This is a genomic window from Candidatus Brocadia sp. (assembly GCA_021646415.1).
GTDB lineage: Bacteria > Planctomycetota > Brocadiia > Brocadiales > Brocadiaceae > Brocadia.
Window position 1 is genome coordinate 173,014 of the sequence record SOEU01000003.1, and the last position, 57,671, is coordinate 230,684.

The window sequence follows — 57,671 nt, forward strand, 5'->3', positions numbered from 1 at the left end:
CTACAATAACGCCGGCTGAAAAGAGTTCTCCAATAGCCGCGATGTCATTGGTCAGGCGTGTAACGATCCGCCCGACAGGATTTTTATCAAAAAAAGAAACGGGAAGTGATTGGATGTGATGAAAAAGCTCCATGCGCATATCGAGCATAACCTTCTGCCCAATGGCCTGAATATTATAACTTTGCACCACCACCAATACCAGACGCAATGTTTCAATAGCCAGGATGGCCAATGCCGTCCTGTATATTAATGCTTTATCCCCTTTGTTAATACCATGATCAATTGCATATCCAAAGAGGTACGGACCGAGTAAAAACAAAACGGTGGTGATGAGTACCATAAAGACGGAGAGCAAGCCTGATGCCTTATAGCGCAATACATACGAAAGCAGTTTTTTGATAACCGTCCTATCGTATAATTTGCCAGCTAAAATGTCTTCGGTGAAAAATTCTTCTTTATCCATGGTATATTTCTAAGTCAATACCTCTTTCTAAATTCACTGCGTTCCTTGATGATTTTCCAATTTAATGTTTAATATCTTATAAAAAATATTTTGGCATTATTAGCAAAAATATTAATAAAACTAACCCTGTCAGGGTTTAAAACCCTGACAGGGTTGACTCACAAATTTCGTACTTCGGTTTTTGTCTTTTTCGACGCGTTCGGGTTAGGATTTTCAAACCGACAGTTTCCCCTCTAACAAGAGAGGGCTTCGTCGTGAGCCATCGGCGTGAGCTCAGACGAACGCTCAGTCGAACGATCAAGGGGTGTGCGGGAGGCATGATTGCACACACCCTGCCCCCTCTTTTCAGAGGGGGGCTTTAAAAGCTGCTGCCAAAGGCAACATGGTTTTTTGGATATTTTTTATTTCTTAAAAATTCTCAGGCTGACAGGTATTTACTTGATGATAGTATCTTTGCGAACAATGGGTTTTCGGTCGGCATCTATCGACTTTTTACTGTTGATGTCTTTGAAGTCCGTCAATCTATGTTCACTGGTAGGAAAATTATCACCTAAATAGGATTGGCGTGCAATGGGGTTATTTAAGATTTCCTGGGTGGTACCTTTGGCAACAACCGTGCCTTCGCTTATGATATATGAGTGAGTCGTAATACTGAGGGCTTCACGTACATTGTGGTCGGTGATAAGGAGACCGATCCCCCTGTTCTTAAGTCTCAGGAGGATGTCTTGCACCTCATTAACAGCAATTGGGTCGACACCGGTAAATGGTTCGTCAAGGAGGATCATGGTGGGGGAACTGGCAAGTGCCCGTGCGATTTCGAGTCGTCTTCTTTCACCACCGGATAGGGTAAATGCCTTGTTTTTTGCCAGATGTTTTAAGTTGAATTCGGTAAGCAATTCGATCAGGCGTTTGTATTTCTCTTCGGAATTGTATCGATGTGTCTCCAGGATGGCGAGGATATTTTCTTCTACCGTCAGCCGCTGAAAAACGGATGGCTCCTGGCACAAGTACCCCATCCCTTTCCGTGCCCGCAGATAGATGGGGAAGTCAGTAATATCTTCATTTTGAAAAATCACACGGCCACTATCCGGCCGAACAACACCAATAATCATGTTGAAGGAAGTACTTTTCCCCGCCCCGTTTTGACCGAGTAAACCCACGATCTCCCCGTCATTAACCTCAAAACTGACATGATTTACCACGGTGCGCTTACCGTATGATTTTGTTAACCCATCTGCCCTTAATAAATTCATAATGAAAACCTTTGACCACAAAGACACTAAGGACACAAAAAAAACTTTTAAAAACTTCTCTTTTTGTCTTGTGTTTCGTGGTATGTCTTTTCGTGTTTAAAATTATCTTATAAACTTCATCGTATCCAGAGGCCAGAATACAAAGAATGCCTTCCCTACAAGATTCTCTTCCGGGACGAACTTCCATACGCGGCTATCGTTACTGTTTCTGCTATTATCCCCGAGCATAAAATAATCCTTCTCACCCAACTGGATCGCTTCGGTTGTACCCCAGGTACCAGCCGAGAGATTGGTATAATAAATATCATGGAAAATCCTGATATTTTCAAAAGTCCCATGTATGCGGGTACCACCAAAACGAATTTTACTGGTATCAAATGGGCGTGGATCAGGTACCATTCCGTCATCATAGTCAAATACGAAAACTTTTTCACTATCTACTGAGAAGGATACCACGTGGTCTACATTTGAAAACTCGATCTTGTGCGGGTGTCCGTTTTGCAGGCGGATACCTGTTTCCAAAACGACTTTACCATCCTTCATAAGACGACCTTTTGCATCCGTATCATCCGTTGGAATAATGGCAGTAAATACATTGTTGTTTTTTTCAAGGACAAGTTCCAGACATTCCGAACCTTTCAAAAGCGTCACATCAAAGCGAAGCTTTACGTCACCCATTTCCGTGCTGCCAGACCTGTTATTGTAACCATTTTGGTCATAAATGTTTCTCCCAAACGTTACAAGAGACGTATCATGGTTGTTTTGTGACATATTATCCAAAACAAATGACTTTTCATTAATTTCCCATGCACTACTGTCAGTTATCCACGTTGGTCCGTCAGTTTCCTTCGCCAAATAATGACTGTTGTAAACCGGTAGCCACAGCGTATCCTGCACAGAATCAGGTTTTCTTTGTATCCTGCCATTGGTATAAATATCACCATTGATGATCTGAAGCTTTTCACCAGGTAAACCAACGAGACGTTTAATATAATTCTTCGTTTTCTTTGAGAATCTTGTTGAGCCACACCGGGGACAACGGAAACCCTCGTGCCATTCCGTATCAGGAAGTTGTGTGGCACAATTTTTACAGGTAAGGTCGTATAACGGGTAGACAAACACTACGACATCCCATCGTTGTGGATCTTTAAATTTATACCAGAATTTATTGACCACGATCCTGTTTCCACCGTGAATTACCCGATTTGACAGGTCCGACCAGGCGACTGTGGTTTTACAGCGTGGACAAGATCCCTTTCTCCATAACCATGCCGGCCAATTATAGCGGATCCTGTTATTGCAAATATCGCAATAAGCCGAAAGATTTATCCCGAATTGGCAATTGGGACACGTAGCGCTTTCGCTTTGACGGTCGGCATAAAAAAACCAGCTGCAATTTGGACATTTCACATCCTTATGCTCACCCAATAAGGTCGGCGCCATCGAGCCAGTAGGGATTTTAAATGCCTCCACCACAAAATAGCGGATAGCAAAGGCCAGCGCGACAGCAATGGCTATCGATTCAATATTTTCGCGTAATTTGCTCTTCCGTTTTTTTGTCTTATCGTTTACCCTGGATTTTGTTTGTTGGTCTTTTATGTCAGCCATCCTGCACCTCATTCATCAACGGATAATACAGACAAGAACGCCTTCTGTGGAATTTCCACGTTCCCGATGGACTTCATTCGCTTTTTGCCTTCTTTCTGTTTTTCCAAAAGTTTTCGTTTTCGTGTAATATCGCCACCATAACACTTGGCTGTTACATTTTTCGCAATTGGACGGATCGTTTCCCTTGCAATAACCCTGCTTCCGATCGCTGCCTGTAAAACTACCTCGAAGAGGTGTCGTGAAATTTCGTTTTTGAGTTTTTTAACCAGTCTTCTACCTTTCATCTCAGCATCTTTCCTGTGGACGATGGTTGAAAGGGCATCTACGCGTTTACCTGACACAAGAATGTCCAATTTTACAAGGTCCGCCGGCTCATACCCGATAAAATCATAGTCGAGTGTCCCGTAACCTCGTGTGGCCGATTTCATCTTGTCAAAAAAATCAAAGATAATCTCAGCCAATGGTAGCTCATAGGTAAGTATCGCTCGCTTCTCGCTGAGATATTCGGTACCCTTATATCTTCCCCTGCGTCCTTCTGCGAATTGCATAATAGTCCCGACATATTCTGTAGGCAAAACAAAGCTGGCACGCACTATTGGTTCTCTGAATTCCTCAATTTCATTCACCGGGGGAACCTTTTCCGGATTATCGACCTTAATTACCTCTTTATTGGTTTTCAATATCTCATAGGTCACATTGGGAGCGGTCTGCACAATATTGATGTTGCTTTCCCGTTCCAGTCGTTCCTGGACAATTTCCATGTGCAAGAGACCAAGAAATCCACACCGAAATCCGAATCCAAGTGCCTGTGAAGTCTCCGGCTCAAAGGTAAATGACGAATCGTTCAGGCTCAACCGTTCCAGTGCCTCACGCAACACATGAAAATCGGCATTATCTGCCGGATAGACACCGCAGTATACCATGGGCATGGGTGCCCGATACCCCGGCAACGCCTCTTCGGTACGTTCCTTATTATGGGTAACCGTATCCCCTACCTTGACATCATGAATAGATTTGATGTTGGCAATACAGTAGCCTACCTCACCTGCCAAGAGGCAATCTTTCGCTACCATCTTTGGCTTGAATACTCCGACCTCTTCTACCTTGAAAGAACGGTTCGTCTTCATCATGTATATCTCATCACCCACCTTAACAGAGCCGTCGAAGATACGCAGATACACAATAACACCGCGATATTCGTCATAGACAGAATCAAAGATCAGGGATTTCAACGGCGCATTGGGATTGCCTTTTGGCGGTGGTATCCGCTTGATGATGGCTCCAAAGATTTCACCGACGCCTTCCCCGGTTTTTGCGCTGACCATCAACGCATCTGCCGGGTCAATACCCAGGGTTTTTTCCATTTCAGTAAGTACATCGTAAGGCCGGGATTGCGGCAGGTCGATCTTACTGATAACAGGAATGACGGCCAAATTGTGTTCCATGGCAAGATAGGCATTGGCAACTGTCTGTGCCTCGACACCTTGTGAGGCATCAACCAGCAACAATGCTCCTTCGCAGGCGCCCAGACTTCTGGAAACTTCGTAGCTGAAGTCCACATGACCGGGTGTATCTATCAAATTGAGGTTGTACTCCTTGCCATCCCGCACCAGTTTCAGTGCAACTGCACTGGCCTTGATGGTGATACCACGTTCGCGCTCCAGATCCATATCATCCAGCATCTGGTTACGGAACTCTCTGGATGTGATGGTATTCGTCTTTTCCAACAACCGGTCTGCCAGCGTAGACTTCCCATGGTCAATGTGCGCAATTATACAGAAATTTCTAATTCTGTCAGTAGACATCCTGCCGCTCCTATAATCCCCGCATCGTTGCCAAGCTGCGAAAACACAATTTTCGTATCTTTATATGATGCCTCGAAGGCCCCCCGCTGAGTGACCTGCCTTATGGGATTCATCAATAATTCCCCGGAACCAATCATACCGCCTGCCAATACAATCATCTCCGGATTTAATACATGCATAATATTAATAAGGGCAATACCAAGGTAACGCCCCGTCTCTTCAATAATATCTAACGACACCCTGTCGCCCTGAAAAGCAGCATCGCTAATCATCTTTGCCGTAATTTCATCAGAAATTTGTAATGACGAAGATTTACCGCTCTTTAATACCTCTTTAAAACGCCGTACCATACCCGTAGCCGATGCATACACCTCGACACATCCACGATTGCCACAATTGCATTGCGGTCCGTCCATCTGAATCACCATGTGACCGATCTCAGCTGCAACATTATTAGCACCCCTCCATAACTTATTATCGATAACAATACCACCCCCAATCCCTGTTCCCAGGGTAAGCATCACCATGGAATGAACTTCCTTCCCTGCCCCTACCCACTTCTCGCCCCATGCGGCTGCGTTGGCATCGTTTTCCAATATACAGGGCCTTGAAAACCGTTCTGCTACTATGCGTTTGATAGGAATATTTCGCCAGCGAGGCAGATTGGGGGAAAAGAGAATCGTTTCACCTTTTTTATCGACAAGGCCCGGCGATCCCAGCCCAACACCTATCATATCAGATTCTTTTCTGTGAGCGCTCTGTATGATTTCAGTTATCAGCGAAAGGATTTGACTGGATATAGTCTCTGAATCGGCATGAGAATTGGTTTTTATGGAAAGGCGATGGAGAATTTTCCCATCCGTATCTACGATACCTGCCTTTAGGTTTGTACCTCCCAGATCTATCCCGATTATATAGTTACCCAAATCTTATGAATCCTTGTTTCAGAGAAGAGCACGGTATGTATCCAGATAAAATCAGCAATACACAACAGTTAATCCTGTCAAAAATATTTGCCCCCAAACAAAGGCTACAATTCATTTACATAAACTCAAAATATTAACAAAAGTCTTATGCTAAGTCAACTTATATGCATAATATGCCAGGACTACGTCAAAGATAAACGTAAATATTTATTGTTAGGATGAAAAAAATTTTACTGATTTTTAAACATTGTTTCTCATACAAACAATATAAGTTAAGAATAAGAAAAGAGAAAAGGCAAAAACCTGCTAGAGAAAGACTTCACGTTCAACTTCTTTTTAGTTGTTATTCCCTCTTTTCTCCTTTAAAAAGGCATCCATATCGGCCTTGATACGGGGTTCATCAACCTCTTTGGCCTTATTGTAGCAGAGGATGCAGATGTCTCCTTTCGTGGTAGTCATCTTTTTCCATTCGTCTTTTTCTCCGAGATAGAGACCACACTTCCAGCAATTAGCCATAGTAAATTCTCCTCATAATTTCATTGTATAGAATTCCATCAGGTGAAAACTCGTAGAAACCCGCCAAGATATCCGCCATATTGCGCACCTCATCAACACATTCATGAAGAGCTCTAACTTACGTATACTTGTTACCTCCCACCAATAACACCTTTTGCCATTTATTCCACTTTTGCAAAATTGTAATATACCACAAGAGATACTATCAATTATCCAAAAAAAAGGAACACAAATATACACGAGAGAACTTTTTTTCGCAGAACTTTATGAAATACCTTCAAACTGTTGAAATTTCGGCTTTGAGGGAGGACAATAAACATTTGACATTAATTATTGACGGGGTTATACTTTTTGATAACACCTAAATCATTTATTTAAAATGATTTATATATCGAAAACATTTTTTTACGGAATTAAGGAGCAGATATGTTTTGCCTTCAGAGTATTCTAGAAACCTTCGATAACTCTATCGGAAAACTTCTCATAGCAGCCGTTTTAGGCGGAATTATCGGGTGGGAGAGAGAAAGGCGGGGACGACCGGCCGGATTGCGGACTCATATCCTGGTATGCGTGGGTGTAACCCTGATGATGGTTGTATCTGAGCATATCTTCCACAAATATAAAACTTTTGCCGCTGACTCCATCATAAGGGTCGATCCTGCAAGGATTGCCGCTCAGGTGGTAACCGGGATCGGTTTCCTGGGTGCAGGCACAATTATGAGATTTAAAACAACGGTGAGGGGGTTAACGACTGCGGCATCCTTATGGGTCGTGGCGGGTATCGGTTTGGCAATAGGAAGCAGCTGTTATACCCCTGCGATACTTACGACAGTTATCACCCTTTTTGCACTATTATTAGTGCCTCTCTTTGAGCGCGATATCAAGCGTGATACCTATAAAACACTGAAGATATGTGCCTCCGGTTCGGAACCCAATTTTACGTCTATTCTGGAAATATTAAAAAGAAACTCCATGGAACTACAGCATTACGAGTTTGAACGGGATCTTGTGAAAAACGAAGTCCAGTACAACATCAATGTGAGGTTTAAAGACGAGTCTGCAGTCTCAAAAGTCTGCGATGAGGTTACCGGGTCAATCAAGGAGATTCGTAAACTTGGCTGGGAGTAAGTGTTTTTGATTATCTAAATATCTATCAAATAAACATTTGACAATATATAGCCCATTTGATATATTCCCCCATAAAAGTATGGCTTAGCCTGTCCTGCCTCAAGTTAGGCATGAACAAACAAGTTTGGCGTTCGGCTGATCCTTCGGCAAGCTCAGGATGAACGAGATTATTTCATCCGTACATGATAATAAGCGTGTCGAACTATCATGACAAAGTCCATGCTACCGTTTCCTGAAAGATAAAATAAGTCCGTTATAGAAAATTCATGTATCGATAAAAGTTTTCATGGGAGACCCGATAATGGTAACGAATCTAGTATCGCCATTCAAAACACTAACGTTAATGGCAGTATTAGTTTCTGGAGGTATATACGGATGTTCCAAGGTCGATATGCCTGATGAGGTCATCACTGCATATCAAAAGGCCATTCGCATAAATCCCACTTTGGCGGCGGCACACTATGACCTGGGGATGGCATATAATAACCGGACGATGGTTGACGAAGCTATCGCGGAACTAAAAAAGGCTACAGAGATTGATCCGGATTATAAGGATGCACTTTTTCAGCTTGGTTTACTTTACATGGAAAAAGGTCTTTGGGAAGATGCTCTGACTGCACTTAAATCTGTGATACGATTAGATCCCAACCATGAGTTGGCACATAGTAAGCTGGCTGACGTTTATAAATCCAGACAGATGTTTGACGATGCCATGCACGAATATAAAAAAGTAATGGAGATCAATCCCAAAGACGGCGTATCTCAGTATAATCTGGGAGTAGTTTACGCTGAGAAAAATGAGACAGATAAGGCAATTCAGGCATTCGGGAAGGCCATCGAAATCAATCCAAATTATACAGATGCCCATTTTGGTTTAGGCAAGATATACCTGAATAAGAACCGGCTGGATGAGGCGGAAACTGAATTCAAAAAAGTTACTGATATCAATCCGCACCATGCCCAGGCGCATTACCATCTCGGTTTAACCTACTACGCTAAAGGCGAAAATGTCAAGGCTGCGGATGCTTACAGGAGATCAATAGAAATTGATCCCAAAAACCCAAAGGTACATTATAGCCTGGGTATCGTTTATGCTGATGAAAGGTTATTCGAAGAGGCGATTGAAGAATTTAGCACCGTCGTGAAGCTCGACCCGCGTGACGCAAACGCACATTACAGACTTGGTAAGGCCTACGCTGACAAGCGGGTGCTTGCTAATGCCATTACCACCGTTCGCAAGGCAGCAGCTGCCCATTACAACATACAGAATCCTTATTCGGACAAAAGGGCACTTGACGAAGCAATTGCATCATTACAAAAGGCTATTGAGGTAAATCCTTACAATCCGTCTGTATACTTTGACCTTGGGAGCTCATATTCAGAAAGCAGAATTTTGGATGAGGCGGCAATTGCACTTGAAGAGACCATCCGAATTGATCCCAATTTTGCAAAGGCGCATTACGGTCTAAGTATCATTTATGACCGAAAGGGTATGAAAGAAGAGGCGCAACGGGAGTATCAGGCATACATGAAATTAACGTGCGAAAGCAAGAAATAAATTTTTCCCGGGATAGTAGCCGGCGGCTTTCATTTCCTGCAGAATAGAACAAAATACGCCATTCCATGAAAGAGGAGTTTTTGCCCTCTTTTTTTATTTCAGGATCGTCAGGATTTCCCGGCACTATGCGTGATAAGATCTATACCTATCTGAAGTCTCAGAAAACAGGTGCTACCAGCGGGGAACTGGTGGAACAGGTGTTGAAGATTAAAGGCGCCCCACCCAATATCAGTGAGACACTTATACGGACTGCTACAGCCGGGGACCGCAGGTTTGTTGTAGACGAAAATCATCTCTGGAAGATTATTGAAAGAGGGGGTACACCCCTTTCAGAGATAAGGTTTGTTTTCCTGAGCCTTCTGACATCAGATACCGTTGAAAGACCAAAAACAATCATCGAAATAAGTGCACAAAAACCAGGAAATGATAAAACAACAGACCGTCTCCATCTCTTCATAAAACCGGCATCACCAGCCCCATCGACTCTTTGCTTACCAGCAGATTTGACACAGGAAATGAAAGAAGGCGTTCCTGCAGAAAAGGCGATGTGCTCTCTCATTGATTTCTGCGGAGAAAGTGTTTTGGTTGGTTATGATATTCAGTCATCCATTCACCAGATCAATACAATATCGAATACATTGGATAAACCAATGGAAAACTCATACTTGTGCTTAAAGTCTTTAACAAAGAGACTTATTCCAGACCTTCATCCGAAATCGCTGAATGATGTAGCCACCTTTTTTCAACTTCCCGTAATGGATATCCGGCGTACCGAAAAAGAGATTGGTACTATTGCCGATATCTTTTCCCGGTACACGGAACTCTTAAAAGAAAGGGGATTGAACACGGTAGAAGATGTCCTGGAATTCCAGCATCCCGATATCGAATATGTTGATTTTAGTAAATATGCCTTTGATAAGGGCTTTCTGTGGGCCATTCCTCAGAAGCCGGGCATCTATACGATGAAGGATAAACAGGGAAAGATAATTTACGTGGGCAAGGCAAAGAATCTGAGGACGCGGGTGAGTTCCTATTTCTGGAATACGTCAGACAGATTGCAAAAGATAACCGATTTGTTGCGTAACATTTACAGCATTGAATATGAGACAACCGGCTCTGAACTTTCAGCAATGCTTCTGGAATACAGATTGATAAAACAACACCAGCCAAGATTGAACCAACAGCTCGAAGTGCATGAAAGGGCAGCCAGGTATGGAAACCTGAAAAATCTCATATTGATATTACCCTTTTCGCTGGAGGAAAGTTTGGAGTTGTTTTTCGTGAAAGATGGTCTGCCATTAGAACGGTACGAAGTTTTAAAAGATGCCGTGAACTTTTCGGGGGTTGAAAAAATCTTAGATAAGATGTATTATGAAACCGCAGGAACAAGCGCCTCACATGCAAAGGATAACGGAAATTTCCCCACCCCTTCCTCCCATCCCATAAGAAGAGAAAAAACGAAAGGAATAGCAATTTCCCCCTCCATGGATAGGAGGGGGAATGGGGAGGAAGAAAAGGTATTTTCCGATGAAAATATTCAAAATGATAATACCCTTACTGAAATTGAAACGGGAGAAATAGACATCGTGCTGAGTTGGTTAGAAACAAAGAAGGATCACGTAAATTATGTCAACATGGATACCGTTTGTACCAAAGAGGCATGCCTGAAACTGGTGAAGGATTATATTCGAGACGAAGAAACGCCTCATCAGAAACATTTCCGGTTAAAGTGATGATTATACGAATCAAAAACGAAGCATCGCCTTAAAAGGATTACGCATAAGCGGTAATTCACCAATTCGTGAAGGGCAAATTCTTACTGGTGCGCTGTTTAACGAACCCATTGCCATTCTCATGGTCGTTGGTTCGCATTGATTGGTGGTCTGCGGCTGCATTCAAGTGCAAGGTACGTGACCAATGGATGGATGGCCTTCTTTTCTCCAGTACAAACGTCTGTCTTTTCTTGCCAATAACAGCCGTTTCCTGATCTTACCCGATATCCGCATACCAAACCTTGCATCTCATGTCCTTGCTCTGAATCTCAAACGGTTATCCTGCGATTGGCAAACCTTCTACGGTCATCCCATTTATCTTGCAGAAACGTTTGTTGGCCCGCAGTACTTCAAACGATTATCACAAATCCCTGACCCACGCACGCCACGAGGCAAGCGGCACAAAAAGCTTTCTGTACTAACAGTTGCCATTTGCGCACTTCTGTGTTCTGCCTCGAACTATGCTGCAATTGCACAGTGGGCAAAGTCTTGTACGCAAAACATGCTCAAACGGCTGGGCTGCCGGTTCAATAGAAAGACCGGGCCGATACGAACCTCCCAGCGAACCCACCATCAGGCGGTCTTACAGGAAGTCAGCGCCGAAGCCGTTGATACCGCCGTGTACGGTTGGCTACAATCTCTTTCAGGGAAAGACCCCTATGCGGCGCCCACCAGCAAGACGGCCATAAAGTCCACCTCCTCTCTGCATTTCTCCAGCAAAAAGATGTGGTTATTGCCCAATGCGCCGTTGACCGCAAAACCAACGAAATCCAAGCCCTTCGCACCCTCCCTGACCCGTTAGATATCAAAGACCGTGCGGTGACCCTCGATGCCCTACATACCCAGAAAGATACTGCACGGTATATCGTTGAAGAAAAAATGGCTGATTACCTTTTTGTCGTAAAAAAATCAATCTACCCTCAAACAGAACAATGAGTCTTGAGAAATTCCCTGTATAACTGTATCACCGGCACGTCTGCTTCTGCCCAGTCGAGGGTATGAAGTTCCTGGGGATTTAACCATGCAAATGCGGCATGTTCATGAAGCGTGATTTCTCCGGCAATAATGGTACAGATGAACGGATGGAGTGTGACTGAAAATGTCTGGTAGCTGTGCGTTACAGGGGGAAGGGGATGGCCTATGGCAGCTTCTATGCCCAATTCTTCCTGCAATTCGCGCCGGAGACATTCTGTAAGGCTTTCCCCGTTCTTAATCTTGCCGCCAGGAAATTCCCATTTTAGCGGCAAACTCATATATCTGCTCCGCTGTGCAGAAAGAACTTTCCGTTCCTTCTCAATAATTGCACAAGCGACGTGAATATGTTTCATGAAAGAATACGTACCCGGTTATTGAGGGGAATGAAAAAGGCAATAAACAAATGTATGCTCAATTGCCATGAGCATACTTGCATATTTCCTTAGTCAAAATCATTTTAACTCAAACACTACGGTGACAGGGGCGTCTGCCTTAATCCCGACCTGCTGATCAGGTGCCTTGAACCGTTCATTCCACACCTTCAGAATGTACTCCCCTTCGGGCACATTCGTGATGGAAAATTTCCCTTCCTTATCGACCCTTGCAAAGTACGGATTTTGGAGGACAAGGACGTAGGCCAGCATATCGACGTGCACATTACACCGGATGGAGGCAACCCCTAATTTGTTAAACGTGAACGGCCTTATTTCGCCCTTAAGCCATGTTCCCAAATTAAAATTATCTGCCACTGCATCAGGAGAATAGACATTGTGCTGAACCAGATCGCTGTTAAGAAAATCGACGGTAGTCCCTTTTAGCAGGGGAAGCACATGGGGAATAAAGGTCATGTTTTTTTGATCTATGACGGCATGTTCCTGCGGGGGCTCAAAAACATCTGGTACATGCTCGATATAGACAATGGTATCCCTGAGATACTTGGCCTTTTTGGCCTTAACGGTACCATTGATGATACCCTGGCCTTTTTCTCCGGCAAATGCATGAAAAGTGGAATTTACTGTGAGAAAGGATACCGCTGCAAAAAAGACGGTGAGTGCCTTCGTATAAACCCATTTATTTTTCATCAGCATAGACATCAAAATCTCCTCTTTATAAAAACATCATGGTTTCTTCTGTAACAACTCCAAAAGGAACAATAAGAAATATCCGACTAATAAAACGAACCACCCAAAGGTCATGATAAAATCCATTGTGGTAGAAAGGGATATGGAAAAATTCTCAGCGATCATACTGTAAATATCTTCCAGTGTGTCAAGTGTCTTGTTAATATTTATCTTCCATGCCTCCAGGTGGAGTTTTTTTGCTATCAGGTTAAACAACCGGGCAGAATACCAGTCTCCAATGAGTTTAATATGGCGTTCGGTGGCTGCAAATTCCTGGATGGATTCTGTGCGAATCTGTATAATTTCACGCAAGGAATGCCTGATTTTGCGGGAATTGAGCCACGGTATTTTCTTTATTGTGGCCTTTTGTAACAGGTGTGCAGCCTTCTCTAATCGTTCCTCTATCTCATACTCCAAAAGCCTCAATTTCAATAACTGGAGATTGGCAATCTCCAAAAGTTCGATATTGCTGGCAAAATCACCGCGAGGATCGAATACAAATGCCCCATCCCATTCCACAATCGTTATATCGTCCTTTGAATATTTAATATTAAATTTGAGGGTCGCATTAATCTCTTCTTCGTCTAAAGGTATGCGTTCAGTTTTCAGGAGTCCTGTAATACTATCCTTATGTTTCGAAATAATGTCTTCCGGGTCCCCCTGGTAATCAGACACACAGTACACGCTGTACTCTTCATCAAAATAAGGATCACAATGATATTCCCACAGGATAGCCCTGCATTCAACAATGAGACTTCGTTTGATATCAAATACATGTTCACCTAAGATATCCTCCAGATCAACAGATGCCTCCACGATGACAATTCCTGGAGGACAGAACTTAACCAATAAATCGACCTCTCTGGATTCAACAATTCTTTTTTCAACCTTGGCCACCATCTGCGTTGGAATCACATCGGGATATGAAGGAGAACTCTTGGCCTTTTTGATATCGACAATTTCTACGGTATCGACATTGATCTCCGTAATCCCCACAAGAAATGAGACCAGGGTGCCTTTGACCTCTGGATTGGCAACCATAGGCTAATCCTCAATGAATCGGTAATAATTCACTATGGATAAACTGGAATTCAGCTGAGTTAAAGATGTAAGTTACAAGTTGTCAGTTAAAAGCTATCGCTTTGAATCGCAAACTTGTAACTTACAACTTTCACTTTCTCAGCCAATCTCACACTAAAACAGTGAATAGCGTCTTTCCAGAATTCCCGTCCACAATTGTGGTATTTGACCGAGATGCTTTTTTATAATACCCCTGCATTTTTCCTCCAGTATCTTTTGGGCAAGACTGGAGCGGATTTTTATATGGAGAATTTGAGGTTCCGTAATAGGCATCCCTATCTGGCTTACCAGATAGCATTCAACGCCGTCAATATCAGGGTCGTTAGCTACCTCTGCCGATATTTCACTGGCAACCAGATTATACAATTTCCCGGTGTGAGTAATAGGATTTTTCCCCGCTGTGGCCTCAAGTGTCATTGGTCTATATGGTGTAATCAACCCATTTGCCCTGTTTCCCCTGCCCACCTGACCATCATCCCCGCATTCTGCACTGGTTCCTGTCACCGTTAAATAAACAATATTTTTTTCATAATTATCTGCGGCATTGATTGCTACAGTAACCTCATGGGACGTCAACTTTTTCACAAATGCCCGGATATATTCGAGCAGTTCCGTTTTCATGTGAAAATACTCATCTTTTGAAGAAACAAATCTTGAAACAAAGGCCATGGCAATTGTAAGGTTTATCCGGTCGTTTATTCGTATACCCATGATTTTTATGTCCTCGCCAATCATGGGATAATTCCGTTTCACTTCCGCAGAATTGAGAAATTGTTCCGTGTGATAAACAAGCGACTCTGTTTCTGTCAAGGGTGAAAAACCAACACCAATCGAGGTATCGTTTGCCAGGGGAATTGAACTATCAAATGTCGCCCGCAGGTCCACACTGCCGGTTCGAATCTTTGTTTCCACAATAACATTTTTTTCAGGCTCCAGGAACCGCAACCGTTCTTTTAGCCACCTGTGGGTTGTTTCCCTGGCAATCTCTTCCAAAGGCACCTTTTTATCTCCCACGATTTCTACAGCCCGGCCAACGACAATTATCTGAATGGGAATTATTATCTCACCTCCCCCAAAACAAACCTCAGAACGTCCACCAACGAGAAGGCATTTATCAATATTATGATGGAGTACCCTGCCGAACCTTTTCAGATAGTGCCCGGAAAAGGCAATACTCAGCTCTTCAGCCACACGATCGCATAAGGTGTCTGGATGGCCTAGTCCTTTGCGTTCGACAATCTCAATGGCTGATTGTTGAACCGGTACATCTTTTGTCTTTTCAATAATTATTTCCATCGTGAAAAGAGATATTTCCTAAAGTTTCATGGTACTACAAATTCGTGTTCGGGATGTTTCACGCACAAGACGGGGCAGGGGGCATGTCTCACAACCTTTTCTGCCGTGCTTCCAAGAAATACATGGGAAAATCCTGTTCGACCATGTGTGGCAATGGTTATCAGATCAATATCATATTTCCTGGCGGCCCTAATGATTTCCAGGAAAGGAGTTCCCCGCATAATAATATTTTCAACCTTACCCTTTTCCAGAAATTGCGCAGGTATCAGGCGTTGCATTCTCTTTTGTGCTTCCTTTTCCATGTTATCATATATTTCCGATAATGGGTAAGCCGATATCCCCCCAATCCGACAGGAATATTCAATTCCGTGATTACATGCAGTACATATAATTTTGCTTCATGCGTGGACGTAAGAGATACTGTGTATTTTAAGGCGTGTTCTGCACATTCAGGGAAATCTGTAGGAAAAAAAATCCTTTTAATTGAGACCATAGCATGGTCCTCAGACAAAATTTTCGATTTGCGATGATGACAGGCAAGGACGCCTATCCCACGAAGACGGCTTGTGTAGGGTGCGTCCTACGCACATCCCCCATACGTTGGATTGTTTTTGGTGCGTAGGACGCACCCTACAGGATTAAAATTCTTTGAACATCAGGTGCAACTCACGGTACTACAAATTCGCGTTCGGGATATTTGACGCACAAGACCGGGCAGGGAGCGGTTCTCACGACCTTTTCTGCCGTACTCCCCAGAAGCGCATGAGAAAGCCCCGTCCGACCATGTGTAGCGATGGTAATCAGGTCAATATCGTATTTTTTGGCGGCCTTGATGATTTCCTGGAAAGGTGTTCCCCGTATAATAATATTTTCAACTTTTATCTTCTCCAGGAATCGCTTGGGTACCAGACGATGAATATTCTTTTTTGCCTCCCGTTCCATATCATCGTACAGTTTTGATACCGGAAAGGTCAATCCCCCGGTGCCAACAGGAACATTCAGTTTCGGAATTACATGCAGGATGTAGAGTTTTGCCCCCCGTTCTGAGGCAATATCCAGGGCATACTTTAAGGCATGTTTCGAACATGCAGAAAAATCGGTGGGAAACAGGATTTTTTCGATTTTAATCATAACACAGACTCCTTAGTAAATTTTAAAGGCAGGGGTTTTACCGTCTCCACTCCACACGCATAAATTTTGTATTCTCATGTTTTTTGTATTCCACTTCGCCATCATAAGCCTTAAATAAAATGGATCCGATGCGATACGCCAGCCTGCCTTCTGTTGTAAGGATTTCAACCTCGTTGCCTTTTTCGTTGATCTTCATGATCCGCTTTAAAGGATTATATTTCTTCGAGCGTTCATCTTCATTATGAATAAGATTCATTATTTCCTGTTTGTGCTGTTGCAGGAAATCGCCCTTCAGTGTTACGACACCACCCGGCACATTTTCCTGTATCTTTTTACAAGCAGGACAGATTACCCAATTGATATCTTTCGCCGCTTTTTTTTCCTTATAAAGCTTGGGATCAAGAAACCATTTCTTTTTTTGATAAACGGCAGTACAATCCTTACAGATGGCAACCTCAGGCAGTCCAGATCCCTTCGGGGGTAAATACGGATCGTTCTCTGCATAAACTTTATCTCTGGTATGAGGTTTCCCAACCTCCTTTGGCACTTTCATTCTATCCATTACTCCTTTTATAAAAAATAAACAAAAAAGTAAACTATTCTATGCCCTATTGATAGATATGATAATCGATATCCGGAAAGATATTATCCTTGCCTTCGATGTCAGAGAGCCATACAGCATCGATACTGCTGGACCGAATATCATCATAGAGCTTCGTAAAACGGAAGAGGTGTTCTTTTGTTCTCTTTACGGCGTATTCCACCATCGTGCCAGTCTTCATAATAAATGCCCAATCGCTGCTCTGTGCCAGCAAGAGTTCCCTTGCAGCCTGATTAAGCGCCCGACCCTGTAACGAACCTTTATCTGCGTGCAGATATGTCTTCGCTAATTCAACCATACGCTCCGCTGCTTTATGGATGTGCCGGTAAATCCAATCATTACTACCGTTCAGCCAGTATTCATGGTATCCCTTGTACCCCCAGCTCGAAAGAGAGGGCGTGGAAACCTGATTAACGGGATATATTTCAAGATATTCCATCGGGGTAATCAGTGAGATCGTCTTTTGGTCAAAGGCAATCTTCCGAAACAGAAAATTGATCCAGTGAGGTCCCTCAAACCACCAGTGACCAAAGAGCTCTGCATCGTAAGGAGCGACAACAATGGGTTTCCGGTCCATTAGCGAGGCCAGGTACTCTACCTGTTTCTCCCGGTTAAACATAAAATTTCCTGCATGTTCAGCGGCCTTGTCCATCGCTTTTTCAGGTGAGTACGGTTCCTTGTGATCGGTCTTGCCGGTAATCCGGTAATATTTGATGCCGATATTGGTGCGCTTGCCGTCACCGTGGAGATACGGTCTTACATAATCATAATCGAGGTCAAAGCCCACATCCCGGTAAAACTCACGGTAGAAAAAATCACCCGGATATCCTTCTTTAGCACTCCAAACCTGTTTCGAAGATTCCATATCCCTGCCAAAGGCAGCCACGCCGGATGGACAGTAGACGGGGGCATAAATACCATATTTCGGTCTCGGAGAAGCAAAGAGAATTCCATGTGTTTCGGTAATAAAAAAGTGAATACCTGCCTCCTTGAGAATCCGGTCTACTCCCGGCTCATAGGCACATTCAGGTAACCATATTCCACGAGGCCTTCTGCCAAAATGTTTCTCATAATGATTTACCGCCACATGGATTTGGGCACGCATGGCATTCACATTATTATTCATAAGAGGCAAATAACCATGGGTAGCCCCGCAGGTAATTATCTCCAACTTGCCTGCATCCTGAAATTTTTTGAAGGCATTTACAATGTTCCGATGGTATTTTTCTGAAAAAACGTATCGCGCGTCGGTAAAATGGCTGTGATACATCTGCGCAAGCCGGTTAAATTCTGGCTGATGCTTCGTTCTTTCGATCTCCTTTGCTGAGAGTTCTATCCGTTTTTCAACATAACGAATATAACGGGATTGCAAAAGTGTGTCGGTAAGCATCGAGATCAGCGGCGGGGTCAAAGACATGGTTATGCGGAAGTCGATACCATCATCGATCAGCTTGTCAAAGACATCAATAAGGGGGACGTAGGTTTCGGTAATGGCCTCAAAAAGCCAGTCTTCTTCAAGAAATTCGGCGTATTCCGGATGACGGACATACGGCAGGTGTGCGTGAAGAATTAATGACAGGTAACCTTTTCTCATAAGTTATTTTTTTGAAACAGTTAAACCACTCAAAGACTCAGGTGAAGACACACCTTCTTTTAGTATTTCCTGCCATCCCTTGTGTGCCCTTGCAAATACAGATTCACTGATACCAATGCCAGTCGGGGCATATATCTTTTCATAAAGCTCCTCGATGCCCATCCATTTTTCGTCAACTACCTCAGACACGCTCGTACGGGGAGTTCTCACCGTATTCGATCTGGCGAGGATGCGAAATATCCCATGGGAGGTGAGGAATCCAATATCCACGCAAAACGACCTGTTCGGTTCACCCACATGAATATACCAATTTCGAGCGCCACCGGTCACTTCAATATCAAAGTACTTATGGGCATTGTTACCGTCGAAGATAACATCCGTTACGTCATAAACCCTCAATACAATTTTCGCACCATGCCCCATGCCGCCAAGCGTATTCAAAACGCTATCCATTGCCTCTTTTTGAATCTCCCAATAGGTAAATAACCACTCCGGATCCCGCACCATCAGCACGATTCGATTATCCCCGTAATTATCGGGAAGTTCCGGAATTTCCGGAACATAAATAATCTCTTCCCTTTCAATCCTTACCTGAGGTTCTTCAGGCTTGACGGGCAGCGCTTCCGGAGCAACCGGCCATTTATCCTCGCCGGTAACCCCCCATTCCTGTTCTTCTGCCTGTCTTTCTGATGAGATATCAGCCATACCAAAAAACCTGTCCCAGATCAGGCCTGCGAAATTTTTGATCTTCTTCCAAAGTATCTCGCATAAAGCCTTGATGATCTCAAAGATGAGCTGGAAGATTTCTTTGATACTATCTTTTTCCATAATTCTTTACTCCTGAAAACACCCAGAATTTTTTCATTATTTAAGCAATTATGAAATGCGGACTTAACAAAAACCCAACACGAAGTACAGGTAAAAATTATACCTTAAATAACAGCAAACGGTCAATAAAATTCATCGTCATGGAATTTAAACGGTTGAAAATGCGAAACAATGGCTTGTTATCATCACCTGGTTCATCCGTAGTAATCACAGGAAACCCCGTTTGCAAAATTCGGTTACCTGTTTTGGTAAAGATGGTAAAGAATGGCAAGGCAAAATCAACAGCCATTTCCCTTGACTGTCTTTGTATTACTGATAAAATGAGTAAAATTTTGTGGCCTTTATTTTACATTGTCGCTGTATGTAAATCTTTCCGGGATACAAAACATTATGGAAAATTTTGAACAAGAACGCCTTGAGAAACTCCAAAAGCTGCGTGACAGGGGAGTGGAGCCCTACGGGAAACGATATGACAAAACGCAACCCATAAAATCAATTTTGGATAGCTTTGTAGCAGACCGGGACGATATGAAGGTTAAGGCCGCCGGACGCATCTCCACCATGCGTCCGCATGGGAAGACTGCATTCTTAGATATGAGAGACTGGACGGGGAAAATACAGGTGTATATAAAACTCGATAAGGTCGGCCCGGAGAAATTTGAGATATTGAAATTGCTTGACCTTGGCGATATTTTGGGCGTTGAAGGCGCCCTCTTTAAGACCAGAACCGGTGAAATCACGATTTATGCGGAAGATTTTACTATCCTGACAAAATCACTGTTAACACCGCCTGAGAAGTGGCACGGACTCAAAGACGTGGAGTTAAGACACCGGCAGCGTTACGTCGATTTATTTACCAACTCAGAGGTAATGGAAACCTTTTTGAAACGTATTAAGATCCTGAAGTACATTCGAAGGTTCTTAGACGATCGTGGCTTCGTAGAGGTAGAAACACCAATGATGCAGTCCATTCCCGGTGGTGCCGTGGCAAGACCTTTTATCACGCATCATAATGCCCTCGATATTGATCTCTATCTGAGGATTGCACCGGAACTGTATCTGAAAAGGTTGCTTGTTGGTGGAATGGAACGAGTCTATGAGATCAACCGCAATTTCAGAAATGAAGGCATTTCTACGAAGCATAACCCTGAATTTACCATGATGGAACTGTATCAGGCCTACAGCGACTATAACGGCATGATGGAACTTACGGAGAGCCTGGTGACATCACTGGTAAAAGAACTGTATGGTGGATATGAGATACCTTTTGGGGAACGGAAGATTGATATGACGCCGCCCTGGCGTCGTGCCACATTTTCCGAATTGTTAAAAGAATACAGCGGTGTGAGTTTTGAGGACGAAGCAGGTCTGGCGAGAAAATCAAAGGAATTGGGACTTGAGACCCAGGGTGTTGACAGAGACAACATGGCAAACAACATCTTTGAACAGATGGTAGAGCAGGCATTGAACAATCCCACCTTTGTATTAGACTATCCTACCTCAATTTGTCCTTTAACAAAGGCATGTGAATACGACTCTCGTTTTGCCCAACGGTTTGAACTGTACATCGCATCTATGGAAATTGCCAACTCTTATTCTGAGCTGAACGACGCCCTGGAGCAGGATAAGAGATTCCGGGAACAATTAGGCACCGAGGCCGATATTACCGGGAAGATAGATGAGGATTTTTTGACTGCTTTAAAATATGGCATGCCGCCAGCCGGTGGATTGGGAATTGGTATAGACAGGCTTATTATGATTTTAACGAACAATGTTTCCATCAGGGAAGTCATCCTTTTCCCGCTTCTTAAACCAAAATAAAGTAAAATAATGCAGAATAAACCACAAATTGCGCAGATTTCACGGATAAAAATTTGAATACCTGTGGAATTTACTAATCTAAAATCTGTGTAATCTGCGAAATCTGTGTTTCCGTGGTCAATGAAAAATGACAAAGATTGATGGGCTTTTATCTGTCGCAATCTCTCTGGATATCGACCCTGATGCCAATTGCGCTGTCGAAGGACGGCATGATGCGCTTTCTTCTCCAACAGAACATGACAAGATAAGCGTCGAAGCCTGCAGGAAGGGGTTGCAGAGGATCCTGGAATTATTGGATATATATGACATAAACGCCACGCTATTTTATGAGGCGAGGACGGCTCAGATGCTTGTTACAGAAGGGGTGAATTTACACACGTTGTCTGAAAGACACGAAGTGGCTTGTCATTCGTTGAAACATGAGGATTTTTTAGGAAAAATATCAGGCATGCCTATGGAAGAAGAATCTATTGAGGAAGTTATAACGAAGGCAAAGGATATTCTGGAAAACATTTTTGAAAGAGATATCAAGGGGTTTCGTGCGCCTTATACCCGAATCAATCGGACTGTGGTGAAAGTCTTAGAACAGCTGGGATTCCAGTACGATTCCTCCGAGACGGTAGCTGTGGGTACTGAATGGACAGGGAATCCGTTTCCCCTGGAAATATTTGATTCAAATCTTTTGGAACTGGCGTTGCCTTCTTTTCATGATAAAAAGGGTAAGAGGATGTCTTCTTACTTATGGGCCATCTTTGAAGGCCGAAGGGTTTCTGATGATTATGTTGATGCGGTTTTGCGGGCAAGAGATGTAGCCAAAGGCGGGCTTTTCATATTTTCGATCCACCCCTGGCATTTGTATGTAGATTGTCAGGGAAACCCATTTAACGGGGAACAGGTACAAAAAAATTTAAAGAATTTAGAATATATCCTTTCCCAAGTAAAGCAGATGGACGGTATTCAAATGCTCAGGCAAGACAAATATATGGAAAAATGGTTAATCAAGTAAGTTGTGATAGGCAAAGTAAAATCTGAAAATTATCTAATCTTCTCAATAAAAGCCTTTGCGGATTTCAAAACCTCTTTGACCACGCCAACAAATATGCTTACCACAAGTCTCCTGAATATATGTAACGACAATGCTTACCTGCCGTTATGAAGCGCAATGGAATAGCGATCAGGTGCAGCAATTTCTTATGCAAAAATAAAATTAATCATCTTTTGACATTTGGTAACCACAGTATTGACAAACGCCACTATAATCTACACTCTCAATTTCAGGTATACCTTCTGCATTTGCATCCTTAAACAATTGCTCCAAGTCAACATTTGTATCAGGCCAACCATAATAGCCTAGCACAGCTTCAGCAGCTTGTTCAGGCCTAAAGATATCGGCTCCACATCGGTAACACCCTTGAATACCGTCTAATTCTGCTAATGCTTCCGCAGGAATTTCTCCTGACTGGAGCATCTGTATAAATTTGTCTAAAGTTTCAGGCATTCCCGAAAGAGCCTCTTTGCGGGCAGTTGCTACTATCTCATCCCATTCATCTTGAATTTGTTTTCTTACAGCTTTTATGCCTGTTGTTAAAGACGATTCGGTAGCGATCAATGCACTAAAGATAACCCATTCCGAATGTTCTAATGAGAAACCTCTTATTTTAAGTGCCAATTTATCTACGGTCTTCCGTAATCCTTCATCATTTAATAACTTACGTACATCTTCAATTGTTTCCGTTTCAGCTTCATATAATGTTTGGATCCAACCAACAAGTGTCCATTCAAAAATATCCTCTCCAAATTTGTCTTTATAAAGTAAGCTTAGTCTCTGTGGAGAAATTGAATCTGAATCTTTAATTTCATCTGCTTTGGGTGGACATTTATTAAGTTCATCTCTTATAAGTTGAGCGATTTCATCAATAGCTGATAGCTGAGTTGAAAGTGCCTGGGCCAGCTTCAGAATACTCTGGGGTGCGTTCTATCCGTAAAGATCTTCACGGGATAATCTAGCCCAAGTATCTTGCGCAAGAGTTCTTATTTGAATTTCGCAAGGTATTGGTTGTTCTTTTGATTGAAAAATATTATATAGTGTTCTTACATGCTTTGCTCTGTACCCAGTCGGAGACGGTGATGATACCAAATCTTTAATTTCTAATACCTTTAGAGTTGACAAATCATGCTGAATCATTTCAATTAAAAGGTCAATATCAGACAAGTTATTACAAACGGTCCGAATCCCAAGCAAATCCTCAGTGCGTGTAAAAACTTCAGAAACAGGGATGTTGGCCTTTTGTGCATTTTTCCAGACTTTGTAAGGACGCTAACTCTGGCATCAGTGATTCTACCTCTCACACCTTTACGAGCAGCCAATTGACTTAGTCTTTGTTGGCGTTCTGACTTGATTTGTTCTAAAGTTTTTTCGAAATAAGAATCCTTAGTTTTATATAGATCTAGAAACTCTTTTGGAACTTTTCTTCTCACTTAACTCTCTAAAATTCAATAACAGGTAGGGCAGGGCATTGCCCGCCATAATCAACCCACGCTTCCAAAGTGGCAGACACCCAAACATTTAACGACGAATGTCGTATACGCACCACCCCAAATTACCAATTATCTGTCAAAAACCATTTAGATCCAATCCTTCATGCAGTATCCCCGATTGCTCAATTTTGGTAGGCGGTGCCTACCCTACTTGGTTAACGGCGAAATTGAGCGGCAACCGCAGATGGCGAGAAATGTGCGAATACATTTGTCTTGTTAGGCATTTATTTAGATTCTGTGTTTCCAGTATTTTGGTTCTCTATGTAAATGCATGACTGCTACAATGTATACCTCTTCTTTCTCTTCTGAATATAAGATTCCATGTGGAAATCTTCGAACTAACGACCGCCTGATATCTTTCTCTATAACCGGCCAAACTTTTGGGAAAGATATCGTTCTTTCAATAAGTTGAATATACCTCAACAGCGAAGTCGTATCCCAATCCTGATTCCTTTTCTTCATAATACTCAATTGCTTCAATAAATTCTATTTCTGCTTCAGGATGAAATGAATAGTTCATTTTGAGAACCTATTCAAGATTTTTTTAAATACTTCTTCATCTGATACTGCTTTCACTTTACCAGAACGGAGTTCCTCAAGTCGTCGTTTAGCAACTGCTGCCCATTTTTTATTTATTTCTGATTCCGGTGGGTTTAAACTCTTTAATAAAGAATCAATAACCATTACCCTTTCTTCAACAGGTAATGAAATTGCTTCTGCTATAAGATCTTTTGTTTTCATATTTCTCTACCTCATATGATTTATTTTATACCTAACACCAAAACTCATTTGCCGCTCTGGAGCGCTAATGGAATAGCGGCCAAGTGGAGTGCCTTGTTGTTATGTTAATTTCTTTCTTGTTCCGTTTTCAATTTTTTTCTAAATTGCATAGCTGCGGCACTCAGTTCTGCAACAGACGTATTCTATAATTGCCAATATAGTATTGAGTAACATAGTGGGTGTCAAATGGTTTCTAAAAACCATTTCATTTATCAGAAATGCAGAAGGCATTCGTTAAAGGAAAATATGTGCCTTTCCAGTTAAAGTGGATCTCGGATTGTTGTTCGTTTCTCAACGGGTATAGTGATGTTATTATGCGGGGAATGAAGTGACTAAAAAAGAGGGCTTTTGTTTTCTTGATCAATCTTGGCACTTGTATGGAGATTATCAGGGAAACCAATTTCACAAGAATCAGATGAGAGCCGATCTACAAGTAAATGAAGAACGATTTGAAGAGCGTTTAGTGTCTTAATGGCTTTGTGGCATGAAAATTCCTGTGCATTAAATCAGGCTACACCGGCTTCGGTCATTTCACGCTGCGAAAGATTCGTGGTAGCCTTCCTTCCACGTAACATTTCCAAAAAGCCTTCAATCCTTGTGGAAAACTGTCCCGGCATGTAGTTGTGATCGTCAACACAATCCCCATCAAGACTGAGGAGTGGATAGCCAATCTTGTTCAATTCCCTTTTCAATGTTGGAACAGCGGCATTATTCCTCCTGCAACCCCATGATGAGAATACGACCACACCATCCACTTGATACTCCCGGGCAAGCTTCTTGGTTACTTCAATACGGCGTTCTAACGGACCATTATAATGGCTGGTAATAAGTTTCCTGGCCAGACTTTCGTAAGGTTTCTGCGGGTCCAGTTTGTCCCAGTAAACATAATTTGTTTCCTCAAAGACGATCTTAACCCCCTGCTCCTGTTCTAACTTTGTTAAAAAATCAATTTTAAAATACGGTTTTAATTCCAGCCAGAGGATTCTGATCTGATCTTTCGGAGATATTCTGTTTGCATTTCTTTTATTCTCTTTGGTCTTTTCACGCAGTTCTGCAGCCAGGCTGGAGAAAAACTCCACTGACAACTGAGAACCAATTAATAAATATCCGGGAAACATAAACCCCAGGGCATTGCTACCCTGAAGGGGGCAATAGGGATCTTTTCTCAGTTCATTGATTTCGAGCATCTTTTCCCGCGTCTGGTTCGAGTATTCAATCGCCTTTTCAAATGCTGCCTGATCCATCTTCCTGCCCGTCACTTCCTCCAGTCGCTGAGTAAAATCCTCAAGCTGTTTCGTAAGGTATTTGACGGAATAGTCATCCGCTTCGTACGGTACATCGATAACGATGGTCTCTTTTCCTGTCACAGACTCGCATATCTTCATCGTCTTGGTGTTGTTATCGCAGAGCGTCGTGGTGGCTACCTGAAGGATGTTTTTGGGAAACAGGTTTCTGAATGTGTGTCCGATTGCCGACCGGTGAAAGGAACAGATATCAGTGGGAACTCCATACGATTCGGCCTCCATGAGCCCCCGCGAACTTTGCCCCAGACCCGCAAAGAGTGCAGCGCCAATTTCCAGGCAAAAAGGATAGAGTCCCATAGGAAACAGAATTTCTGAGGGAACAAACATTGTTGTCCAAACAGTCCGTTTGGTGTGGGCAAATGCATTATATAAATGCTTTACACCCACGCGGGTCTGGACATGCAGGGAAACCAATTCCTTCTTTTTGTTTCCACGGCAGAAAAAATAATATACTTTCAAAAAACGCAAAAGTTCCCTGAATAAAATCGGGGAAACACGACGAAGAAATGGCTCTGTCCATTCCTTAAACTTACGAATTGATGCCATGTTTCACTTATTCTTTCCTGGAGGTGCTGGTTAATTGTTCAAGAAATGCCTCAACTCTGGTTTTGATTTGCCCTTCGCTACTTAGGGTATAATCGCAATTGAGATGAAGGAGCGGGATATTTTTTTCATGGAACGTCTTTTTAATCATGGGATAATCCAGGAGATTATGGTCACAGAATTTTAGGGTGTGATAAATTGCCCCGTGAATCGATTTCTCCTGCATAATGGCCAGTACTTTATTAATCCTCTCAAAAATATTGACCATACGGGAGCAGGGAGACCGCTTGATATATCTTTTGGCGATTGACAGAATGGGGTCGTCGCTGATATGAATTTGGGCATCAAAATATCTGCTGCCGTTGCACAAATCCTCCGCAACCACCTTGGCTCCTGCATCTTCTATAATCTTCATAATCTTCTCATTTTCCATAATACTTCCCCAGACGAAGAGTCTTGGTATGTCCCGTGTATCACATATACCTTCCCTTTGTTTCATAATGTTGGTTAAATAGGTTTGGAATTTTTCCGGAACTGCATTGACACCCTTCTTTAACAGGGAAAATATCTCATAACCGGATTGCCCGATATATCCGCTCCAGTACTTTTGCAAAAATAACCTGACCTTCTCCCTGACCGCATTGTACAGGGTAATACTCTGATTGATATCGTCGTGGTGGATTTTGAGTGTAAAAAAGGTTTCCAGCTTTTCTTTGAAGTTTTTGAGCAAGTTTGCATAATAAAAAACTGCGGCATCGTCGGTATTTTTGGGAATATCCAAAATATAGTTAAACGACTTTTTCCCTTCGTCCAATTTCACCCACGCATCATAAAGCCGTCGCATCCCGTCACACGAGTTGACAAATACCATTCCTTTAAAATCTTCCAGGTTGCCATTGATTTTCTGATCAACAACGGCCTTGATATAAGGGCAGATGTTGCCACAAAGCATTTCATTTGCGGCGCTCGATTCCTGTTCAGAACCCTTGATTCTGACCGGATGAAATCCGGCAGCACGAATAAGTTCCACCGGAGTATACGAACAAAAATAACCTATTTTCGGCAAGGTACTGTCTTCGACCGAAAATTCCGTAATGGATGCGCCAGTGGATGAATTTCCAGAAACAGACACAGAAGTTTGAATCTTTGACTGTGCCTTTTCAAGTGCAATTAATGCGGCTCCAAGCGCTCCGTTGATTTGAGGTTCTTCTGAAATCTTGATTTTACATCCAAGATTCCTCTCCAATTCTGTTACGACACCGATATTCTTTGCAACGCCGCCTGTCATAACAATCTCTTCCTCTAATCCAATCCTCTTTACTTGTGCTGTGATGCGTTTGGCAATTGAGATATGTAATCCCCGGCAGATATCCGCAGTTCTGTGATCTGCACCAATAAGGGATACCACCTCGGATTCTGCAAATACTGTGCACAGACTACTAACAGAAACGTTATCCTTTCCATTCAGTGAAATCGGCCCCATTTCTTCCAGATCTATCTCCAGGGTTCTGGCCATAACCTCGAGGAATCGGCCTGTCCCGGCTGCACACTTGTCATTCATAACAAAGTCAAGAACGTTTCCATTCGCATCGACCTTAATGACCTTGCTGTCTTGCCCGCCAATATCAATGATAGTCCTGGCCTTCGGGAAAAAAAAGTTTGCTCCTTTGGCATGACAAGTAATTTCTGTCACAACTTCATTGGCAAACGGTACTTTTATACGCCCGTATCCGGTAGCAATAATATAATCAATGTCTTTTTCCGACAATGTATTTTCGGTTAGTATCTGACAAAAAGTTTTATCCGCTGCCTTTTTGCTGCTGGCACCGGTAGGTATGATTGTCGAGGAAAGGATTTCCTTTTTATCATTTATCAGAATTCCATTGGTGGACATAGAACCAATATCGATTCCTATCGCATACATTCTACGAAATCTCCTTTTTTTATAATGGTTATTCAGGTTCGGGTTTGGGTGGCAACGTACTCATCCAGATATTGAATACGAACAAGCCGGCAGAAACCACTTGGATACCAGCAAAAATTTCTGCGAGTGGATGTATCGGGCGGAAAGATACCAATCCTACAAGACCGATATTCGCAAGGTAGAATTGAAGATTTCCCAATTTAGGATAAGCAAGCGGTGTTCCTGAAAATCTGGGTAAGATATGATATCCGACCCCATAAATCATCATAGACATCCACCCGAGAAGGTTCAGGTGGACATGGGAAAAGAGTAATTGTGCCGGATAGCTCCTCATAGAAATCATAATTGTGCCAAGTATGGCCGCAATGAAAAAGTAAATCAGGCTTGCACGCACAAAATTTTTAGAAAGAGGACTCATATATTTGAAAACCCCCCTGGCAAATGTACTAATGATAACAAATGAATCTTTATAAAAACATCAAAAAATTGAGCATATATTAAAAATATGGATTGTCAAACAAAAAATTGTAATGGCAAAATAAAAATTAAAAAATGCAAATTGCAAAATTAATTTTTCATTTTTAATGACTCTTCGTTTCACGTCTGCAAGAACAGAAAACATTTCCCTGGAGGTTCTGCTATCGCTGGTATACTCACACGGTTTTATTTTAACAGATCACCTCTCCATTTACCCAATGAAGCGGCAATGAGTTATCTTGAGGATTTACGGAGGAATAAAACGACCATTTCTCATGAACACGATCTTGAGGAAGTATTGGAGGAAAATAGATAACTTGTGACAGATTGTCTGGTAATAGGAGTTTGAAATTTATTCGGAATTTGTTTCCTTGAAATCTTCATCTTCATTTGGCTTTGCTTCTTTCGATACATTCTTTTTTTTGATACTGTTCGCATACCCCTTGATTTTGTTTGAGACGTTCTCCGGAATACTGGAAATGATGACCTGCATGCCTTTCCCAATCTGAGTTGCAATCTTTGAGGTATGAACCGTATCACAGGTCGATTTGCCGCAAAATAGCAAGACGCCAAAAATAATCACACCGCAAAATATAAGCCCTTTCAGACTCCCCAACAATCCACCCAACAACCTGAGCCCAACCCCTATTCCCCATTTCCCTATGATCCTTTTTACAAGGTCGGTAATAATATACGTGGCCATGAACGCAACGCCAAAGATGATAAAATAACCTACTAAGCTGGCCGTGGATGGGGTAAAAATGCCCCTCAGGAAGTTACTCAGGACATCGTGAAAAAGTAACGCCGTAAAGAAAGAGATCAGCAGACATCCGATCCTGAGGAATTGAAGTAACGGACCACTGGCAAACCCAAAGACCGTTGCAAAAAACAAGATGGCAAAGATTGAGTAGTCAATCCAATTCATATCTAATTTAAAACAGGATGCAGATTTTCGCAGATTAATACTGATAACTACTTTCTCACATGAAATATCTTACGGTAAATTCCCGTCTTTTTTCTGTCCTTTTTTTGAGGTGCGTAAAAATTCATTGACCAAACCTTTGAAAACATTTTCCAGATTCTCTTTGTTCAGTTTAACAACAACCTCAGGGTCTTCGGTAGTGCCCCGAATTTCTATTGGTAACTCATTTTGTTTCAGAACTAACTCCGCAATTTTTTCTGCATCCTTCCCCAGATGTTCTTCATTAAATTTAACCACCGCATCGTAAGAGATTGTTCCTTCAAATTCAGCCATGCCAGACGCGTTCAGGCTCATGAGCGGACCCTGAATATCCATCTTTTGGGTATAAACCTTGCGGTCTTTAATCTGGATTAACGCTACCATCGAATCAAATGAATAGGAATTTTTCCCGCCCATGATTTCCAGGATGGAGGATAATAACTCGTTACCACGAATGTAACCATCCCTTACATCGAGATTAATATCAGCAACAAGCTTCTCGTTAAAGGCTTCCTTCCCAAAACCCTTACCCCGCAGAGAACCGGTAGCGTTCAAAAGACCCCCTATTTCACCTCCCTTGACTGCGAATATTGGAAGAAGATCGATCGCCGGAAGATCCTGGGTAATGTGAATGTCTTTTGCATCAAACGAAAGATCAAAGACCGGCTTTTTTTGATGGAGATCAATTATCCCCTTCATGGTAGTTGGGCCTTCATTTACACGGAATCGTGCGTGAGTAGAGACAACGCCATCTATGAATGAAAATTTATCGGTAACAAGGTCTTTTATCAACAACCGATTTTCATAGTTGATCTGCTGTACGGAAAGTTTTTTAATGATAATCTTTTTAGATAATAAAGGGAGTAACTGAAAAGTGCTTTGAATATTCTCAAAACGTATTGGAGAATTTTTGTTTTGTTCCTGTTTTTGAACAGTAAGATAAGCAATAGTAATACTGTTGGGCCGGTGAAAAGAAACAGGGCCAATCTGATTGATATATTTGAATTCATCTTCTATTATCTGAGTAACTTTTTCCTGTACAAAATCTTCGGAAACAAATACCTGAGTGATCAGCATAACACCCAAAACAATGCAGAATACGATTCCACACGATAGTATAACCTTCTTTACCCAACTCCTTTTATTTTTTTGTATTTGCATATTTAATAAGTAATGGCAGAAGCTGTGTACCGTGGATTTTCCCAATTTTTCCGGTTAGACAGGCCTTTTCAGAAAAAGAACGTGTGGTATCCGGTTTGACGTTTCCACCGCAGATAAGCAAAGGTACCGGATCGTCAGAATGCGATTTTAACCGGCAGGGTGTCGAATGGTCCGCCGTAATTGCAACAATGGTTTTGTCGAGGTCTATACTGTTTATTAATGGTGTAAGATAGTATTGGTCAATTGCTTCAATTACGGCCTTTTTCCTGATTGCATCGCCGTCATGACCAGGCACATCGGGCCCTTTAATGTGGATATAAAGCCCGTCATAATTTTTCATATGTCTGATAGTCATATTGGCGCGCAGGGTGTAATCTTTCTCCAGGTCTTTTGTTGGAGGGGGGATTGGTACAATCTTCATACCGGTAAGTAACGCAATCCCTTCTTCGGTTGGCATCTCCACAAAACAGCCAAAATTTTTCTTAAATCTGGTTTTCATACCGGGAAGCTTGGGGAGGTGGTCACCGGCATCCCTCAAGAGAACGAGGTTTGCGGGAAGGTATCCCTTCTGAATGCGATTTTTATTAATCTCTGACTGATCCAGCACCTCACAACTCTTTAAGGTAAACTCATTCACCAGAAGAGCAGATCGATAGGCCGCTTCAGTATCCGGACAATCTTTCGTGGGCATGCAGTATTCAACGATATTATCAAAAGTCCCTGTTTCCTTTGCAATGCCCAAAAGGCCGTGTTTTATATAAGCCGGATCGGTGTTGGTAACATATCCGGAAAGTTTATCTTTATTACCCCGGATAACCAATACGCCCCTGTATTCGAGGGTATTCTTAAAGGTAAATGTGGCTGGTATGGATTCCAATTTTACTTTCTTTTTTATTTCTTTGCAGAGTTCTGTGGCCTCTTCCGTAGAAAGATTTCTGCCGACGCGGCGGTCTTTTATTGTTCTCCCGGTCCCCCTTGTTGCAAAGTTTGCACGAAAGGCAAGATCACCGTCATTGATCTTTATTCCCGCGGCAAGCGCTTCTAAAGGACCGCGACCAGTATAATATTTCATGGCATCATATCCCAGGATACTGATCACCGCAATATCGGATTCCGGCGCAATGTCTTTTCCTACCGTGTACATCAATCCGGCCTGCCCTTCCCTCGCCAACATGTCCATTGACGGAGTAGATGCCGCCTCTAAAGGCGTGCGATTTCCAAGCTCTTTACAAGGATATTTTCCATCCCCTAGACCATCCAGCACAATATATAAAATTTTTTTCATGTCCAATGTCTCCTTGTATATGTTCGGTATTGTCAAACTTATCTCAAGAACTGCATAAAATAAGCTATAATTGAATTTAGCAGGCTTTTTCGCCTGTAATTATCATTTCGACTCCTTCGCTTTCCATTTTCATTCCTTTTTATATTTTGCAACGCCTTCTTTGTAGAGATCATTTCCATATATATCATTAGCAACTACCGCAGGAAAATTTTCTACCTCAAATCTCATGATAGCTTCCGATCCTAGGTCTTGATAGGCAATAATTTCAACCTTTTTTACAGCCTTTGCCAACAACGCAGCAGCACCACCAGTAGCAGCAAAATAAACCGCCTTATAGTATTTCATGGCCTCAATGACAGCATCAGAACGATTACCTTTGCCAATAGTAGCCTTTAAACCTTTTTCCAACAACCTGGGCATATATACATCCATACGATAGCTGGTGGTAGGACCACAAGACCCTACAGGCCTGCCAGGTTGTGCGGGGCTCGGCCCCACATAATAAATAATTTGGTTCCGAATATCAAAGGGTAACTCCTTATCCTGGTCAATAAGTTCTACAAGTCGTTTGTGGGCCGCATCCCTGGCTGTGTAAATAATACCACTTATAAGGACTCTATCACCAATCTTGAGGCGTACAATACTATCGTCCGTCAGAGGGGTTTTTAAAGGGATTATATTTGACATAAAATGTGAATTTTACCAATAAAAGTTCAAGCACCCAAAACAACCGTTTTAACGCGGTGCGCATGGCACTCGATATTAACGGCCACAGGCAGGCTGGCAATGTGGCATGGATAGCGTTCCACATGGACGGCAAGGGCTGTAATCCAACCGCCCAGTCCCTGTGCGCCAATGCCTGAATCGTTTATCCGTTCCAGTATTTCCTGTTCTAAGGTGACGGTATCAGGATCACCTGGTTTTGTTCCTAAAGGTCTCAAAAGGGACTTCTTGGCAAGCATGGCCGAGTAATCGAATGTGCCGCCGATACCCACACCCACGATAATGGGCGGACAGGGATTAGCCTTCGCTATCTTTACAGTTTCTACCACAAAATCAATCACCCCTTCCCTGCCATCAGCTGGTGTTAACATAGCAATCCGGCTCATGTTTTCACATCCCCCACCCTTTGCCATGAAGGTAATCTTTATGTGATCTCCGGGAATAAGTTCCGTATGGATAATAGCCGGCGTATTATCTCCCGTGTTGACCCGGTTAAGAGGGTCTGCAACCATGGATTTTCTCAAAAAACCCCTTTCATATCCCTGGCGAACACCTTCATGAATGGCTTCGTAAAGACGTCCACCCGTAATCTCCACATTCTCTCCCATCTCAACAAAGACAACGGCAACCCCCGTATCCTGACATATGGGCATCTGGCATTCACGGGCTATCTTTGCATTTTCCAATAATTCAGCAAATACTTCCTTTGCAACGGGAGAACCCTCTGCTTCATATGAATCCCTCAACGCATCAAGAACATCCACATTCAAATTAAAATTTGCATCCTGGCAAAGATAAGATACTTTCTCAATTATTTCAGACGCACTAATCCTGGTACGTGTAACCATAGCGTATCGCCTTTACGTTTTCATCGAGAAATTGTGAAGGAAATTCAGAGGCAAAATTTACCGTCTCGATATTAATACCAATCCTGCTCAATAACCTGCCCAGGGCAATCATATTAACAAAAATAGGGCTGTTAAACTGTTCTATGGCAAGTTTCTCAAAGGGAACACGGTCGCTCACAGGGCAGCGGAGTTCACACTTTTTGCATTCCCCTTCACAGGCAGATGCCTCGATAAGCACGTGCTTGGCACGTACCGCAGGATCCGGTGTCTTTGAAAGTTGAAGCCCGATATCAGCCTCCTCAAAAAATGGCACTTCAATCGGATCATCAGAATATACAATCTCCGCCCGTATGTTACCTCCACGCACGGTGGCATCGTAAACAAGATTCAGGGCCACCTCTTTTCCCAATTTTGCTAAAATATTGGCCAACACATGTGCCATCAGTTTGATACCCTGACCTGCCTCTCCGGCCAGGACAATCTTTTTCGCTTTAAATTCCTCAGGGATTGGGGTAATCTTCCGCACCATAAGTATAATTCCCACCCCAAAAAATCTGCGATCAATAAAGGATACCTCTTTAAACCCATGCTTTTGAAAAAGGTGATATGCCACCTTCTCGGAAGGATAGGTAAACAGCTTTGCCTCATGGCAGCCCTTTTCCATGAATCGCTTTATCGTCTCCTCCAGAAGTTTATCTCCGCATCCCTTTTTCCTGTATCCCGGCGCCAAACCCATCCAGTGGAGATTCCCCACACCCTCTGATACCCAGGCAAACACAAAACCTACAACCTTTCCATCCTCCTTACCAACAAGATAGACGCATTCATTGTTGTCGAGACGATTTTTGACTTCTTCCACAGGGTAAATGTCCTTGAAGTGCAAGCGTTCAATCTCAAGACTCCTGGCGTGCAATTCGTCTATGATGAGACGGAAAAGGTTGACAGCCGCTTCAACATCAGGTTCTGAGAGGTTTTCGATGATAAAAGTCATAGGGAAAAAGGAATAAATCGGTTGTTGAGAATTTCGTACCAGGTTCAGCTTACCGCAGTCATCATGCCGCTAAGATTGGGGAGATGCAACAGTTCTGCCTGTATTCAAATGGGCGTATAACAACCCCGTAAACTGTTACAAGGAAATTAATAAATTAAAAAAAGAAATTAAAATTACAGAATTTTTATTTGCTTCATCCTGTTTAGTCTGCGCTCTACAAACCGCTTAAATAAAATGAAATTTCCTATACAATTGAACTTAAATTATACAAACAGCGGTGAAATTGCAAGGTAAATTTTGTAAAGAACGCTTGACATGTAACAGCAATTATGATAAGCATATCGGCGATTTCATGACTTCAGGTTAATATTACTACGACACTTGCGTGGTGAATTCATGATACATCCCCGGAAGTATAGAAGCTTTCTTCTGATTAAACTGCTCCAAAATAAAAAAGGTTCATGGCTTTTGCCTTTTCTGTCCCTCTGTATTTTCTGTAGTCGCATTCCTTTCGGTTCACCCGTAATTCACGCCGAAGGCACAAATACGTCATCAGCTTCCAGCGGGGAAAACGACCCGTCCCACCGGAACCACATCCAGCAATAAAGAAAAATACACAAGTGAAATGGAAGCCGCCTTTGAAGAGGAATTCGCAACAGAGGCCATTTGGTTTGGTTCGGGTGAAGAGATAACTATTGCCACAAGACACGAAATCCCCATCAGCAAGGCACCAAGCATTGTTACCGTAATTACGGCTGAAGAGATTAAGAATTCAGGATACCGCACCTTTGTGGAAATTTTAAGGACAGTACCGGGATTTGAAATTTTAAAAACGGGAGACTTTGGAGTTGTAATCCCCGTGGTACGGGGTCTTACAAGCACATTTGGAAATAAGGGGGCATTTTTGAAAAAAGCCTCTTTAAAACTCCTTTACGGAGAGGCATTTCGAGCACCTACTTTCAATGAAATGTTCACCCGTGGACAAACTGCCCTGCAGGGAAATGAAGACCTTGACCCTGAAACTATCAGGACATATGAGATTGGACTGAGTTATCAGTTCAACAAATATATTACATCCTCTGTAAATTATTTTTACAACGACATTGAGGGTCTTATTGTCCTTCGCCTATCAGAATCAAACCCAAACACTCAAAGGTTCGAAAATTTTGGAGACGCCCGTGTCCAAGGCATTGAAATGGAAACCAGGGTAGAAATCATGAAGGATAATTACATCTTTATGAATTATACCTTCCAGAATCCTGAAGATAATCGTGGCAATGACCTGCCATCCACTGCACAACACTATTGCAACTTCGGTGTAAATGCGCATTACTGGAAGTATATCAATACCAACATAAGCACCTTTGTGAGCGGGAAACGTTCCAGGGAAGCAGGCGATCCCAGAGAAGACCTGCCTGCTTATGCACTGGTCAATCTTTCTGTTATCGGAAAAGAATTCTTTAAAACCATGGAGGTGCAGGGGACGGTATTCAACTTGCTCGACAAAGACTATAGTGACCCAGGACCTGTTTCCATACCAGATGATCTTCCCAGGCCGGGAAGGACGTTTTTTGTTGGATTGAGTCACCAATTTTAGTTTCTGCTTGTGTCTCGTATCTCAACAAGTGTCCGGTTTCTTGATACTGACGGTTGATTTAAGCAACACTCTCAAAAGTAGGTATGCAAGCAGAAACAATCTTAAGTTTCATCACGTTTCACCGATATTATTGAAAGGGCATTTGAATTCTTCAGCGGTTTTATACCCTGATTTGACAACAGAAGTAATATCTCGTAAAATAGTTTAGTGTTTATAGTAAGCACTAAACAGTAGTTATCTGAAGCCGTCTTTGGTTGTGTGCGTGTAAACAAGGATGTTTTGGCGTAACCAAAGCAGGTTTTGTAGAGAAACTAATTTTAGTTAACTCTATAAACATGGAGGATAATATTATGAGATCTTTATTTGCAATCATAATCACTGTAATTTTGTCAAGTTTATGCTATGGAAAAGCATTTGCTGATGTTTCGTATGCTGACCTGTTTCTGGCCGGAAGGGGTTATAAACCGGTTAAAGATATCTGGACAGAAAAGCCGATTGTGGCTTGTGCTCCAGATGGAAACAGCATTCCTGATAACCCACTGTATAAAGAATGGTGTATCAACACCTTCAATAACGGTGAACAGATCTACGAAGCATATAAAGAAATAGCCTTTGGTATTGACTACCGGGCCGAACCGCCAAAGACAGATGACTGGCAGACACCAATAGAAACACGTCAAAGGAAAAAGGGCGATTGTGAAGATTCTGTCTTTCTGTTCTTTTCTCAGCTTTCCGGGCTCGATATCGACGGAGATATCGTATGGGGCTGGGTGGTAGACAAGGACACTTCGATTGCCTTTGCCCATGTATGGTATCAACTGTTTGATAAGCGTGGCAGGGCATATGTCGTGGAAGGTTTTTCAAAGGAATGGAATGGGATTATCCCTGAAGGGATGGTTGCCGGGACGGAAGAACGCATGCCAACCCTGATGTTACGGCATAACCGGGTAAATCGCCTAATAGATGAAGCAATTCCAACCTTCGCAGAATCTTTTGAGGATGGGCAATTCCCCTGGGGTATTTACCTTAATAATACCACCCTTATTAAGGAAATCTTCCAGAAACTCCAGGATATGTTTACCCGTTACAGCGGACAGATGCATCAGTTAACTGCAAGTGTACAACCATCGGCTTTCCACAATTAGATCACCGGTAAAATTTTTGACATTTTAGGGTGGAATGAAGTATAAAAATCCCCCTTAGAAAAAGGGACAAAGGGGGTTGTTAATAATTTCAAGGCTGGTTCAATCTTGCAGATTGAACCATATCTTTGAACGGTACCCTTAAGTCTAAACTCGTGCTGTGAAATGGAATCATGCCAAATGTTTCGGTTCAATCGAGGACGATTGAACCAGCAAAAAAATCAGGATATGGTTAATAGTTAGAGGTTTTTTGAGTATAATATGATTACATGATGTCTTCTATGGCCGTTATCATGTAACGGCAAAAACTTTTCTCCCATATCAACCATCCAGCCATCTAACCGTTCAGCCATATATTTTTGCCAAAACAGCATCTTATTATTCTCCCAATGAGCCTTGCCCATTGATCTTTTGGGCGTAAATATCCCAATAACTTTTATCTTTGTGACGGCCATCCTGCCATGCAATGATTGCCCCACCCGTCCCATCATTCACCAGTACAGGAAAACATTGGGTATCTGGTGCTGTACAGACAGCAACACCATTGTTGCTCCACTTCAAAACTCCCTTTGGATCAATCCTCTGGGCATACAAATCAAACGTAGCATCACGGTTATCGTCCCATGCCAGCAGTGCACCACCTGATCCATCACCCGTGATGTACACATAGTTTTGAATACCCGATTCAACACATACGGCCATACCATCTTTTCCCCATAAGGCATTACCTGTAAGTTCGATGCGTTGCGTATAGATATTGAACTCACCGCTACGCATATCCCACCAGGCAAGAATGACACCACCTGCCCCGTCGCCGGTAATTGTAGGATAGTTTTGATTACCCGATGCGGTACATACGGGAATGCCATTGTCCAGCCAGTGCACAACACCATTCCCATCCACCTGCTGGGCAAAGACGTCGTTGTTGCCGTTACGGGTATCGACCCATGCCACGATCACCCCTTCTGCACCGTTCTCAACAACGACCTGAAAACTTTCGTGTCCTAACGCAGTACACACTGCTACTCCAGTTTTTTCCCATAATACGTTACCACCGCCATCAATTCGCTGTGCATAGATATCAGCATAACTTCTCCGAAAATCTTGCCATACAACAATAACACCTCCCGTACCGTCTTCCGCTGCTATTGGTGCACTTTGTGCACCCGAAGTTCCGCAAACAAGCACCCCATTTTTTGCCCATAGCATTTCCCCATTTTGGTTAATACGCTGGGCATAGAGGTCTGCATAATTGGTCCGAAAATCCTGCCAGATAATAATCGCCCCCCCTGTACCATCAGTTGCGATGCATGGGCTATTCTGCGCGTTAACCTCGGTACATATGGGTACGCCGTTAATTGTCCATTGAGGGTTTCCATCTGCATCAATACGTTGGGCATAAATATCACAGTTGCCAATGCCACTTCGCATATCCTGCCAGGTAATAATCGCCCCTCCCGAACCGTCACTGATAACCTTTGGTCGATTTTGATTTTCAGCCGCAACGCAAATGGGAATGCCATCCTTTGTCCAAAGGACATTCCCATGGGCATCAATCCTCTGGGCGTAGATATCAAAGTGACTTTCCCGTGCATCTTCCCACGCAATAATGGCACCACCAGCACCGTCAGTAATTATTTGTAATGAACTTTGCTGGCCAGGTGCCGTACAGACAGCCGTATTCTCGCGTGAATGAAAGGACCAGGCAGCCAGGGAAAGTTGCTGAAGGTTTGCCAGAACAAAAAACACTAACACAGTATAACCGGGTATCGCTTGAAATATTTTCTTTAAGGTGGTTTTCATGATATATTTTTCAAATAATTATTTTTTTATCCCTGCATACAAAAAGGGGTCTAACTCCATGGCTTTGTTGTAAGTCCTCATAGATTCGTCATATTTTCCTAAATTATAAAGGGTATTCGCTTTGTTATGCCATGCTCGTGCACTCTTCGGGCTGATTTCGATAGCCTTATCAAAGGCCTTAAGTGCATCGTCATACATACCCAGCTTGTTCAAAATAATTCCCATATTATTCCAAGCCCATCCCCTGTTGGGGTTTATCTGAACCGCATTGCTGAAGAGTTTAAGGGCATTGTTGTATTGCTCGAACAGAATTAATACATAGCCTTTCCCAAGCCATGCCAAATCCTCTTTTGGATTGATTTCGATGGCCTTTTCAAATGCCTGCAATGCGTCATGGTTTCTCCCTAACGCAATCAGAACAACGCCTTTGTTATACCAGCCAGTAGAAAGCGTTGGGTCCGAAGCAAGGGCATTATTGTATAATTTCAAGGCTTCTTCAAAATTACCTTTCTTATAGAAAGCGATCCCCTTATTCACCCGGGTGGCATTATGGCCTGGATTGATGCTGAGCGCCTTGTCATAGGCTTGAACAGCCATATCATACTTCCCCAGACAATATAACGCATTTCCCAGACCCTCCCATGCCTCGAAATATTTGGGATAACTTGCGATGGACTTATTATATGCACTGACGGCTCGTTCGTACTTGCCTCGTTTATAGTTCGATTGTCCGTTTTTGATCCACTTCCTCGCGCTGCGTTTTTTGGACGAGGTTTTATAGATATTTCCTTTCATAGTAACAGCCCATGCAACATGGCAGGGAAAGCAGACTGAAACAACCAGGAAGAGTAATAGTACTTTACAAATATGCCTCTGCACTAATCCTGTAAATATAAAAGACGATGTATTGAATTTATGACTCATACCCTTAAGATGAACACAAGAGCTGGGACCGAAATTTAATATAACCATAAAAAACATTTCGAAATCTTATAAAAATCACCCGGCAAAATCAAATTAATTATCATGAGCAAACCCAACAGAGATTCAGAAGTAAAATTTTTTCAAGGTTTTTTTAACCCCACCCCATATTTACGCAAATTTTCTCCAATATTAAACAACCTGTTTTTGTATCACAGCAGTTGAGAAAAAATAAATCCCCAATTCTTTGATAATTCACAAAAACAAGACTTTGAGAAGGCGAGTGCGGTATGCAAGAAACTTATGAAAGGATTGAAGATGTCTCAAGGTATGGGTTTTACAGTAAAAACATGGATTTCTTAAAGAAGTAGGGTGTGCCTGAACAAAGTCTATACATCAGCAAATCAGGTTATTAAAAAAGATGCAATCCGGAAAATAATGTGTCGCAACATTATTTCGATTCGTTTTTTAAAAAATCAATTGATGCTTTCATTATCGCTTACAGATTCTAATTCCGTGTGGACTATCTCCCATCTGCTATAAAGGGCGTCCAATTCCTGAATAATAGCTTTGTGCTGCTTGTTGATTTCGACAGACTTTTCTTTGTTACTATAAAGTGTAGGATCTGAAAAAATATGGTCCAGATCCTTCTTTTGTGTTTCCAATAAGGCAATCTTTGCCTCAATATTTTGAACTTCTTTTGCGAGTTTCCGTTTCCTGGCATTGTGCTCTTTTTTCAGCAGGTACTGCAGTTTTTGTGAACCGTTTTCTTCCGCTTTCGATGGAGATGATACCTTTGCCTTGACTTCCCCAGTTTCTTTCTGTAAATCAGACGTTTTCTTTTCAAGAAAATCTTTAAAACTTCCCAGGTAGGCGTGGATATTGCCATTTCTCAGTTCATAAACTTTGGAGACCAGACCATCCAGAAAATCTCTATCATGAGATACAATTAACAAGCTTCCTGTATATTCCAACAGGGCATTCTTGAGAATCCTCTTCGTGGTAATATCTATATGGTTTGTGGGCTCGTCAAGGATTAAAAAATTCGTGGGTTTTAGGAGCATCTTGGCAAGGGATAGACGAGACTTTTCGCCACCGCTCAGGACACTGACGGTCTTAAAAACATCATCGCCGGAAAACAGGAAGGCCCCTAATATGTGTCTGACCTGAGGAATCATGGAAAATGGAGCGACCGATTCGACTTCCTGCAGCAACGTATTGCCACTATTTAATTTCTCAGCATGCTCCTGGGCAAAATAATCAAAGAGGACATTATGCCCTATCTTGATAGTACCTGAATGAGGCTGCTCCAGACCGGCAATGATGCGCGATAACGTGGACTTTCCCGATCCATTTTGTCCTACGAGTGCCACTCTTTCTCCCCGCTCTATCGAAAGGCAAATATCGTGAAAGATCAACCGTCCGCCGTATTCATGCGAAACATCTTTTACATCCAGCACGGTAACGCCGCTTTGTTTTGATGTGCGGAATTTAAATTTTACCTGTTCTGTGGTATTTTCAGGCAATTCCTCCTTTTCCATCTTTTCGAGCATAAGGATTCGACTCTGCACCTGCGATGCCTTCGTATTCTTTGCCCGAAATCGTTCTATAAAGCGTTCCACTTCTTTAATTTTTTTCTGCTGGTTGACGTAGCGTGCCGTTTGCATTTCTGCCCGCTTTTCTTTTTCGGCCTCATAAAAGGAATAATTGCCATGGTATTCATAAATCTTTCCCTTTTCCAGTTCCCAGACCTTGGTAATGTTCCGGTCGAGAAATGTCCGATCATGTGAGATGATAATCAATCCGCCTTTATACTCTTTGAGATACTCTTCCAACCAGAGTATTGAATCAATATCCAGATGATTTGTTGGCTCGTCTAAGAGGAGGAGATTGGGTTCCTGGAGCAACAACCTGGAAAGAGCCACCCGCATTTGCCACCCACCGCTAAATGTACCTATGCTCTTTTCGAAATCTGATTCTTTAAATCCCATCCCTTTCAAAACCTTGCTTGTTTCTGCATTAACTTTAGCGCCGTTAATAACCTCCAACTGATGTTGCAGGTGCGCATACTGATCCAGGAGCAATTGATGGTCCTCGCCTCGTATGGAGGGATCGTCCAACCGGGTGTGAATCGTATCAATCTGACTTCTTAAGTGAAGAATGTCTTCAAATGCTGAACTGGCCTCTTCGAAGATGGTCTTTTTCTTGAAGACAAAGCCTTCCTGAGGAAGATAGCCGATATTTGTATCTTTTGCACAAACAAGATCGCCTGCACTGGGTTCAATAAACTTACAAATGAGCTTGAAGAGCGTTGATTTGCCTGTACCATTGGGACCGATCAAACCGATCCGGTCGTTTCTCCGTATGTGGAGAGAAATAGTATCGAAAATCGTCTTGCTACCGAAGGCCAGACTAACATCATTCAAACGAATCATTTTATCCCGCCGTACACCGCTTCCCGATATTCCTTCCAGAAACACTCGGCAGTACGGAATCCCGACTCTGCAAGGAGTTGAAGATCGTCCATAAGGAATAAAAGGTGGTCGCCATCTTTTTTCTCTTTCTCTGCCAATTCTGATGATATTTGGTCAAGGGTCTTCTCCTGGTGCCTGATCTTTCGTGTCCTCTCCTGTATCCCCTGATAATGCAAACGTCTGAATCTGGCCTCAAGCACGGCATCAGCAGTCTTAAAAACATCACAATTTACAAACCATCCGTACGGTTTCAATATTGAGTGAATATAATGAAAAAGCCTGAGCTTTTCTTCTCTATACAAATGGTGGATGGCAAACGAAGAGACTACTGCATCCAAACCAGAAATAGTATTTATTTTATCAGGTACTTCCTGGAAAGTAGAGATTTGAAATGTAACTTGTCCGAGGCGGTCTTTGAGCCTTAATTTAGCTTTGTCTATCATGCGTTCGGCAGCATCCACAGCTACAATCTTTGCATGAGGAAACGTTTCTATGATCTTCTGTGAGAGATAGCCGGTGCCAACACCCAGGTCTAATATGCTTAATTTTTCTGCCCTATCAAATGGTAATACCTCGCACACAATGGATGCCATTTTGAAGCGGTTCGGATGCCAGACATCCATGTCGATGTCATAGGTTGCAGCAGTATCCGTATTATTAAAGGCATAGACTGTCTCTCTCAGAGCATTTTTTTTCATCATATCTTCCATTGCACCGCTCATGTGGTACCCTTAACATTTAATCAGGCTGCCTTCGGCAGCATTTTCCACTTTCGCTGCTGATTCCCGATCTTCGAAACGGGAAACGAGTTGAACTGTGATAAAAAAACAACTAAATCCTTTGAATTAAGAGTCGTATTCGTTCCTTGAATTGTTTCAGGGCACTAGCACGATGGCTAATCCTGTTCTTGATTGAAGGTGTTAGTTCTGCAAAGGTTTGATGATAATCGGGCACAAAAAAGATAGGATCGTATCCAAAACCGCCTTTTCCCCTGGGCTCTTCGGTAATAAACCCTTCGCAACATCCTTCGACAATAAAAAACAATCCATGAGGACCAGCCAGGGCGATACTACAGACAAACCTGGCTGTGCGCCTTTCCTTCGGTACACCTTTTAGTTCTGACAATACCTTTTCTATATTTTTTTCATCAGTTGCATTCGGACCCGCATACCTGCATGAATAAATACCAGGACGTCCATTCAGGGCATAGATTTCAAGCCCCGAATCATCAGCCATTGCCCACGTATTGCAGACATTTGCCAGAATTGTCGCCTTTTTTATAGCATTTTCCTGATAGGTATTTCCGTCTTCTTCCACCTCTGGCAAAAAAGGAAAATCATCAGGACCCCGAAGCAGTATCCCTGGCATATCCGTAAGGATTTCTTTTATTTCTGCTCTCTTTTTTTCATTTTGTGTCGCCACCAAAATGGTCTTTGCATGTGTTGTATTAACAAACGAAGTCATAACTATTCTCCTCTTGTTTTTGATTTTTGTAATTTATCATTTGATATTGTATGGAGGTAGTCATCCAATCATCACCAAGATTTTTTTCCACAACTTTCGTTACCCATGCGCCAGAAGCATTCGTGGTGTACTTTAGGAAAACTTTAAAATCTGATTGATCTATAATTTTGGTTTTTCGGATTAAATGAGGTATTCGGCAGTTTTTTCAAAGTAGTGCGAACTTCAGTTCGCATGGGATGTAAGCGAACTGAAGTTCGCACTACAACCGCAACTTTTGAATTCCTGTACATCAAGCCTAAAATATCTCAACATATCCTTTAACCCTCGAAAAAATTAGCTTTGCTTATTATCTGTGCATCTGTCAATCTATGATTTCTAATACCTTTTTTTGAATTTCGGTAATCTCACGAATGCCTTTTTTTGCCATTTTCAACATCTCCGCTAATTGTTCGTCATCAAAAGTATATTCTTCCCCAGTACCTTGCAGTTCAATAAATTTACCATCCCCGGTCATTACTATATTCATGTCTACCTGTGCTGCCGCATCTTCAGCGTAGCAGAGGTCTAGCAGAACAACACCATTCACAATCCCGACGCTTACGGCTGCAATACTATTGAGGACAGGGTCTTCTTTGATCAGGTCCTTACTCTTGAGCCATCGAACAGCATCCATCAATGCCACATAACTACCTGTAATGGCAGCAGTGCGTGTACCCCCATCCGCCTGGATAACATCACAGTCAATCCAGATAGTCCGCTCCTTCAACAAGGCAAGATCAATAATGGAACGTAATGAACGGCCAATGAGCCTCTGTATTTCATGGGTTCTACCCGTTACTTTTCCCCTCGTGGATTCCCTTGGCGCCCTGATAGGGGTAGAACTCGGAAGGAGAGAATATTCTGCAGTAATCCAGCCTTCTCCAGTATTTTTGATATGAGGAGGAACACTTTCTTCTACCGAAGCCGTACAAATGACCTTGGTATTGCCGGTCTCAATAAGCACAGAGCCCGGGGCATATCTGGTAAAATGCCTCGTAATGATTAAGGGACGTAACTCATCGTGTGCTCGATCATCGGCTCTCATAGTTTTATTTTCGTAATAAAAGTTTCAAAAGTGCTTTTTCTACATGGAGTCTATTTTCAGCCTGATCATAGACGACAGAATGCGGACCATCAATAACCTCATCCGTGATTTCTTCTCCGCGATGAGCCGGGAGGCAGTGCATTACCTTTACATCATCCTTTGCTAATCTCAAAATATCGTTATTGATTTGAAAACCTGCGAAAGCTTGTTGGCGCGCCTCTTTTTCTGCCTCCTGTCCCATGCTGACCCATGTGTCTGTATAAATAACCTGCGCATTTTCAGCTGCTTCTTTTGGGTCTTGATACAAATGTATTATATCATTTCCGTCTGCCATTTGTTTCGTTCTGGAAACAAAATCCGGTGTGAGTTCATATCCTTTTGGTGAGGCAATATGGAAATGGATGCCTAGTTTTGCACAGATTTGAGCCAAAGACCGTGCAACATTATTCCCATCCCCTATAAAGACTATTTTTACCTGCGTATAAGTGCCAAATTTTTCCTTGACGGTATACACATCAGTGAGCGCCTGACAAGGATGAAGATAATCTGACAAGGCATTGATAACCGGCACAGTCGCATACCGAGCCAGCTCATGAATAGTCTCCTGGTCAAATGTACGGATTGCTATCCCGTCTACATAGCGTGATAGCACCCTGGCCCCATCTTTTACCGCCTCCCTTTTGCCAAGGTTTATATCACTTTGGGTCAGGTAGATGGCATGACCGCCCATTTGTATCATTGCCACTTCGAAAGAAACGCGTGTGCGCATAGAACTCTTCTCGAAAATCATCCCCAGAATTTTCCCATTCAGACACTTCTCATCATATCCCTTATTATGCCATTCCTTGAGTTCCTTTGTAGCATGAAATATTTCCTCAATATCAGCTTTAGAAAGATCTGCAATTGAAAGTAAATCTTTGCATTTCATAGGCATTCTCTCACAAATTTAAGGTTTAGAAAGGATAGATCCTAAAATGTTCAGCCCCTCATCGATATGCTCTTTCTTAACATTAAGAGGGGGCATAAACCGAATGACTGTATCATGAGTACAATTGAGGAAGAGGCCTGCCTTGATGCAATTCTTGATGATTTCTGCCCCATTTACATTGAGTTCAATCCCAATCATGAGACCAACGCCACGCACCTCTTTTATAATTTGATGTGTTTTTTGGAGTAATTTTAATTGCTCTATGGAATAACTACCCATTTTTTTAACATTATCGAGCAGCCCTTCTTTTTCAATCGTTTCAAACACGGCAACCCCCGCTGCACACGCCAAAGGATTTCCACCAAAAGTAGAGGCATGGCTTCCGGGAACAAGGCTCTTTGCAATTTCCTTTTTTGCCGTCATGGCACCAATGGCCACACCACCCCCAAGGGCCTTTGCCAATGTCATAATATCAGGTTCTATATCATAGTGCTGATAAGCAAAATATTTTCCAGACCTCCCCATGCCACATTGGACCTCGTCAAGGATCATCAATAATCCTTTCTCATCACACAGCATTCTTATTCCTTGCATGAATTCTTTAGAGGCAATATTAATACCGCCTTCACCTTGAATAGGTTCGAGCATGATGGCACAAGTTTTATCATCTACCGATTTTTTTAACGCTTCAAGATCATTAAATGGAACATAGGAAAATCCTTCAACGAGCGGTGCGAATCCCTTGTGATATTTTGGTTGTGCAGTTGCAGTAACCGTGGCAATTGTCCGGCCATGAAACGAGTTGGAAAAAGTAATTATCTTATATTTTCCAGTGTTTGAGTTATGGATACGGGCAAGTTTGATCGCTGCTTCATTGGCTTCAGCGCCACTATTGCAAAAAAAACACTGCCCGCCAAATGATTTTTCAGAGATATGTTTCGCAAGCAATCCTTGTGGTTCTGTAAAATAAATATTCGGTGCGTGCTGGAGTTTTGCGGCCTGGTTTTGGATAGCAACAACAACATTGGGATGGCAGTGCCCCAGCAGGCTTACCGCCCAGCCTGAAAAGAGATCAAGGTATCGCTTACCCTCAGCATCCCACACATCTACACCACTGCCTTTGACCAGGAGAATAGGATTCCGAATATAATTGGGAATAACATAGCGATCATAAAACTCTTTAATCTCTTTCGTATTCATGCTTTTTGTTCCTTGATTCTGCTTAAAAATGAAAAAAGGGATTGAAATAGCAAACTGATTTCAATCCCTGAATTATACAATATTCATTACTAGATACAACAATCTTCTAAACGATAATCTGCGTTCCCACGCCTTTATCAGTAAAAATTTCCAATAAAAGTGCGTGGGGGATCAAGCCATTAATGATATGTGCCTTTTTCACCCCGGCTTTAACCGCGCTGATACATGCTAACGCCTTAGGAAGCATACCACCACTGATTATCTTTTTAGCGATGAGCGCATGAACCTCATCTTCATGCAAAGTAGAGGCAAAAGATGTTTCATCGTTTGGTTTCATCATGATGCCGTGCATGTTTGAAAGAAAAACGAGTTTCTCTGCGCCAAGAGACTTGGCAATAAAGGCCGCAACATTATCTGCATTGACATTGTAAATATCTCCATTCGTACCTTTTGCAATGGGTGGCACAATAGGGATTGTACAGGAAGTACACAATTTCAAAAACCTATCACGATCAATAGAAGTAACTTTACCTACAAAACCAATGTCTAATTTTTTCAACTCGCCATGATCTGTTTTTGTTTCAACATAGTATTTTTCTGCCTTTAATGGACAGTATCCATTTTCCCAGATACAGGCAGCTTCATTACCCAACTCAGAAATCTTCCGTACTATGGAAGCGCTAATCTGATTTATCAGGACATCTTTTGCTATCTCCAGGGTCTCACGATCTGTAATTCTATGCCCCTCCACAAATCTCGGATTCAAACCCCTTCGTGTCATTTCCTGACTAATATGAGGACCGCCGCCATGCACCAGGATGGGTAAAATGCCCACTGTCTTCATAAAGACAATATCCTGAAGTACGTTTGTTAACACTTCATCGTTCGACATTGCCCCTCCGCCAAACTTGATTACAACCACCTTATTTTTGAATGATCGTATATAAGGAAGGGCTTCTACAAGTACACTCGCCTTACGTATGGCATTTTCCATGAACTGATATACCAACTCTATTCCCAAAAAGTACGATGACAATAAAAGAAGTCAAAATTATAACAAAAGAGGCTTTTGTGTCAAGGGTAAACATAGGGTTTTAATAATTTATGCATGATACAAGTACCATTAGGTGTTTATAAACATACGGACAAAAATCAGGAGGAAATAAGTGAAGTTTTTGGCGTGGGGCTACTTACTCTACTATCAGCCAACAAAAGAACGTAAATCTTCTGTTTATGGTCAATATCGGGATTTGCAATAAATTATAGTGTTTATATAGTGTCCAAAATCAATTGGGAGATTTTATGTCGCTGAATTATTGCAAGATCTTATAGGCTTCTATCTTTTCGTATAAAACCTTCCTACTGATTCCAAGCAGTTCGGCGGCCCTGGACTTATTACCTTCTGTTGATTTTAGTGCATCCATAATCATCTCGATTTCTAATTGTTTTTGAGCCTCATAAAGAGTTCCTGCGGATTTATATTTTTGCAGCCGTACGGCTGATTTATTACAAACCTCTTGCGGTAGCATCTCCACGCCAATTACACTATCATCCGGAGCAAAGGTAACAATCCTTTCAATAACATTTCTTAACTCCCGTATGTTGCCGGGCCATGTATAATTTGAAAGAAATGTCAGCGCCTCAGGAGTAAAACCTTTGACACGCTTACCTACATCAGCACAGCTCAATGCCAAAAAATGTGCTATAAGTAAAGAAATATCTTCCTTGCGCTCTCGCAATGGCGGGATGTGAATAGGCACAACATTCAATCTGTAAAACAGGTCTTCCCGGAATTCCCCCTTACTCATAGCAGCTTTCAAATCTTTATTGGTCGCAGCAAGGATACGCACATCGACCTTAATTACCCTGGTTCCTCCTATTCGCTGTAGTTCTTTTTCCTGCAAAATGCGCAGAAGCTTCGCCTGGGTCTGGAGTTGCATTTCCCCAATTTCGTCAAGAAAGATCGTCCCTTTGTTAGCCACTTCGAAGTGTCCCTGCTTGGTTTCCAGCGCACCGGTGAATGCCCCTTTTTCAAAACCAAAGAGTTCACTTTCGAGCAGATCTCTCGGAATCGCAGCACAATTTAAGACTACAAAGGGCTGGCCTGATCTCGGGCTGTTGTAATGAATGGCCTTGGCAATCAATTCTTTTCCTGTGCCACTTTCTCCCGTAATAAGAATATTGTAAGGGGTACTACTAACTTTTTTCACCAATTCTAATGTTTCTTTGATTTTTACACTGGTACCAACGATATCGCTGAAAGAGGAGTGAATCTTTTGTTGTTTTTTGAGGTTTTTATTTTCAAATTCGGCACGTTCCTTCGCCTTTTTGAGATCGTCAAGAAGTTCAGCATTATAAATTAATAGTGCCACCTGAGATGCAATGCCGGTAAAAAGATCCAGGTCTGCCTTGGAAAACTCGTAGTTTTTGCTCTTGCTTTCTATTTGTAATATACCTAATGTTCTTTGAGGGCAGAGAAGGGGAGCACACAGGATGGAATTAGCACCAATTATCTTTATACTCATACTGACCCTGGAATCCATTTGTGTATCCATAATAAGCAACGATTTTCGCTCTGTGATGGCACGCCGGGCAAGCGTTTGGCTCAGAAGATTCTCTTCCTCTGCCAGCGCAGGGTCTTTTGTTTGAATCGTTCGAATTGTCAAAGTGGCCTCCCCATGGTCTTGTAAAGCAACAAAGCATCGTCCGGCATGGGGAAATACGGTAAAAAGAATCTGTATAATCTCTTTCAGCAACACATCAAGATCAAAAATATTATCGCTAGCCCTTGCAATTTTCTGAAAGACTTTTAAGTTTTTTTGTAATCTCTCAAATTCCTCTTTGCCAGCAGTCTCAAGGTAAGTTTTCTCATCAATGGTTCCAACTGGCAACTGATCTTTTGTAGCAACAATAAGCTGTGTGTACTCATTGTGTGAGTATTCTGCGGGACATGAATGTGTTGACTCGGTATCCCTGAAGATTAATGTATGCGGGCCGATACAGATCTTGCATCCATCTGTTAATGGACGGGGAGTAGTGATGCGTTCACCATCCAGAAAGACCCCATTTCGGCTGCATAAATCCTCAATAAGATACCCTTCGTTCGATTTGCTGATCCTTGCATGGTGCCGTGAAACTATGAGGTCTTCAAGTTGGATATCGGTAGTGGATGCCCGACCAATAATGGCAATATCTTTTAGCAAGTAACTTCTGTTCTGCCCTGGAGTGGTAATATCAATTAGTTCAGCCATACAAAATAAAGGACAGATTTTGAGATTGTTTTCTAAAGCGTCAGCAACCGCATGATGTCGTTACGTGTGGCATAAATGACCAATGTGATAATAAGACCAAAACCTATATACTGGGCTATGGAGAGTGTCCTTTGACTCACAGGAGAACCCTTGATCCGTTCAATAGCCAAAAACAACAAATGCCCTCCATCCAATACCGGGACGGGTAAAATATTCAAAAGTGCAAGCTGAAGGCTCAGAATACCCAAAAAATACACTAGTTTACCAAAACCCACCTTTGCCGATTCGTACGATGCCTGGGCAATAAGGATAAATCCCCCTACATTTTTTGTCGAAAGTCTTTGGGAAAAGAATCCCTTTATCGTCAGATATAGTCTTTGCACATTAACAATAGCCTTTTTCGTGCCCACAACGCACGAACCAAGCAGGCCATATTGCTTTATTACCGTTTTTTCCCTGAATTTTACCCCGATACTACCAACTGCATTCTTTTCGTCCTTTTGGGCCTCGATGGTAGATACAAACCGCTCATCGCCGCGCATCCATTCAATTACCATCGGTTTCCCCTGGCTCATCATCACCATCTGCAGGAGGGCATTCCAGTCTTTTATCTCCTTCTCGTCAAGTGAAATAATCTTATCACCAGGTTTTAATCCAACCTTTTCTGCAGGAAACCCTTCAACAAGCGAATCCACCTTCAGTCCATAGAAAGGGGTAAGCCCACCCAAAAATTCTTCTTTCGCTTTTTCGTCCTCAAGCGGAACAGAAATGAGGGTTACCGTATCATTCCTTTTAACTGTAAAGATGCATGTTTTTTCCTCAGTATCAATAACCAGCTTCCTGATATCAGTAAAACCCGTCACAGGTTTTGAATTAACTTCTACAATCTCATCTCCTTTCAGGAAACCTGATTTGCTTGCAAGACTATTATGTTTTACACCATCCAGGATCGCGGTCGCGCAGGAGAGACCGAACATCCATCTGGCAGGCTTAAACGGAGTAACTTTAAGATCTAATTCTTTATTATCACGCAACACCGTAAGTACAATCTCTTTTCCGGGACTCACACCCTCGATCTCACGGAACTCATCCTCTGTGGAAATCCGCTTACCATTTACGGCAACTATAATGTCTTTAACCTGGATACCTGCATCTCTGGCCGGGGAGTAGTCATCTTCAAAGGCAAAAATCTTATCAATTTCCAGGCTGGTAGCCGGCATAATTCCTATGCGCTGGATACCATGCTCGGTATCGTACTTAGGCGTGACATTGACATCAAAAGTCTTATTATCTCGTTCTAATTTAAGATTTACGCCAGCAGACGGATTACTCAGGGCAACAATCGTAAAAAGATCTTCAAAATCAAGATCTTTGCTTCCATCAATCTCAACAATCTTGTCCCCCCGCTGAATTCCCGCATCCCAGGCTGGCCAACCCGGTGCGACCTGACCTACCTCAGGAGCAATAAAAGGCACACCGATCTGGAAGGCAACAATAAAGGCAATAAAGGCTAAAACAGCGTTTAATGCTACTCCCGCCACAAGCACAGAGGCACGTTGCCCTACGCTTTTGGAAGAAAACTCCCATGGGGAACCAGTCTTTTCTTCTTCCGGACCTTCACCAGCCAGCTTGACATAACCACCCAGCGGAAAGAGGGAAAGCCGATATTCAGTTTCTCCCCACTGCTTTTTCAATATTGCTGGCCCAAAACCCAGCGAAAATGCCAGTACCCGGACGCCTATCTTTTTGGCCATAAGGAAATGACCAAGTTCATGGATAAAGATAAGTAAACCGATACCGACAATTACAAGAATGACATTGGCTGATACATTTACATAAGGCATTTTTTTATCTCCTGTCTTGCCCAGACGTCTGCCGCAAGGATATCTTCCAGGCAAGGATTTTTAATAAAGTGGTGATTATTTATCACCTTTTCTACATATGACGTAATTTCTGTAAATCGAATTTGACCGTTCAGGAATGCTTGTACTGCCACCTCATTGGCAGCGTTGAGCGTAGCCCCCATCGTACCTCCTTCCCGGGCTGCCTGATAGCCCAGCCTCAGGGCAGGGAATTTTTCCATATCGGGTTTTTTGAATGTGAGGCTTCCTATGCTTGATAAATCCAACGTCCGAACACAAAGAGGACTTCTTTCCGGATATGTTAAGGCATATTGGATTGGAACCTTCATGTCCGGCATTCCCATCTGAGCAATAACAGATCCATCACAAAATTCAACCATAGAATGGATAATCGATTGTGGATGTATAACAACGTCTATTTGTTCAACCTTCAGATCAAACAGCCATCTGGCCTCAATAATTTCCAGCGCCTTATTCATCAGCGTGGCTGAATCTATGGTAATTTTTTGTCCCATCTGCCACGTAGGATGCTTGAGGGCCTGTGCAGGCTTTATATCCGAAAGTTTATCTTCAGGGTAGTCATGAAAAGGACCACCTGACGCGGTAATAATAACCCGCTTAACCTCAGCCGGCTTACCGGAATGAAGAGACTGAAATATTGCGCTATGTTCACTATCTACAGGTAATATCTGATCTTTTCTGGCCAGCGACATTACGATATGGCCAGCCATAACCAGCGATTCCTTATTGGCCAGAGCAAGGGTCTTTCCTTGCTCTATTGTCGCAATAGCAGCGGACAAGCCAACCGCCCCCACTACGGCTGAAACTACAATATCTACCTCGTGGTGTAAAACAATTTCCCTAAGACAATCGTTCCCGGTAAGTATTTTTAGTTGATTGTTCTGAAAGCGGTGTTTTAATTTTTCAACAAATTGACAATCATTTAAGGCAACATATCTAGGTTTGAATTCTTCGACCTGCTCAGCTAGCAATTCCCATCGTGAGTTTGAAGACAGACCGATCACTCGAAATTTATCCCTTAAATTTCGAGCTACTTCCAGGGTATTTTTACCAATAGAGCCTGTGGAACCAAGGATAACAATATTTTTCATTATCTACGCCATATGGGCAATTTCTTCTAAAAGTTCATCTACCATGCGGTCCTCCGGTATCTTTCGTACCTTTTCACCTTTCTTGAACAGAAATCCAAACCCCTTGCCACCTGCAATACCAATATCGACTTCCCGCGCCTCTCCCGGACCATTTACCACACACCCCATGATAGCAATTTGCAGGTGCTTTTTATCTCCTGGCAAACGTTGTCTAACCTGTTCTACAATGTGTACCAAATCGATTTCACACCGCCCACATGTAGGACAGGAAATGAGTTCTGCCCCCTTACGTTTGTAAAGACCGAGCGCTTCAAGGATATCATAACCAGCCTTGACCTCTAATTCGGAGGCACCCGTGTAAGAAACCCGCAGGGTATCGCCAATACCTTCGGAAAGCAAGCCTCCGATACCAATAGCAGACTTGATCGTCGCCAGGCTCGGCGGCCCCGCCGCTGTAACACCTAAATGTAACGGATAATCACACTGGGTTGCTATCGATCTATAAGCATCCAGAGTTGAAGGAACGTCTGATGCCTTAAGTGATAATACAATGTCCTGAAATCCCAGTGATTCAAAGTGCTCACAATATTTTAAGACGGTCTTTACCATCAGCGTGGTTAACTCTTCGTGTTCGTCTCCTTCGCCACGCACAGAACCGGAATTAACTCCGATGCGAATAGGAATACCGTTATCTTTAGCAGCAAGTACTACCTCTTCCAGCTTTTTCCTGTCCTTCATGTTCCCCGGATTGATTCGTATTTTATCGACCCCCTGGGCAATAGCCTCCAGAGCAAGGTGATGCCCAAAATGTATATCAGCCACAAGCGGAATACCTATCTGCCTCTTAATGGCGCCGAGACACCTGGCTGTAACAATCGTTGGCACTGCTACCCGAACTACATGACATCCAATCGCCTCAAGTTCTTTAATCTGCTGTACTGTTGCATCGATGTCCTCGGTATGGGTCTTTGTCATGGTCTGTACAGAAACGGGATTATCTCCCCCAATCAATACACCACCAACATGAACCACCCGTGTTTTACGTCGTTGAATCATAATTTCTGGAAATGGAGACTGCTGAATCAAAGGGATATCAGAAAGGGGCGCCGCAATTTCAATAGCTTCTATGAAAAACTCTGTATCGCTAAATATGTTAAAACACTAATTATATTAGTATATTGCAGATTTTGTCAAATGCAAATTTTGTTATCAAATCTCTTGTTAATTACTTCATCGTTTCCCTGGTGGTCTTGGCTTTTCCATACTTCCGTGTTTGACAAAAAAAATTCCAGTGAGATTTTGCAAGTCTCACTGGAATTTTAAAGGGTACACTATCTATTTAGTATAATACCATGAAATACGTAAAAGCCAGTTACCTTCTTCTTTTCAGCTCAAAATTTGCTGTAGTAGCTTTTCCCGGTTCTACCGTAACCTCCTGAGATACTTCCTTCAGTTTTTCATGCCATGTCTTTACCACATATTTCCCTAGTGGAACGCCCTCGATGGTGTAGTTTCCATCTTTATCCGTTACTGCAAAATAAGGATTCTCAAATGTAACAACATAACCAGCCATTTCTGCATGGACGTTGCAAAGAAGAGGGGTCTCACCTACAACATCAAAAAGCACCTCTTTTACGACACCTGTAGGATATGTGCCTAAATTAAACTGCAAGGCAGCGGTAGGAGGAGAAAATACGTTATGGCGTACTGCGTCACTATTGGGAAAATCCACGGTAGTACCTTTCTGCATAGCTACAACCCGGGGCACATATGTAAGGTTAAGCTGGTCAACAACTGCATGTTCCGCGGGAGGGTCAAACTTGTTGTCTCCAACCTTCTCTATAAATACAATAGCATCGGCATTATTTCTCATTTTCTGACAAGTTACAACACCGGTAATGGAACCTGCATTATCTACCTTCGGTAAACTTTTGACTGTCTTCTTTAGCTTTTGCTGTGCCTCTTCCAACTTCCTCTGCGCTTCGGCAGCTTCTTCTGCTGTCAATGCCTTCTTTTCCTCAGCTTGAGCCCACACAAATGAATTATACGAAAAAGCTATACACGAAACTGCAAAGATCCCGGAAATAAGATATCTTTTCATAAATCTTTTTTCTCCTCCTAACTTTAATTTAAAATTTCTAAAAATAAGTGAGCTAACAAATGTTTTTGCCTGCATCTGTTAGCTCACTTTTGTCTTACATACCTGTTAAGCTTTTTCTACTTTTACCAACTCGCCGTTTAGATACTTCTTCATGAAGTCGTTTTCGTTACCGGTTGTATACCCGGTCTTTGCAGGATCCCATAATCCCTTGCCACCAATACCGCCATCCTCTGCCTTGGTAATCTTTACTAAAGTCTCCTTGGGAACCGTATTGATCCCGTGGTTATCGGCCTCAAAACCGAACACAAACTTCATACCGATCTTGGCTTTATGGAACAGGCTATCAAGTTGGTGCATCGGCATCGACCAATCCCGCGTAAGACTCTGCTGAGAACCATAACGGAAGCTAGATTGATATCCGGTACCCGCTGATAATGCCCTGCCATCAGGCCTGGTTTCATGAGCCTTCACACTCCTTTCCGTAGCAATCCATGAAGAGTGTTTAATCATCGTTACCCCGTAAGGATAGGATGAATTATACTTAGCTCTCAGCATAAGCCTGGATACCTTATAGAACGGATCATTCGGCTTCCAGCCTTCGTATGGTCTATCGGCTGGGTTAGCATCCACGTAGACATAATCACCATCATTGATGCCCAAATCTTTCGCCGCCTGCGGGTTTATATTAATTTGATGCTCACCAACACCCGGCATCCTCTTGTCCATCCTATAGGGATCGCCAAAATTGTTATTCCAGATGAAGTTCCAGTCTGTTACCGCCCATTGTGAATGCACCGTATGTCTGGATTTCGGTGTTACACAAAAGAACTTATATCCTTTCTCCCACAGGAAGTTCTTTGTTTGTTTTGTCTCGGCCCATGATTTCTTGATATTCCTTACCGTTCTCTCATCCCAGTGCTCTGCGCTCTCCGGAACTCCATAATCATCGGGACGGATATATGGATTGGTGCTTACAATTACGTTTGGTAAGTACTGAGTTGCTTCAGGCCCTTCACGATGGACAATAAAATTCTCACCGTACTCAATAATCTCCGATTCATCATTGTAAGCCTGCAGTCTTCCCGTTGGTGTGTAGAATGGAAGACTTTCGTGTACCTGTTCCCAGAATGGCTGCCTTGGATAAGTCCTGTAATTTAACAATGCCACGCCGGGTTCTCCATATTTACCAGCTACGATATCATCAAAAGTATACCCCTTGCTGGTCGTACTACCATCAAGTAATCTATTGATATATATCTCTGGCCTGCCCTCCAAGGCAAATTTCCAGAAGTCCCTGAATCTCATATCCCTAAGCAATTCACCCAGCTTAGCCGCCATACCAGCAAGGATCATCACATCATCCTTGGAATCATTGACTGGCCTTATACCACCCTTCCATATTTGGAAGAACGGGTTTGAGCATGAACTGGTAATCTCGTGGGTCTCAAACTCCATCCAGGAATTAGCAGGGAATGCGAAGTCTGCATACTCGATGGAACCCGTCATTTCAATGTCGTTGGACATAATCTGCTCTATATTGGGATTTACATTCTTCAGCATCTGATATACATGCTTTGCGTTATTGACCAGGTTTACGTTGGTAAACCACATGATTTTTGTCGGAGTTGGCATGTGTGTCTTGCCTGTGAAACATTTACGTCCGTACTTAGGCGTATTTACAATCAATGGCCTGTCATTGTGATTCCAGTATGCAACTTCTT

At 42.6% G+C, this 57,671-nt stretch carries 53 protein-coding genes and 1 pseudogene (2 of these 54 only partly in view); 9 read left to right on the plus strand and 45 right to left on the minus strand.

Annotated features, from left to right (window positions below; all coding sequences use genetic code 11):
- From E3K36_04540 to E3K36_04565, 6 genes are all read right to left on the minus strand, one after another.
- On the minus strand, nt 1-463 hold the start of the coding sequence (locus E3K36_04540) for an ABC transporter ATP-binding protein (GenBank protein MCF6154517.1). 1,340 nt of this gene lie to the left of the window's left edge; 463 of the gene's 1,803 nt are visible here — the first part of the coding sequence; it begins with the start codon at nt 461-463; its stop codon lies beyond the left edge, outside the window.
- 434 nt (nt 464-897) lie between these two features.
- Nucleotides 898-1,716, minus strand: a complete 819-nt coding sequence (lptB, locus tag E3K36_04545; protein MCF6154518.1) for an LPS export ABC transporter ATP-binding protein — start codon at nt 1,714-1,716, stop codon at nt 898-900.
- A gap of 102 nt (nt 1,717-1,818) precedes the next feature.
- The gene (locus E3K36_04550) at nt 1,819-3,324 is read right to left on the minus strand and encodes a S26 family signal peptidase (GenBank protein ID MCF6154519.1); all 1,506 of its coding nucleotides are present in this window, start codon (nt 3,322-3,324) and stop codon (nt 1,819-1,821) included.
- Nucleotides 3,325-3,332: 8 nt separating this feature from the next.
- Entirely contained in the window at nt 3,333-5,129 is a 1,797-nt protein-coding gene (gene lepA / locus E3K36_04555; GenBank protein ID MCF6154520.1) for an elongation factor 4, read from the minus strand.
- Complete coding sequence (locus tag E3K36_04560; protein ID MCF6154521.1) at nt 5,096-6,055, minus strand: ROK family protein; 960 nt, start codon at nt 6,053-6,055, stop codon at nt 5,096-5,098. Before E3K36_04560 ends, lepA begins: the two co-directional genes overlap by 34 nt.
- A 336-nt stretch (nt 6,056-6,391) precedes the next feature.
- On the minus strand, nt 6,392-6,571 hold the full coding sequence (locus E3K36_04565; GenBank protein MCF6154522.1) for a hypothetical protein: 180 nt from the start codon (nt 6,569-6,571) through the stop codon (nt 6,392-6,394).
- A gap of 426 nt (nt 6,572-6,997) precedes the next feature.
- Here E3K36_04565 and E3K36_04570 point away from each other — a divergent pair, with 426 nt between their 5' ends.
- The 5 genes from E3K36_04570 (at nt 6,998) to E3K36_04590 (ending at nt 11,965) form a co-directional block, all read left to right on the plus strand.
- Nucleotides 6,998-7,699: an MgtC/SapB family protein gene (locus E3K36_04570; protein ID MCF6154523.1), complete on the plus strand. Its 702-nt coding sequence runs from the start codon at nt 6,998-7,000 to the stop codon at nt 7,697-7,699.
- 286 nt (nt 7,700-7,985) lie between these two features.
- The gene (locus E3K36_04575; GenBank protein ID MCF6154524.1) at nt 7,986-9,257 is read left to right on the plus strand and encodes a tetratricopeptide repeat protein; all 1,272 of its coding nucleotides are present in this window, start codon (nt 7,986-7,988) and stop codon (nt 9,255-9,257) included.
- A gap of 65 nt (nt 9,258-9,322) precedes the next feature.
- Nucleotides 9,323-10,990 carry a hypothetical protein gene (locus E3K36_04580; protein MCF6154525.1) on the plus strand — a complete coding sequence of 556 codons (1,668 nt, stop codon included), beginning with the start codon at nt 9,323-9,325 and terminating at the stop codon, nt 10,988-10,990.
- 184 nt (nt 10,991-11,174) lie between these two features.
- On the plus strand, nt 11,175-11,831 hold the full coding sequence (locus tag E3K36_04585) for a DUF4338 domain-containing protein (GenBank protein ID MCF6154526.1): 657 nt from the start codon (nt 11,175-11,177) through the stop codon (nt 11,829-11,831).
- Nucleotides 11,657-11,965 carry an ISAs1 family transposase gene (locus E3K36_04590; GenBank protein MCF6154527.1) on the plus strand — a complete coding sequence of 103 codons (309 nt, stop codon included), beginning with the start codon at nt 11,657-11,659 and terminating at the stop codon, nt 11,963-11,965. The genes E3K36_04585 and E3K36_04590 overlap by 175 nt, the downstream gene beginning before the upstream one ends.
- Here E3K36_04590 and E3K36_04595 read toward each other — a convergent pair.
- The 11 genes from E3K36_04595 to E3K36_04645 all read right to left on the minus strand — a co-directional run bounded on the left by E3K36_04595 (nt 11,950) and on the right by E3K36_04645 (nt 19,944).
- Nucleotides 11,950-12,357 carry a (deoxy)nucleoside triphosphate pyrophosphohydrolase gene (locus tag E3K36_04595; GenBank protein MCF6154528.1) on the minus strand — a complete coding sequence of 136 codons (408 nt, stop codon included), beginning with the start codon at nt 12,355-12,357 and terminating at the stop codon, nt 11,950-11,952. The genes E3K36_04590 and E3K36_04595 overlap by 16 nt on opposite strands.
- A gap of 99 nt (nt 12,358-12,456) precedes the next feature.
- Nucleotides 12,457-13,098, minus strand: coding sequence for a hypothetical protein (locus tag E3K36_04600; GenBank protein MCF6154529.1), 642 nt, complete (start codon nt 13,096-13,098; stop codon nt 12,457-12,459).
- Between the two features lie 24 nt (nt 13,099-13,122).
- Entirely contained in the window at nt 13,123-14,166 is a 1,044-nt protein-coding gene (locus tag E3K36_04605; protein ID MCF6154530.1) for a hypothetical protein, read from the minus strand.
- A 153-nt stretch (nt 14,167-14,319) separates the two neighbouring features.
- The gene (locus tag E3K36_04610; GenBank protein MCF6154531.1) at nt 14,320-15,501 is read right to left on the minus strand and encodes a methionine adenosyltransferase; all 1,182 of its coding nucleotides are present in this window, start codon (nt 15,499-15,501) and stop codon (nt 14,320-14,322) included.
- Between the two features lie 26 nt (nt 15,502-15,527).
- Complete coding sequence (locus E3K36_04615; GenBank protein MCF6154532.1) at nt 15,528-15,803, minus strand: universal stress protein; 276 nt, start codon at nt 15,801-15,803, stop codon at nt 15,528-15,530.
- Nucleotides 15,767-15,994 (minus strand): universal stress protein, encoded by a 228-nt coding sequence (locus tag E3K36_04620; GenBank protein ID MCF6154533.1) that lies wholly within the window; start codon nt 15,992-15,994, stop codon nt 15,767-15,769. The genes E3K36_04615 and E3K36_04620 overlap by 37 nt, the downstream gene beginning before the upstream one ends.
- Before the next feature lie 173 nt (nt 15,995-16,167).
- The gene (locus E3K36_04625; protein ID MCF6154534.1) at nt 16,168-16,632 is read right to left on the minus strand and encodes a universal stress protein; all 465 of its coding nucleotides are present in this window, start codon (nt 16,630-16,632) and stop codon (nt 16,168-16,170) included.
- A 37-nt stretch (nt 16,633-16,669) separates the two neighbouring features.
- Nucleotides 16,670-17,185 carry an ATPase gene (locus E3K36_04630; protein MCF6154535.1) on the minus strand — a complete coding sequence of 172 codons (516 nt, stop codon included), beginning with the start codon at nt 17,183-17,185 and terminating at the stop codon, nt 16,670-16,672.
- 55 nt (nt 17,186-17,240) lie between these two features.
- On the minus strand, nt 17,241-18,827 hold the full coding sequence (locus E3K36_04635) for a DUF1957 domain-containing protein (GenBank protein MCF6154536.1): 1,587 nt from the start codon (nt 18,825-18,827) through the stop codon (nt 17,241-17,243).
- A 3-nt stretch (nt 18,828-18,830) separates the two neighbouring features.
- Nucleotides 18,831-19,655 (minus strand): DUF4912 domain-containing protein, encoded by an 825-nt coding sequence (locus E3K36_04640; GenBank protein ID MCF6154537.1) that lies wholly within the window; start codon nt 19,653-19,655, stop codon nt 18,831-18,833.
- A 97-nt stretch (nt 19,656-19,752) separates the two neighbouring features.
- On the minus strand, nt 19,753-19,944 hold the full coding sequence (locus tag E3K36_04645; GenBank protein ID MCF6154538.1) for a hypothetical protein: 192 nt from the start codon (nt 19,942-19,944) through the stop codon (nt 19,753-19,755).
- Between the two features lie 101 nt (nt 19,945-20,045).
- On the opposite strand from E3K36_04645, the gene lysS reads away from it, so the two are divergent.
- Nucleotides 20,046-21,476 carry a lysine--tRNA ligase gene (gene lysS, locus E3K36_04650; GenBank protein ID MCF6154539.1) on the plus strand — a complete coding sequence of 477 codons (1,431 nt, stop codon included), beginning with the start codon at nt 20,046-20,048 and terminating at the stop codon, nt 21,474-21,476.
- Nucleotides 21,477-21,603: 127 nt separating this feature from the next.
- Nucleotides 21,604-22,482: a hypothetical protein gene (locus E3K36_04655; GenBank protein ID MCF6154540.1), complete on the plus strand. Its 879-nt coding sequence runs from the start codon at nt 21,604-21,606 to the stop codon at nt 22,480-22,482.
- Between the two features lie 201 nt (nt 22,483-22,683).
- Here E3K36_04655 and E3K36_04660 read toward each other — a convergent pair whose 3' ends face one another.
- The 13 genes and pseudogenes from E3K36_04660 to E3K36_04720 all read right to left on the minus strand — a co-directional run bounded on the left by E3K36_04660 (nt 22,684) and on the right by E3K36_04720 (nt 35,011).
- Nucleotides 22,684-23,145, minus strand: a complete 462-nt coding sequence (locus tag E3K36_04660; GenBank protein MCF6154541.1) for a hypothetical protein — start codon at nt 23,143-23,145, stop codon at nt 22,684-22,686.
- A 306-nt stretch (nt 23,146-23,451) separates the two neighbouring features.
- A complete protein-coding gene (locus E3K36_04665) occupies nt 23,452-23,754 on the minus strand; it encodes a hypothetical protein (GenBank protein MCF6154542.1) in 303 nt (100 codons plus the stop codon).
- A gap of 488 nt (nt 23,755-24,242) precedes the next feature.
- Nucleotides 24,243-24,534: pseudogene (locus E3K36_04670) on the minus strand (type II toxin-antitoxin system RelE/ParE family toxin).
- Entirely contained in the window at nt 24,531-24,755 is a 225-nt protein-coding gene (locus E3K36_04675; protein ID MCF6154543.1) for an addiction module protein, read from the minus strand. Before E3K36_04675 ends, E3K36_04670 begins: the two are co-directional and overlap by 4 nt.
- Before the next feature lie 545 nt (nt 24,756-25,300).
- On the minus strand, nt 25,301-26,644 hold the full coding sequence (locus E3K36_04680; GenBank protein MCF6154544.1) for a 2-hydroxyacyl-CoA dehydratase: 1,344 nt from the start codon (nt 26,642-26,644) through the stop codon (nt 25,301-25,303).
- Between the two features lie 7 nt (nt 26,645-26,651).
- Entirely contained in the window at nt 26,652-28,565 is a 1,914-nt protein-coding gene (locus tag E3K36_04685; protein MCF6154545.1) for a hypothetical protein, read from the minus strand.
- 28 nt (nt 28,566-28,593) lie between these two features.
- A complete protein-coding gene (locus tag E3K36_04690; GenBank protein MCF6154546.1) occupies nt 28,594-28,983 on the minus strand; it encodes a hypothetical protein in 390 nt (129 codons plus the stop codon).
- Nucleotides 28,984-29,394: 411 nt separating this feature from the next.
- Nucleotides 29,395-29,967 (minus strand): CvpA family protein, encoded by a 573-nt coding sequence (locus E3K36_04695; protein ID MCF6154547.1) that lies wholly within the window; start codon nt 29,965-29,967, stop codon nt 29,395-29,397.
- A 69-nt stretch (nt 29,968-30,036) separates the two neighbouring features.
- The gene (locus E3K36_04700) at nt 30,037-31,164 is read right to left on the minus strand and encodes a hypothetical protein (protein MCF6154548.1); all 1,128 of its coding nucleotides are present in this window, start codon (nt 31,162-31,164) and stop codon (nt 30,037-30,039) included.
- Entirely contained in the window at nt 31,145-32,449 is a 1,305-nt protein-coding gene (gene apgM / locus E3K36_04705; GenBank protein MCF6154549.1) for a 2,3-bisphosphoglycerate-independent phosphoglycerate mutase, read from the minus strand. The genes E3K36_04700 and apgM overlap by 20 nt, the downstream gene beginning before the upstream one ends.
- A 129-nt stretch (nt 32,450-32,578) precedes the next feature.
- Nucleotides 32,579-33,136 carry a Fe-S-containing hydro-lyase gene (locus E3K36_04710; protein MCF6154550.1) on the minus strand — a complete coding sequence of 186 codons (558 nt, stop codon included), beginning with the start codon at nt 33,134-33,136 and terminating at the stop codon, nt 32,579-32,581.
- 26 nt (nt 33,137-33,162) lie between these two features.
- Entirely contained in the window at nt 33,163-34,020 is an 858-nt protein-coding gene (locus E3K36_04715) for a fumarate hydratase (GenBank protein MCF6154551.1), read from the minus strand.
- Nucleotides 33,998-35,011 carry a GNAT family N-acetyltransferase gene (locus E3K36_04720; protein MCF6154552.1) on the minus strand — a complete coding sequence of 338 codons (1,014 nt, stop codon included), beginning with the start codon at nt 35,009-35,011 and terminating at the stop codon, nt 33,998-34,000. The genes E3K36_04715 and E3K36_04720 overlap by 23 nt, the downstream gene beginning before the upstream one ends.
- Nucleotides 35,012-35,636: 625 nt before the next feature.
- On the opposite strand from E3K36_04720, the gene E3K36_04725 reads away from it, so the two are divergent.
- The gene (locus E3K36_04725) at nt 35,637-36,608 is read left to right on the plus strand and encodes a TonB-dependent receptor (protein ID MCF6154553.1); all 972 of its coding nucleotides are present in this window, start codon (nt 35,637-35,639) and stop codon (nt 36,606-36,608) included.
- A 350-nt stretch (nt 36,609-36,958) separates the two neighbouring features.
- Nucleotides 36,959-37,753: a hypothetical protein gene (locus tag E3K36_04730; GenBank protein ID MCF6154554.1), complete on the plus strand. Its 795-nt coding sequence runs from the start codon at nt 36,959-36,961 to the stop codon at nt 37,751-37,753.
- A 375-nt stretch (nt 37,754-38,128) separates the two neighbouring features.
- Here the strand turns inward: E3K36_04730 and E3K36_04735 are convergent, their stop codons facing one another.
- From E3K36_04735 to E3K36_04805, 15 genes are all read right to left on the minus strand, one after another.
- Entirely contained in the window at nt 38,129-39,553 is a 1,425-nt protein-coding gene (locus E3K36_04735) for a hypothetical protein (protein MCF6154555.1), read from the minus strand.
- An 18-nt stretch (nt 39,554-39,571) separates the two neighbouring features.
- Nucleotides 39,572-40,534, minus strand: a complete 963-nt coding sequence (locus E3K36_04740) for a tetratricopeptide repeat protein (GenBank protein MCF6154556.1) — start codon at nt 40,532-40,534, stop codon at nt 39,572-39,574.
- A gap of 416 nt (nt 40,535-40,950) precedes the next feature.
- Nucleotides 40,951-42,909: an ATP-binding cassette domain-containing protein gene (locus tag E3K36_04745; protein ID MCF6154557.1), complete on the minus strand. Its 1,959-nt coding sequence runs from the start codon at nt 42,907-42,909 to the stop codon at nt 40,951-40,953.
- Nucleotides 42,906-43,670, minus strand: a complete 765-nt coding sequence (locus E3K36_04750) for a class I SAM-dependent methyltransferase (protein MCF6154558.1) — start codon at nt 43,668-43,670, stop codon at nt 42,906-42,908. The genes E3K36_04745 and E3K36_04750 overlap by 4 nt, the downstream gene beginning before the upstream one ends.
- Before the next feature lie 109 nt (nt 43,671-43,779).
- A complete protein-coding gene (locus E3K36_04755; GenBank protein MCF6154559.1) occupies nt 43,780-44,412 on the minus strand; it encodes an XTP/dITP diphosphatase in 633 nt (210 codons plus the stop codon).
- A gap of 361 nt (nt 44,413-44,773) precedes the next feature.
- The gene (locus E3K36_04760) at nt 44,774-45,496 is read right to left on the minus strand and encodes a ribonuclease PH (protein ID MCF6154560.1); all 723 of its coding nucleotides are present in this window, start codon (nt 45,494-45,496) and stop codon (nt 44,774-44,776) included.
- A gap of 4 nt (nt 45,497-45,500) precedes the next feature.
- A complete protein-coding gene (argF, locus tag E3K36_04765) occupies nt 45,501-46,424 on the minus strand; it encodes an ornithine carbamoyltransferase (GenBank protein MCF6154561.1) in 924 nt (307 codons plus the stop codon).
- Nucleotides 46,425-46,442: 18 nt separating this feature from the next.
- A complete protein-coding gene (locus E3K36_04770; protein ID MCF6154562.1) occupies nt 46,443-47,624 on the minus strand; it encodes an aspartate aminotransferase family protein in 1,182 nt (393 codons plus the stop codon).
- Between the two features lie 106 nt (nt 47,625-47,730).
- Complete coding sequence (gene argB, locus E3K36_04775) at nt 47,731-48,618, minus strand: acetylglutamate kinase (GenBank protein MCF6154563.1); 888 nt, start codon at nt 48,616-48,618, stop codon at nt 47,731-47,733.
- 319 nt (nt 48,619-48,937) lie between these two features.
- A complete protein-coding gene (locus E3K36_04780) occupies nt 48,938-50,875 on the minus strand; it encodes an FHA domain-containing protein (GenBank protein ID MCF6154564.1) in 1,938 nt (645 codons plus the stop codon).
- A gap of 32 nt (nt 50,876-50,907) precedes the next feature.
- Entirely contained in the window at nt 50,908-52,719 is a 1,812-nt protein-coding gene (gene rseP / locus E3K36_04785; protein MCF6154565.1) for an RIP metalloprotease RseP, read from the minus strand.
- Nucleotides 52,707-53,849, minus strand: a complete 1,143-nt coding sequence (locus tag E3K36_04790; protein MCF6154566.1) for a 1-deoxy-D-xylulose-5-phosphate reductoisomerase — start codon at nt 53,847-53,849, stop codon at nt 52,707-52,709. Before E3K36_04790 ends, rseP begins: the two co-directional genes overlap by 13 nt.
- A gap of 3 nt (nt 53,850-53,852) precedes the next feature.
- Nucleotides 53,853-54,905 (minus strand): flavodoxin-dependent (E)-4-hydroxy-3-methylbut-2-enyl-diphosphate synthase, encoded by a 1,053-nt coding sequence (gene ispG, locus E3K36_04795; GenBank protein ID MCF6154567.1) that lies wholly within the window; start codon nt 54,903-54,905, stop codon nt 53,853-53,855.
- Between the two features lie 316 nt (nt 54,906-55,221).
- A complete protein-coding gene (locus tag E3K36_04800; protein MCF6154568.1) occupies nt 55,222-56,025 on the minus strand; it encodes a hypothetical protein in 804 nt (267 codons plus the stop codon).
- 30 nt (nt 56,026-56,055) lie between these two features.
- A protein-coding gene (locus tag E3K36_04805; protein ID MCF6154569.1) for a nitrate oxidoreductase subunit alpha crosses the window boundary here: on the minus strand, nt 56,056-57,671 show its 3' end. The gene runs 1,834 nt beyond the window's last position; only the last 1,616 of its 3,450 coding nucleotides appear in the window; the start codon falls outside the window, past its right edge; its stop codon occupies nt 56,056-56,058.

Excerpts from the sequence above, each read along its gene's own strand:
- E3K36_04735 (MCF6154555.1), bottom strand. The coding sequence starts at position 39,553 with ATGAAAACCACCTTAAAGAAAATATTTCAAGCGATACCCGGTTATACT.
- E3K36_04760 (MCF6154560.1), bottom strand. The coding sequence starts at position 45,496 with ATGAGAGCCGATGATCGAGCACACGATGAGTTACGTCCCTTAATCATT.
- E3K36_04695 (MCF6154547.1), bottom strand. The coding sequence starts at position 29,967 with ATGAATTGGATTGACTACTCAATCTTTGCCATCTTGTTTTTTGCAACG.
- E3K36_04725 (MCF6154553.1), top strand. The coding sequence starts at position 35,637 with ATGGAAGCCGCCTTTGAAGAGGAATTCGCAACAGAGGCCATTTGGTTT.
- lptB (MCF6154518.1), bottom strand. The coding sequence starts at position 1,716 with ATGAATTTATTAAGGGCAGATGGGTTAACAAAATCATACGGTAAGCGC.
- E3K36_04550 (MCF6154519.1), bottom strand. The coding sequence starts at position 3,324 with ATGGCTGACATAAAAGACCAACAAACAAAATCCAGGGTAAACGATAAG.
- E3K36_04690 (MCF6154546.1), bottom strand. The coding sequence starts at position 28,983 with ATGAGTCCTCTTTCTAAAAATTTTGTGCGTGCAAGCCTGATTTACTTT.
- apgM (MCF6154549.1), bottom strand. The coding sequence starts at position 32,449 with ATGAAAAAAATTTTATATATTGTGCTGGATGGTCTAGGGGATGGAAAA.
- E3K36_04605 (MCF6154530.1), bottom strand. The coding sequence starts at position 14,166 with ATGGTTGCCAATCCAGAGGTCAAAGGCACCCTGGTCTCATTTCTTGTG.
- E3K36_04635 (MCF6154536.1), bottom strand. The coding sequence starts at position 18,827 with ATGAGAAAAGGTTACCTGTCATTAATTCTTCACGCACACCTGCCGTAT.
- E3K36_04570 (MCF6154523.1), top strand. The coding sequence starts at position 6,998 with ATGTTTTGCCTTCAGAGTATTCTAGAAACCTTCGATAACTCTATCGGA.
- argB (MCF6154563.1), bottom strand. The coding sequence starts at position 48,618 with ATGGAAAATGCCATACGTAAGGCGAGTGTACTTGTAGAAGCCCTTCCT.
- E3K36_04715 (MCF6154551.1), bottom strand. The coding sequence starts at position 34,020 with ATGGTTACACGTACCAGGATTAGTGCGTCTGAAATAATTGAGAAAGTA.
- E3K36_04680 (MCF6154544.1), bottom strand. The coding sequence starts at position 26,644 with ATGGCATCAATTCGTAAGTTTAAGGAATGGACAGAGCCATTTCTTCGT.
- E3K36_04675 (MCF6154543.1), bottom strand. The coding sequence starts at position 24,755 with ATGAAAACAAAAGATCTTATAGCAGAAGCAATTTCATTACCTGTTGAA.
- lepA (MCF6154520.1), bottom strand. The coding sequence starts at position 5,129 with ATGTCTACTGACAGAATTAGAAATTTCTGTATAATTGCGCACATTGAC.
- E3K36_04790 (MCF6154566.1), bottom strand. The coding sequence starts at position 53,849 with ATGAAAAATATTGTTATCCTTGGTTCCACAGGCTCTATTGGTAAAAAT.
- E3K36_04645 (MCF6154538.1), bottom strand. The coding sequence starts at position 19,944 with ATGGCTGTTGATTTTGCCTTGCCATTCTTTACCATCTTTACCAAAACA.
- E3K36_04750 (MCF6154558.1), bottom strand. The coding sequence starts at position 43,670 with ATGAGCGGTGCAATGGAAGATATGATGAAAAAAAATGCTCTGAGAGAG.
- E3K36_04720 (MCF6154552.1), bottom strand. The coding sequence starts at position 35,011 with ATGACTTTTATCATCGAAAACCTCTCAGAACCTGATGTTGAAGCGGCT.
- E3K36_04710 (MCF6154550.1), bottom strand. The coding sequence starts at position 33,136 with ATGTCAAATATAATCCCTTTAAAAACCCCTCTGACGGACGATAGTATT.
- E3K36_04630 (MCF6154535.1), bottom strand. The coding sequence starts at position 17,185 with ATGAAAGTGCCAAAGGAGGTTGGGAAACCTCATACCAGAGATAAAGTT.
- lysS (MCF6154539.1), top strand. The coding sequence starts at position 20,046 with ATGGAAAATTTTGAACAAGAACGCCTTGAGAAACTCCAAAAGCTGCGT.
- E3K36_04640 (MCF6154537.1), bottom strand. The coding sequence starts at position 19,655 with ATGGAAAAAGATAGTATCAAAGAAATCTTCCAGCTCATCTTTGAGATC.
- E3K36_04625 (MCF6154534.1), bottom strand. The coding sequence starts at position 16,632 with ATGATTAAAATCGAAAAAATCCTGTTTCCCACCGATTTTTCTGCATGT.
- E3K36_04755 (MCF6154559.1), bottom strand. The coding sequence starts at position 44,412 with ATGACTTCGTTTGTTAATACAACACATGCAAAGACCATTTTGGTGGCG.
- E3K36_04610 (MCF6154531.1), bottom strand. The coding sequence starts at position 15,501 with ATGGAAATAATTATTGAAAAGACAAAAGATGTACCGGTTCAACAATCA.
- E3K36_04770 (MCF6154562.1), bottom strand. The coding sequence starts at position 47,624 with ATGAATACGAAAGAGATTAAAGAGTTTTATGATCGCTATGTTATTCCC.
- E3K36_04585 (MCF6154526.1), top strand. The coding sequence starts at position 11,175 with ATGGATGGATGGCCTTCTTTTCTCCAGTACAAACGTCTGTCTTTTCTT.
- E3K36_04620 (MCF6154533.1), bottom strand. The coding sequence starts at position 15,994 with ATGGTCTCAATTAAAAGGATTTTTTTTCCTACAGATTTCCCTGAATGT.
- E3K36_04655 (MCF6154540.1), top strand. The coding sequence starts at position 21,604 with ATGACAAAGATTGATGGGCTTTTATCTGTCGCAATCTCTCTGGATATC.
- ispG (MCF6154567.1), bottom strand. The coding sequence starts at position 54,905 with ATGATTCAACGACGTAAAACACGGGTGGTTCATGTTGGTGGTGTATTG.
- E3K36_04600 (MCF6154529.1), bottom strand. The coding sequence starts at position 13,098 with ATGTCTATGCTGATGAAAAATAAATGGGTTTATACGAAGGCACTCACC.
- E3K36_04575 (MCF6154524.1), top strand. The coding sequence starts at position 7,986 with ATGGGAGACCCGATAATGGTAACGAATCTAGTATCGCCATTCAAAACA.
- E3K36_04565 (MCF6154522.1), bottom strand. The coding sequence starts at position 6,571 with ATGGCTAATTGCTGGAAGTGTGGTCTCTATCTCGGAGAAAAAGACGAA.
- E3K36_04595 (MCF6154528.1), bottom strand. The coding sequence starts at position 12,357 with ATGAAACATATTCACGTCGCTTGTGCAATTATTGAGAAGGAACGGAAA.
- argF (MCF6154561.1), bottom strand. The coding sequence starts at position 46,424 with ATGAAATGCAAAGATTTACTTTCAATTGCAGATCTTTCTAAAGCTGAT.
- E3K36_04615 (MCF6154532.1), bottom strand. The coding sequence starts at position 15,803 with ATGGAAAAGGAAGCACAAAAGAGAATGCAACGCCTGATACCTGCGCAA.
- E3K36_04740 (MCF6154556.1), bottom strand. The coding sequence starts at position 40,534 with ATGTTTTTTATGGTTATATTAAATTTCGGTCCCAGCTCTTGTGTTCAT.
- E3K36_04745 (MCF6154557.1), bottom strand. The coding sequence starts at position 42,909 with ATGATTCGTTTGAATGATGTTAGTCTGGCCTTCGGTAGCAAGACGATT.
- E3K36_04685 (MCF6154545.1), bottom strand. The coding sequence starts at position 28,565 with ATGTATGCGATAGGAATCGATATTGGTTCTATGTCCACCAATGGAATT.
- E3K36_04800 (MCF6154568.1), bottom strand. The coding sequence starts at position 56,025 with ATGCAGGCAAAAACATTTGTTAGCTCACTTATTTTTAGAAATTTTAAA.
- E3K36_04730 (MCF6154554.1), top strand. The coding sequence starts at position 36,959 with ATGAGATCTTTATTTGCAATCATAATCACTGTAATTTTGTCAAGTTTA.
- E3K36_04700 (MCF6154548.1), bottom strand. The coding sequence starts at position 31,164 with ATGCAAATACAAAAAAATAAAAGGAGTTGGGTAAAGAAGGTTATACTA.
- E3K36_04580 (MCF6154525.1), top strand. The coding sequence starts at position 9,323 with ATGAAAGAGGAGTTTTTGCCCTCTTTTTTTATTTCAGGATCGTCAGGA.
- E3K36_04780 (MCF6154564.1), bottom strand. The coding sequence starts at position 50,875 with ATGGCTGAACTAATTGATATTACCACTCCAGGGCAGAACAGAAGTTAC.
- rseP (MCF6154565.1), bottom strand. The coding sequence starts at position 52,719 with ATGCCTTATGTAAATGTATCAGCCAATGTCATTCTTGTAATTGTCGGT.